The organism is Streptomyces sp. R33 (assembly GCF_041200175.1).
Classification (GTDB): Bacteria; Actinomycetota; Actinomycetes; order Streptomycetales; family Streptomycetaceae; genus Streptomyces; species Streptomyces katrae_B.
The window spans coordinates 56106-112228 of the sequence record NZ_CP165728.1 but is presented as its reverse complement, the minus strand read 5'-3'; the positions used below and the strand labels follow the sequence as shown (position 1 = coordinate 112228).

Annotated in this window: 52 protein-coding genes (1 of these 52 only partly in view); 13 read left to right on the top strand and 39 right to left on the bottom strand. The window is 72.4% G+C overall.

The annotated features are described in order from the left end of the window. The first annotated feature begins 317 nt into the window (after positions 1–317). Positions 318–1067: a thioesterase II family protein gene (locus AB5J51_RS40885; RefSeq protein ID WP_133900127.1), complete on the top strand. Its 750-nt coding sequence runs from the start codon at positions 318–320 to the stop codon at positions 1065–1067. A gap of 78 nt (positions 1068–1145) precedes the next feature. Further along, positions 1146–2147, top strand: coding sequence for a BTAD domain-containing putative transcriptional regulator (locus AB5J51_RS40880; protein WP_369780506.1), 1002 nt, complete (start codon positions 1146–1148; stop codon positions 2145–2147). 28 nt (positions 2148–2175) lie between these two features. Here the strand turns inward: AB5J51_RS40880 and AB5J51_RS40875 are convergent, their stop codons facing one another. The 4 genes from AB5J51_RS40875 to AB5J51_RS40860 all read right to left on the bottom strand — a co-directional run bounded on the left by AB5J51_RS40875 (position 2176) and on the right by AB5J51_RS40860 (position 7052). Further along, positions 2176–3405, bottom strand: a complete 1230-nt coding sequence (locus AB5J51_RS40875) for an acetylornithine transaminase (RefSeq protein WP_369780505.1) — start codon at positions 3403–3405, stop codon at positions 2176–2178. Positions 3406–3475: 70 nt separating this feature from the next. Then, the gene (gene argJ / locus AB5J51_RS40870; protein ID WP_053788239.1) at positions 3476–4627 is read right to left on the bottom strand and encodes a bifunctional glutamate N-acetyltransferase/amino-acid acetyltransferase ArgJ; all 1152 of its coding nucleotides are present in this window, start codon (positions 4625–4627) and stop codon (positions 3476–3478) included. Continuing rightward, entirely contained in the window at positions 4624–5652 is a 1029-nt protein-coding gene (gene argC, locus AB5J51_RS40865; RefSeq protein ID WP_133900131.1) for an N-acetyl-gamma-glutamyl-phosphate reductase, read from the bottom strand. The genes argJ and argC overlap by 4 nt, the downstream gene beginning before the upstream one ends. 227 nt (positions 5653–5879) lie before the next feature. Next, entirely contained in the window at positions 5880–7052 is a 1173-nt protein-coding gene (locus AB5J51_RS40860) for a serine hydrolase (RefSeq protein WP_168724360.1), read from the bottom strand. Between the two features lie 348 nt (positions 7053–7400). Between AB5J51_RS40860 and AB5J51_RS40855 the strand changes: the two genes are divergently transcribed. Then, entirely contained in the window at positions 7401–8099 is a 699-nt protein-coding gene (locus tag AB5J51_RS40855) for an LmbU family transcriptional regulator (RefSeq protein ID WP_369780504.1), read from the top strand. 27 nt (positions 8100–8126) lie between these two features. Here the strand turns inward: AB5J51_RS40855 and AB5J51_RS40850 are convergent, their stop codons facing one another. Continuing rightward, positions 8127–8771 carry an FMN-binding negative transcriptional regulator gene (locus AB5J51_RS40850; protein ID WP_053788242.1) on the bottom strand — a complete coding sequence of 215 codons (645 nt, stop codon included), beginning with the start codon at positions 8769–8771 and terminating at the stop codon, positions 8127–8129. Positions 8772–9087: 316 nt separating this feature from the next. Between AB5J51_RS40850 and AB5J51_RS40845 the strand changes: the two genes are divergently transcribed. After that, complete coding sequence (locus tag AB5J51_RS40845; RefSeq protein WP_053788243.1) at positions 9088–10443, top strand: lysine N(6)-hydroxylase/L-ornithine N(5)-oxygenase family protein; 1356 nt, start codon at positions 9088–9090, stop codon at positions 10441–10443. Between the two features lie 42 nt (positions 10444–10485). Here the strand turns inward: AB5J51_RS40845 and AB5J51_RS40840 are convergent, their stop codons facing one another. Then, positions 10486–10707 (bottom strand): MbtH family protein, encoded by a 222-nt coding sequence (locus AB5J51_RS40840; protein ID WP_053788244.1) that lies wholly within the window; start codon positions 10705–10707, stop codon positions 10486–10488. Positions 10708–11138: 431 nt separating this feature from the next. On the opposite strand from AB5J51_RS40840, the gene argB reads away from it, so the two are divergent. Both argB and AB5J51_RS40830 read left to right on the top strand, forming a co-directional pair. Further along, a complete protein-coding gene (gene argB, locus AB5J51_RS40835; RefSeq protein WP_369780503.1) occupies positions 11139–12047 on the top strand; it encodes an acetylglutamate kinase in 909 nt (302 codons plus the stop codon). Between the two features lie 29 nt (positions 12048–12076). Beyond that, a complete protein-coding gene (locus AB5J51_RS40830) occupies positions 12077–12409 on the top strand; it encodes a hypothetical protein (protein WP_199828089.1) in 333 nt (110 codons plus the stop codon). Between the two features lie 118 nt (positions 12410–12527). Here the strand turns inward: AB5J51_RS40830 and AB5J51_RS40825 are convergent, their stop codons facing one another. From AB5J51_RS40825 to AB5J51_RS40815, 3 genes are all read right to left on the bottom strand, one after another. Beyond that, positions 12528–12989 (bottom strand): nuclear transport factor 2 family protein, encoded by a 462-nt coding sequence (locus AB5J51_RS40825; RefSeq protein ID WP_369780502.1) that lies wholly within the window; start codon positions 12987–12989, stop codon positions 12528–12530. A 132-nt stretch (positions 12990–13121) separates the two neighbouring features. Continuing rightward, positions 13122–13904 carry a VOC family protein gene (locus AB5J51_RS40820; RefSeq protein WP_369780501.1) on the bottom strand — a complete coding sequence of 261 codons (783 nt, stop codon included), beginning with the start codon at positions 13902–13904 and terminating at the stop codon, positions 13122–13124. Between the two features lie 65 nt (positions 13905–13969). Beyond that, positions 13970–14572 (bottom strand): dihydrofolate reductase family protein, encoded by a 603-nt coding sequence (locus tag AB5J51_RS40815; protein ID WP_133900135.1) that lies wholly within the window; start codon positions 14570–14572, stop codon positions 13970–13972. A 113-nt stretch (positions 14573–14685) separates the two neighbouring features. Between AB5J51_RS40815 and AB5J51_RS40810 the strand changes: the two genes are divergently transcribed. The 3 genes from AB5J51_RS40810 (at position 14686) to AB5J51_RS40800 (ending at position 16431) form a co-directional block, all read left to right on the top strand. Further along, on the top strand, positions 14686–15312 hold the full coding sequence (locus tag AB5J51_RS40810) for a TetR/AcrR family transcriptional regulator (protein ID WP_053788248.1): 627 nt from the start codon (positions 14686–14688) through the stop codon (positions 15310–15312). A 134-nt stretch (positions 15313–15446) separates the two neighbouring features. Continuing rightward, positions 15447–15677, top strand: a complete 231-nt coding sequence (locus AB5J51_RS40805; RefSeq protein WP_053786583.1) for a response regulator transcription factor — start codon at positions 15447–15449, stop codon at positions 15675–15677. Positions 15678–15723: 46 nt separating this feature from the next. Continuing rightward, entirely contained in the window at positions 15724–16431 is a 708-nt protein-coding gene (locus AB5J51_RS40800) for an SDR family NAD(P)-dependent oxidoreductase (protein ID WP_369780500.1), read from the top strand. Between the two features lie 13 nt (positions 16432–16444). Here AB5J51_RS40800 and AB5J51_RS40795 read toward each other — a convergent pair whose 3' ends face one another. Next, positions 16445–17521, bottom strand: a complete 1077-nt coding sequence (locus AB5J51_RS40795; protein WP_369780499.1) for an alpha/beta fold hydrolase — start codon at positions 17519–17521, stop codon at positions 16445–16447. 117 nt (positions 17522–17638) lie between these two features. Here AB5J51_RS40795 and AB5J51_RS40790 point away from each other — a divergent pair, with 117 nt between their 5' ends. Continuing rightward, positions 17639–18367: a TetR/AcrR family transcriptional regulator gene (locus tag AB5J51_RS40790; protein ID WP_369780498.1), complete on the top strand. Its 729-nt coding sequence runs from the start codon at positions 17639–17641 to the stop codon at positions 18365–18367. A 4-nt stretch (positions 18368–18371) separates the two neighbouring features. Here AB5J51_RS40790 and AB5J51_RS40785 read toward each other — a convergent pair whose 3' ends face one another. The 11 genes from AB5J51_RS40785 to AB5J51_RS40735 form a co-directional block, all read right to left on the bottom strand. Then, the gene (locus tag AB5J51_RS40785) at positions 18372–18596 is read right to left on the bottom strand and encodes an acyl-CoA carboxylase epsilon subunit (protein ID WP_369780497.1); all 225 of its coding nucleotides are present in this window, start codon (positions 18594–18596) and stop codon (positions 18372–18374) included. Further along, positions 18593–20245 carry an acyl-CoA carboxylase subunit beta gene (locus AB5J51_RS40780; RefSeq protein WP_369780496.1) on the bottom strand — a complete coding sequence of 551 codons (1653 nt, stop codon included), beginning with the start codon at positions 20243–20245 and terminating at the stop codon, positions 18593–18595. The genes AB5J51_RS40785 and AB5J51_RS40780 overlap by 4 nt, the downstream gene beginning before the upstream one ends. A gap of 304 nt (positions 20246–20549) precedes the next feature. Continuing rightward, on the bottom strand, positions 20550–21383 hold the full coding sequence (locus AB5J51_RS40775) for a 4'-phosphopantetheinyl transferase superfamily protein (protein ID WP_053789471.1): 834 nt from the start codon (positions 21381–21383) through the stop codon (positions 20550–20552). An 86-nt stretch (positions 21384–21469) separates the two neighbouring features. Continuing rightward, entirely contained in the window at positions 21470–23221 is a 1752-nt protein-coding gene (locus AB5J51_RS40770) for an acyl-CoA dehydrogenase (RefSeq protein WP_369780495.1), read from the bottom strand. Positions 23222–23576: 355 nt separating this feature from the next. Then, positions 23577–24476: an acyltransferase domain-containing protein gene (locus AB5J51_RS40765; RefSeq protein ID WP_369780493.1), complete on the bottom strand. Its 900-nt coding sequence runs from the start codon at positions 24474–24476 to the stop codon at positions 23577–23579. 328 nt (positions 24477–24804) lie between these two features. Beyond that, positions 24805–26937 (bottom strand): condensation domain-containing protein, encoded by a 2133-nt coding sequence (locus AB5J51_RS40760; RefSeq protein ID WP_369780492.1) that lies wholly within the window; start codon positions 26935–26937, stop codon positions 24805–24807. A gap of 138 nt (positions 26938–27075) precedes the next feature. Then, on the bottom strand, positions 27076–28032 hold the full coding sequence (locus tag AB5J51_RS40755) for an aromatase/cyclase (protein WP_369780491.1): 957 nt from the start codon (positions 28030–28032) through the stop codon (positions 27076–27078). A gap of 77 nt (positions 28033–28109) precedes the next feature. Beyond that, positions 28110–29069, bottom strand: coding sequence for an aromatase/cyclase (locus AB5J51_RS40750; RefSeq protein ID WP_369780490.1), 960 nt, complete (start codon positions 29067–29069; stop codon positions 28110–28112). Continuing rightward, entirely contained in the window at positions 29069–29887 is an 819-nt protein-coding gene (gene fabG, locus AB5J51_RS40745; protein WP_053789477.1) for a 3-oxoacyl-ACP reductase FabG, read from the bottom strand. The genes AB5J51_RS40750 and fabG overlap by 1 nt, the downstream gene beginning before the upstream one ends. After that, on the bottom strand, positions 29884–31701 hold the full coding sequence (locus AB5J51_RS40740) for an FAD-dependent oxidoreductase (protein ID WP_369780489.1): 1818 nt from the start codon (positions 31699–31701) through the stop codon (positions 29884–29886). The genes fabG and AB5J51_RS40740 overlap by 4 nt, the downstream gene beginning before the upstream one ends. 59 nt (positions 31702–31760) lie before the next feature. Further along, a complete protein-coding gene (locus AB5J51_RS40735) occupies positions 31761–33353 on the bottom strand; it encodes a class I adenylate-forming enzyme family protein (RefSeq protein ID WP_369780487.1) in 1593 nt (530 codons plus the stop codon). 156 nt (positions 33354–33509) lie between these two features. On the opposite strand from AB5J51_RS40735, the gene AB5J51_RS40730 reads away from it, so the two are divergent. Next, positions 33510–33971 carry a nuclear transport factor 2 family protein gene (locus AB5J51_RS40730; protein ID WP_369780486.1) on the top strand — a complete coding sequence of 154 codons (462 nt, stop codon included), beginning with the start codon at positions 33510–33512 and terminating at the stop codon, positions 33969–33971. Here the strand turns inward: AB5J51_RS40730 and AB5J51_RS40725 are convergent. From AB5J51_RS40725 to AB5J51_RS40700, 6 genes are all read right to left on the bottom strand, one after another. Further along, entirely contained in the window at positions 33952–35235 is a 1284-nt protein-coding gene (locus tag AB5J51_RS40725) for an FAD-dependent monooxygenase (RefSeq protein ID WP_369780485.1), read from the bottom strand. The two genes, AB5J51_RS40730 and AB5J51_RS40725, sit on opposite strands and share 20 nt — an antisense overlap. Before the next feature lie 4 nt (positions 35236–35239). Next, on the bottom strand, positions 35240–35503 hold the full coding sequence (locus AB5J51_RS40720) for an acyl carrier protein (RefSeq protein WP_030302849.1): 264 nt from the start codon (positions 35501–35503) through the stop codon (positions 35240–35242). A 44-nt stretch (positions 35504–35547) separates the two neighbouring features. Then, the gene (locus AB5J51_RS40715; protein ID WP_053789481.1) at positions 35548–36819 is read right to left on the bottom strand and encodes a ketosynthase chain-length factor; all 1272 of its coding nucleotides are present in this window, start codon (positions 36817–36819) and stop codon (positions 35548–35550) included. Beyond that, a complete protein-coding gene (locus tag AB5J51_RS40710) occupies positions 36816–38081 on the bottom strand; it encodes a beta-ketoacyl synthase (protein WP_053789482.1) in 1266 nt (421 codons plus the stop codon). The genes AB5J51_RS40715 and AB5J51_RS40710 overlap by 4 nt, the downstream gene beginning before the upstream one ends. After that, positions 38078–38848: a thioesterase II family protein gene (locus tag AB5J51_RS40705; RefSeq protein ID WP_053789483.1), complete on the bottom strand. Its 771-nt coding sequence runs from the start codon at positions 38846–38848 to the stop codon at positions 38078–38080. Before AB5J51_RS40705 ends, AB5J51_RS40710 begins: the two co-directional genes overlap by 4 nt. A gap of 155 nt (positions 38849–39003) precedes the next feature. Continuing rightward, entirely contained in the window at positions 39004–39825 is an 822-nt protein-coding gene (locus AB5J51_RS40700) for an AfsR/SARP family transcriptional regulator (RefSeq protein WP_053789484.1), read from the bottom strand. A gap of 245 nt (positions 39826–40070) precedes the next feature. Between AB5J51_RS40700 and AB5J51_RS40695 the strand changes: the two genes are divergently transcribed. Beyond that, on the top strand, positions 40071–41123 hold the full coding sequence (locus AB5J51_RS40695) for a BTAD domain-containing putative transcriptional regulator (RefSeq protein WP_369780483.1): 1053 nt from the start codon (positions 40071–40073) through the stop codon (positions 41121–41123). Between the two features lie 66 nt (positions 41124–41189). On the opposite strand, the gene AB5J51_RS40690 is transcribed toward AB5J51_RS40695, so the two are convergent. From AB5J51_RS40690 to AB5J51_RS40650, 9 genes are all read right to left on the bottom strand, one after another. Beyond that, positions 41190–42095 carry an MBL fold metallo-hydrolase gene (locus tag AB5J51_RS40690; protein ID WP_369780482.1) on the bottom strand — a complete coding sequence of 302 codons (906 nt, stop codon included), beginning with the start codon at positions 42093–42095 and terminating at the stop codon, positions 41190–41192. A 198-nt stretch (positions 42096–42293) separates the two neighbouring features. Continuing rightward, complete coding sequence (locus AB5J51_RS40685) at positions 42294–43115, bottom strand: 4'-phosphopantetheinyl transferase superfamily protein (protein ID WP_053789486.1); 822 nt, start codon at positions 43113–43115, stop codon at positions 42294–42296. Then, positions 43112–45013 (bottom strand): beta-ketoacyl synthase N-terminal-like domain-containing protein, encoded by a 1902-nt coding sequence (locus AB5J51_RS40680; RefSeq protein WP_369780481.1) that lies wholly within the window; start codon positions 45011–45013, stop codon positions 43112–43114. The genes AB5J51_RS40685 and AB5J51_RS40680 overlap by 4 nt, the downstream gene beginning before the upstream one ends. 33 nt (positions 45014–45046) lie before the next feature. After that, a complete protein-coding gene (locus tag AB5J51_RS40675; RefSeq protein ID WP_369780479.1) occupies positions 45047–45901 on the bottom strand; it encodes a phosphopantetheine-binding protein in 855 nt (284 codons plus the stop codon). A gap of 33 nt (positions 45902–45934) precedes the next feature. Further along, positions 45935–46639 (bottom strand): ScbR family autoregulator-binding transcription factor, encoded by a 705-nt coding sequence (locus AB5J51_RS40670; RefSeq protein ID WP_369780478.1) that lies wholly within the window; start codon positions 46637–46639, stop codon positions 45935–45937. Between the two features lie 88 nt (positions 46640–46727). Then, positions 46728–47591, bottom strand: a complete 864-nt coding sequence (locus AB5J51_RS40665) for an AfsR/SARP family transcriptional regulator (protein ID WP_053789490.1) — start codon at positions 47589–47591, stop codon at positions 46728–46730. 290 nt (positions 47592–47881) lie between these two features. Further along, positions 47882–48481, bottom strand: a complete 600-nt coding sequence (locus AB5J51_RS40660; RefSeq protein WP_369780477.1) for a ScbR family autoregulator-binding transcription factor — start codon at positions 48479–48481, stop codon at positions 47882–47884. Between the two features lie 751 nt (positions 48482–49232). Further along, entirely contained in the window at positions 49233–50462 is a 1230-nt protein-coding gene (locus tag AB5J51_RS40655; protein WP_369780476.1) for a cytochrome P450, read from the bottom strand. Between the two features lie 101 nt (positions 50463–50563). Continuing rightward, positions 50564–51250, bottom strand: a complete 687-nt coding sequence (locus AB5J51_RS40650; RefSeq protein ID WP_369780475.1) for a ScbR family autoregulator-binding transcription factor — start codon at positions 51248–51250, stop codon at positions 50564–50566. Positions 51251–51516: 266 nt separating this feature from the next. Here AB5J51_RS40650 and AB5J51_RS40645 point away from each other — a divergent pair, with 266 nt between their 5' ends. Next, on the top strand, positions 51517–53418 hold the full coding sequence (locus AB5J51_RS40645) for an acyl-CoA dehydrogenase (RefSeq protein ID WP_369780473.1): 1902 nt from the start codon (positions 51517–51519) through the stop codon (positions 53416–53418). 247 nt (positions 53419–53665) lie between these two features. Here the strand turns inward: AB5J51_RS40645 and AB5J51_RS40640 are convergent, their stop codons facing one another. The 3 genes in view from AB5J51_RS40640 to AB5J51_RS40630 are tightly spaced (at most 17 nt apart) and all read right to left on the bottom strand, a layout consistent with a single transcriptional unit that may run on beyond the window. Further along, positions 53666–54055, bottom strand: a complete 390-nt coding sequence (locus AB5J51_RS40640; RefSeq protein ID WP_053789495.1) for a DUF6009 family protein — start codon at positions 54053–54055, stop codon at positions 53666–53668. Continuing rightward, a complete protein-coding gene (locus AB5J51_RS40635; protein WP_369780710.1) occupies positions 54052–55578 on the bottom strand; it encodes a phage/plasmid primase, P4 family in 1527 nt (508 codons plus the stop codon). The genes AB5J51_RS40640 and AB5J51_RS40635 overlap by 4 nt, the downstream gene beginning before the upstream one ends. 17 nt (positions 55579–55595) lie before the next feature. Next, positions 55596–56123, bottom strand: partial view of a bifunctional DNA primase/polymerase gene (locus AB5J51_RS40630; protein WP_369780471.1) — the end only. 585 nt of this gene lie beyond the right edge of the window; 528 of the gene's 1113 nt are visible here — the last part of the coding sequence; the start codon falls outside the window, past its right edge; its stop codon occupies positions 55596–55598.

Here is a 56123-nt window from a genome sequence, read left to right as displayed (position 1 = left end):
TGAGACCCGGTCAAGGTCCGCTCGAGCGGCCGGGCGGCGGAGGTCTGTGCGTACGTCCGGGCCGGTCTTCGCCGCTCACGGTGGCGAACCGCTCGAGATCCGCACGGACCTCGCCGCAGTCCCGCGCGGGGTTTCAGGCCAATCGCCGACGGGCGCCCGCTCCCTCCCCGATGCCTGCCGCCCCGGGTCCGCGCCGCGCCGTCGGAGGATCGCTCAAGAGACGCCGCACCGGCGGCGGAGCCCCGCTGGTGCCCGCGCCCTGCCGGTCTTGCAGCGCTCTATGGTCCGAGGACGCGCGGCCGATCGGAGGGAGAGAGATGGACGGCACACGACCTGCCTTGCGCCTGTTCGTCCTGCACCACGCGGGGGGCTCGCACCTGCTGTACCGCCACTGGCCCGCCGAGCTGCCGGACACGTGGGAGGTGACGCTGCTCGACGCCCCGGGCCACGGCCTCCTCCTCGACCAGCCGCAGATCGCGGACGCCGGCCTCCTCGCCGACCACCTGCTGCGCCTCATCGAGCCCGGGCTGACGGGGAGCCCGTACGCCCTCTTCGGGCACAGCATGGGCGCCCTCCTCACGTACGAGATCACCCGGCGGGCCGTCGACCGGGGCCTGCCGCTGCCGGTGTGGATCGGTGTCTCCGCACGCACCGCACCCCAGATCGCGGGCCCGAAGAACCGGTACCACCAGCTGCCCGACGCCGAGCTGCGCACGCGTCTGAAGCTGCTCGGCGGCACGCCCGACGCGGTGTTCGACGACCCCGACCTCTGGGCCCTGTTCGAACCGGTCATCCGGGCCGACCTGCGCCTGGTGGAGACCTGGAGCCCCGCTCCCGGCGCCGGTCCGCTGCCCGTGGCGCTGTCCGCGTACGCGGGCGGCGAGGACCACTCCGCTTCACCGGCGCGAATGACCGGCTGGGAAGAGCACACCGAGCACTTCCTGGGCCTGCGCGTCTTCGACGGCGGTCATTTCTACTTCCAGGACGATCCCGGGCCGCTGCTGCGGCAGATCGAACGGGACGCGACCGCTGCGCTCACCGCGGCGGGCGCGATGCGCACCTCCTGAACCCTTCGGTGAACCGCCATCGCGTGGCCGCCCGACTCCTGCAACTGACTGAGATGCCAGCGTGTGTGAGGGGATGAGATGGAGTTCCGCCTGCTCGGTCTCGTGGAAGTCCAGGACGAACGGACCGGTCTGCGGATCGTTCCCACAGGTGCCAAGCAGCGTGCGCTGCTGGGGGCACTGGTGGTGAAGGCCGGGCACAACGTCTCCGTACAGCGGCTCATCGACGAGCTGTGGGGCGAGCACCCGCCCGCCAACGCGGAGAACGCACTGCAGCTCCATGTGGCCCGGCTGCGCCGGCTGCTGTCCGGGGTGGAGAGCCGCAGCGTCGAACAGCACGTACAGCACCCGTGGATCGTGACCACCTCGCGCGGCTACACCCTGCAGCTCGCGCCCGTCGAGACGGACGCCGCGCGCTTCCAGCACCTGACCGACGAGGCCCGGCGGATCCTGCCCGGCGACCCGGAGCAGGCCGGTGAGCTGCTGCGCCGGGCGCTGTCGCTGTGGCGCGGCCCGGCTCTGGAGGGCAGCGTGCTCGGCGACATCTGCGCGGGCAAGGCGGCCCAGCTCGAGGAACACCGGCTGACCGCGCTGGAGATGATGTACGACGCGTACCTGCGCACCGGGCGCCACGGCGAGATCACCGGCGAGCTGGTGGAGCTCACCACCGACCATCCCGTGCGGGAGCGGTTCTACGACCTGCTGATGGTCGCCCTGTACCGGTGCGGCCGGCAGGCGGAGGCGCTGCGCGTGTACGAACGGGCGCGCAACCGCCTGGTGCGCGAACTCGGGGTCGAGCCCGGCCCCGCTCTGCGCGGTCTGATGGAGGCGATCCTCCACCACGACCCGGCCCTCGCCGCGGCGGCGGGCCCCCGCCCGGCCGGCCCGGTTCCGGCGGAGCCGGTGGCCGTGGAGCCGGACCTGACGGCCGACGACGCGGTGCTCCCCCTCTGCGAGGAGATAGCCCGTCTGCACCGCCGCATCGAGCGGCTGCAGCAGGAGCAGAACCAGCTGCTGTCCCGCTTCAACGAGCTGACGGCGAGCACCGCGCAGCGGGTGACCGCCGGCGCGGGGCTCGCGTAGGGGCGTCTTGTCGATCAGGGCCCGGGGGTCAGGCCGCCGTCAGCACCTCGCCGAGGGCTTCGGACAGGGCCTCCCGGAAGCTGTCGAGGAACGTGTCCACCTCACGGTCCGACACGTTCAGCGGCGGGGCGAGCCGGATGACGTCCGGCATCACCGCGTTCACCAGGACGCCCTTGTCCTGGGCCGCCTGCTGCACCTGAGCCGCGAACGCTCCGTCGAGCACGACGCCCAGCAGCAGGCCGGCGCCGCGGACCTCGCGCACCAGCGGGTGACCCAGGGTCTCCAGGCCGCGCCGCAGCCGCTCCCCCGTCCAGGTCACGTGGTCGAGGAGGCCCGTCCGCTCGATGGTGTCCAGTACGGCGAGGGCGCCCGCGCACACCACGGGGTTCCCGCTGAAGGTGGAGCCGTGCGCGCCGGGCGTGAGCAGCTCCGCGGCCGCGCCGAAGGCGAGCGTCGCGCCGATGGGCAGACCGCCGCCCAGGCCCTTGGCGAGGGTGACGACGTCCGCCTCGACGCCTTCGGCCTCGGCCGCGAACCAGCGGCCCGTGCGCCCGATGCCGGTCTGGATCTCGTCCAGGACGAGGAGGGTGCCGGTCGCCGCGGTGATCTCGCGGGCGGCCCGCAGGTAGCCGGGCGGAGGCACGACCACGCCGTTCTCCCCCTGCAGGGGTTCCAGCATCACCATGGCCGTGTGCGGGGTGACGGCGGCGCGCAAGGCCTCCACGTCCCCGTACGGCACGTGGCTGACGTCGCCCGGCAGCGGATGGAAGGGCCGCTGCTTGGCGGGCTGGCCGGTGAGGGCCAGGGCCCCCATGGTGCGGCCGTGGAAGCCGCCGACGGCCGACACCATGTGCGTGCGACCGGTGAGCCTGCCGATCTTGAAGGCCGCCTCGTTGGCCTCGGCGCCGGAGTTGGAGAAGTAGACCCGGCCCGGGCGTCCGGCGATCTGCAGCAGGCGCTCGGCGAGGCGCACGGTCGGTTCGGCCATGAACAGGTTCGAGACGTGTCCGAGTGAGGCGACCTGCTCGGACACGGCCCGTACGACCGCGGGGTGCGCGTGGCCGAGCGAGTTGACCGCGATACCGCCGACGAAGTCGAGGTACTCGTTGCCCTCCGCGTCCCAGACCCGCGTGCCCTCGCCCCGGACCAGGGGCAGCAGGGGGGTGCCGAAGTTGTCCATCATGACGCCCTGCCAGCGGCGGGTCAGCGCCGCGTTGCCCGCCCCGGTCAGGTCCGCCGTGTCCGCGCCTTTGCTCATGCCGTCGCTCCCTCGAAGCTCACGTCGTTGTTCACTGCGTACAGGCAGCCCTCATGAGGCGCGGAAGCGCTCATGAGGCGTACTCGCTGTTCTCGTGGACGTACTCGGCGGTGAGGTCGTTGGCCCAGATGACGGCGGAGTCCGTGCCCGCGGCGAGGTCCACCGTGATGCCGACCTCGCGGCCGGTCATGTCCACCAGCGTGCGGTCCTCGCCCACCGATCCGTTCTTGCAGACCCACACGCCGTTGATGGCGACGCCCAGCTGATCGGGCTCGAAGGCGGCGGAGGTGGTGCCGATGGCGGACAGGACGCGGCCCCAGTTGGGGTCCTCGCCGTGGATGGCGCACTTGAGGAGGTTGTTGCGGGCGACGGAGCGGCCCACCTCGACGGCGTCGTCCTCGCTCGCGGCGCCCACGACCTCGATGCGGATCTCCTTGCTGGCGCCCTCGGCGTCCCCGATGAGCTGCCGGGCCAGGTCGGCGCAGACCGTGTGGACGGCCTCGGCGAACTCGGCGTGGTCCGGGGTGACTTCGGAGGACCCGGAGGACAGCAGCAGGACGGTGTCGTTGGTGGACATGCAGCCGTCGGAGTCGACCCGGTCGAAGGTGGAACGGGTGGCGTCCCGCAGCGCCCGGTCCAGGGCTGCGCTGTCCAGATCGGCGTCCGTGGTGAGGACGACGAGCATCGTTGCGAGCCCCGGGGCGAGCATCCCCGCGCCCTTGGCCATGCCGCCGACGGTCCACGCGCCCCGGGTGACGGCGGCCGTCTTGTGCACCGTGTCGGTGGTCATGACGGCGACTGCCGCGTCCTCGCCGCCGGACTCGGAGAGCCGGGTGACGGCGCTCTCGACGCCGGCCAGGATCCGGTCCATGGGCAGCGGCACGCCGATGAGCCCGGTGGAACAGACCGCCACGTCCGCCGCGTCCAGGCCCAGCCGCTCGGCGGCCTTCTCGGCGGTGGCGTACGTGTCCTGGAAGCCCTGCGGCCCGGTGCAGGCGTTGGCGCCGCCGGAGTTGAGCACGACCGCGCGGATCCTGCCGTCCGCGAGGATCTGCCGGGACCACTGGACGGGGGCGGCCTGCACGCGGTTGGACGTGAAGACGCCGGCCGCGGCGCAGCGCGGCCCGGTGTTGACGACGAGAGCCAGGTCCCGGTTGCCGTTCTGCTTGATTCCTGCGGCGATGCCCGCCGCCGTGAAGCCTCGTGCTGCGGTGACGCTCACGGTGCGACTCCGATCGTGGAAAGCCCCAGGCCCTCGGGCAGGCCGAAGGCTGCGTTCATGCTCTGGACGGCACCGCCCGCGGTGCCCTTGGTGAGGTTGTCGATGGCGCTGATCGCGATGATCCGGCCGACGGCCGGGTCGAGGGCCACCTGGATCTGCGCGGCGTTCGACCCGTACACGGCCGCGGTGCTGGGCCACTGCCCCTCGGGCAACAGCCGTACGAACGGTTCGTCGGCCAGCGCCTTCTCGTACGCGGCCCGTACGTCCTGCGCGCCGACCCCGGGCCGCGCCGCGGCGGAGCAGGTGGCGAGGATGCCGCGCGGCATGGGGGCCAGGGTCGGGGTGAAGGAGACGGCGACCCGGTGACCCGCCGCGGCGCTGAGGTACTGCACCATCTCGGGGGTGTGCCGGTGGCCGCCGCCCACGCCGTACGGCCGCATGGAGCCCATGACCTCGCTGCCGAGCAGGTCCGCCCTGGGCGCCTTGCCGGCGCCGGACGTGCCGGACGCCGCGACGACCACGGCCTCGGGTTCGGCCAGTCCCGCCGCGTACGCGGGGAAGAGGGCCAGCAGGACCGAGGTCGGGTAGCAGCCCGGCACCGCGATGCGCCGGGTGCCGGCCAGCGCGGCGCGGGCGCCGGGCAGTTCGGGCAGACCGTAGGGCCAGGTGCCCGCGTGCGGCGTGCCGTAGAACCTCTCCCAGTCGTCCGCGTCCGCGAGGCGGAAGTCCGCGCCGCAGTCGATGACGAGCGTGTCGTCGCCCAGCTGCTCCGCGACGGCGGCGGACTGGCCGTGCGGGAGGGCGAGGAACACCACGTCGTGTCCCTTGAGGACGTCGGCCGTGGTGGGCCGGACCTCCCGATCGGCCAGCGGAGCCAGGTGCGGCTGCAGCGCGCCGAGGCGCTGTCCCGCGCTGGAATGCCCGGTCAGGGCACCGATCTCCACTTCAGGATGGGCCAGGAGCAGGCGTAGGAGCTCGCCCCCCGCATATCCACTTGCCCCCGCCACGGCTGCACGCACTGTCATGAACCCTCCCGATGTGACACACATGTCCTTCGCACGCGATCCGGGCTCCGTCACCCATCGCATTCGCCGTACATACGACAGCCTCGGAATCGAATGCGGCTCGAAGGCACGGCGCACGGCTGCCGGGCCCGCACCACGCCAACGTCTCGCGGTGCGGGCCGGCGTGCTGGTGTCGCCGGGTGTCGCGGTCGGGGAGGGCGCTCTCGTGACCTGCCTCGGCGTGAGCCCTAAGGCGCGGTGCAGTACTCGGCGTTGAGGATGGCGAGGAGGTCGTCCGGTCGCCAGTCACTGTTGTAGTTGAACGTGAGCTGGTGGCCGGCGTCCTCGGTGGTGGCGACCAGCGAGAGCCAGCCCACCGTGCCTCCGTCGCGGTACCAGATGGTGGTGCCGCAGCCCAGCGTCAGCCGCTCGAGGCCGAGGCCGTAGGACGAGAGCGGGAAGTCGGGGTTGACGACGGTCGTCTTCATCTCCGCCAGCTGCTTCGCCGGCAGCAGCTTGCCGCGCATCAGGGCGCTGTAGAACCGGTTCAGATCGGCCGCACTGGAGATGATGTCGAGGTTGCCCCAGGTCTGCGACCCGTTGACCTCGGTGACGTCGTCGATCTTGTCCGGCTGCGTCTGGAAGAAGAGCTTGGAGTAGGCGCGGCCGCTCGGCTGGGGCAGGTTGACGCCGTTGCCGGGGTTGGACGTCGCCGTGAGCCCCAGGGGCTCGATGATGCGCTTGCGCACCTCGTCCTCGTACCGCTTGCCGCCGACCTTCTCGACGATCATCGCGGACAGGACGTCGTTGGTGTTGGAGAACCCGTGCCGGGCTCCGGGCTGGAACGCCGGCGCGTGCGCGAGGGCCACCTCCACGCGCTTCTTGTGCGGCATGGTCTCGTAGCGGTGCTGGAGGTAGCCGTCGCCCAGGACGTACGTCGAGACGTAGTCGGCGTCGGCGAAGTAGTCGGGCAGGCCGCTGGTGTGGTTGAGGAGCTGCCGTACGGTGATCGCGCGGCCGTCGTTGCCGTTGCCCGTCACCACGCCCGGCAGGTGGCGGTCCACGGTGTCGTCGAGGCTGAGCTTCTTCTCGGCCTCCATCTGGAGGAGGACCGTCGCCACGAAGGTGGCGGTGACGTGCCCGACACGGAACCGGTCGTTCTTGCCACGCGGTGCACCCGTGTTCAGGTTGCCCACGCCCGACGCCGACTTCCAGACCCCGTTGGCGTCCCGCGCTTCGACCGTGATGCCGGGGATGCCGGCCGCGACGGCCGCGTCGATCGCACGCTGCGTCGCCTCGTGGCCGGCCACCTTGGGGGCCGTGTCCTCCGCCGCCTGGGCGGGACCCGTGAAGGCGGTGGCCATGAGCGCGAGTGCCGCGATACCGACCACGCCGGCCCCTGGCCTCTTCCGTATCGTCATCGTGATTCCCCGTCCTGAAGGTCGTCTGAATTTCGCTGATGCCGTACTGGTGCGGTCCGTCGGCGAAGTCGAACCACGGCATGAAAATACCTGCCCACTGGTTCTTTTTCGACATTCAGACGGCCGATTTAAGCGCATGCCTGCAACAGGCTCATGAATGGGTCGAAGTCGCAGAATCGGGCGGGAAATCGAGCCGCCGTCGGCAATGAATTCCGGCCGGAATCGGACGTGCGGTCGGGCCGTCCTGTCGACGGGACAGCCGGGCGGCCGTTCGAACGCCGCTCCGGTACCGCTCCAGCCCGCGCCGGGAAGCTTCTCGCCGGTTATGTACACCCTTCTGATGGAGGCATGATGGCACGTCAGGCCGGTCTGACCGCAGGGTCGCATGGCGGCCCGGCAGCCCCTCCCCCGCAACCCCCGGCAAGACAGCCGCGCACTGCGGGGACCGCGCCGCGCCGGGGCCAGGTGCTGACGACCAAGGTGGGCCTGCAGATGCCGACCGGGATGGCCTACGACGAGTGGGAGCGGGCCGGGCGCCAGCTCGCCGGCGTCCTCGACTCGTCCTCCTGGTGGCTGGGCGACTGGCTGAGGTACGGCAAGGACCACTACACCGACCGGTACCAGCGCGGGATCCAGGCCGTCGGCCTCTCGTACCAGACCCTGCGCAACTATGCATGGGTAGCACGGCGCTTCGACTTCACCCGGCGCCGGCCCACCCTGAGCTTCCAGCACCACGCCGAGCTGGCCTCCATGCCCGTCGAGGACCAGGACCGCTGGCTCGACCGCGCCGAGCAGGGGCAGTGGACCACCAAGCAGCTGCGCGGCGCCATCCGAGCCGAGCGCCAGGGCGGGCAGCTGCCCCGCACCCCCACCGAGCCGAGCCGCCGCCTGGAGGTTCCCGGCAGCCGTGTCCAGTGGTGGCACAAGGCCGCGGAGCAGCTCGGCGTCGACTTCGAGCAGTGGGTGATGACCACGCTGGACAGCGCGGCCGCGAGCGCCCTGGACGACCTCGCCGAGCAGACCCGGCCCGTGGCCGTCAGCGCCTGAGTCCCCGGCGCCGAGGCCTTCGGCGCGTCAGGACAGCTGGCTCATCAGGCCGGCGGTCTCGCGCTTGTACGTGCACGCGCTCTGCGCGAACGACTCCTGCACGCGGTCGCGCACCTCGTCCGGCTGCTCCTGGCTGAGCTTGAACATGCCCTCGGCCCCGGTCACCGTGAAGCGGAAGGCACCCACGGCGGGCGCGATCTTGCGGAAGTAGCCGAGCGACTCGGTCATGTCCCAGCCGTTGCCGAACCGCCCCTCGAAGGCGCGCACGGTGGACTCCACCACACCCAGCGTCTCGTCCATCGAGTCGATCTTCTCCACCACGCCCCGGACGTGCACCGCGGTGAAGTTCCAGGTCGGGGCGGCCGGCGTCTTCTGGTACACCGTGGGCGACACGTAGGAGTGCGGACCGGTGAACGTCAGCAGCAGCACGCCGCCCGTCTCCAGCGCCGACCAGTGCGGGTTCGCCCGGTTCATGTGTCCGAGCAGCGTGGCCCCCGGCAGCTCGCCGGACCAGTCGCCGGACGTCTCGGGGTCGAAGATGACCGGGAGGTGCGTGGCGAACGGACCGTTCTCGGGGCTGCCATTGGCCACCGCGAGCGCCAATGGATTACCACGGATCAGGTCCACCATCCACGAACTGTCCGGTTCGCGGTAAGAGCTGGGCACGAACATTCGGATACACCCTTTCAACAATTGGCTCAGGGCATGACCCTGGCTCAGGGCATGACTGATCGCATTACTCCGGACACAGGACACATGGGCCATCGGCCACCGGCCGCGCCGCGCGGAGATCTTGATAATCCGCGCCGACCATATCGCCGTCCCGTCGACAGGACAAAGCCTTCGGATTATCGAGCACCTCGAGAAGCCCTCAAAACAGTCTTCAGGCCGTCTTCAAGTTGCCTTGAGATACCCTCGGGAGCAACACTGCAGAACGGTCTCTCGGGCCACCGGCCGAGTTTTCCAGACGCAAGCGGGAGAAATTTCTATGGGCATAACTGGCAGGCGCAACCAAGAGATCTACGACGTGGTCGGTATCGGGTTCGGCCCGTCCAACATGTCGCTCGCGATCGCCTTGGAGGAGCACGGGGCGAGCGCTCCGCAGCATCCGGTCAAGTCCCATTTCTTCGAGCGACAGCCCTCGTTCGGCTGGCACCGGAACATGCTGCTGCCGTCGACGACCATGCAGATTTCATTCCTCAAGGACCTCGCGACCTTCAGGAATCCGATGTCCCGGTTCAGCTTCATCTCGTATCTGCACGCCTCCAACCGGCTCGTGCAGTTCGTGAACAACCAGGACTTCTTCCCGACCCGGCACGAATTCCACCAGTACCTGGAGTGGGCGGCCGCGGGCCTGCGCGACAAGGTCACCTACGGTGCCGAGGTCACCTCGATCCGGCCCGTCACCGAAGCCGGGTCGTCGACGCCCAACCTCCTCGAGATCGAGGTGCGCAGCGGCGACGGAACCACCAGCGTGGTCACCGCACGCAACGTGACCATCTCGACGGGTCTGGTGCCGCGCCTGCCGGAAGGTGTGACGTCCGACGAGCGGGTGTGGCACAGCTCGGAGTTCCTGAGCAAGTTCAACACCCGGGCCCCGGGCGACCTCAAGAGCGTGATGGTGGTCGGCGCCGGCCAGAGCGCGGCCGAGATCACCCGGTTCCTCTACGACTCGCTGCCGCACGCCCAGGTCTCCGCGGTCATCCCGTCGTACGGCTACTCCGTCGCCGACGACACCCCGTTCGCCAACCAGGTGTTCGACCCCGACGCGGTCGACGAGTACTACTTCGGCACCGAGCGGGCACGGGACGCGTTCTGGCGCTACCACCGCAACACCAACTATTCGGTGGTCGACGCCGACGTCATCCGGGCCCTGTACCAGCGCTCGTACGAGGAGCAGGTGCGCGGCGGCGACCAGCGGCTGCACTTCCGCAACCTCACCCGGGTCGCCGAGGTCGAACGCGTCGGAAGCGGGGCGCGGGTGGTCCTGCACTCGCTGCTCGACGACCGGACGGAGGAGCTGGCGGTCGACGCGATCGTGTTCGCCACCGGCTACGACGGCCTGGACCCGGCCCGCCTGCTCGGTGACTTCGACCAGCACTTCCAGCGCGACGCGGCGGGCAGGCACCGGGTGGAGCGCGACTACCGCCTGGTCACCGCATCGGGACTGACCTGCGGCGTGTATCTCCAGGGCGGCACCGAGCACACCCACGGCATGTCGTCGTCCCTGTTGTCGAACATCGCGGTACGCAGCGGCGAGATCGCCGATTCGATCGTGCTGCGGCGCACCGAGCGGGAGCTGGACCTCAACCACCCCGTGGCGGAGGCGTCCTCGGCCGCCTGAGACGGCACACCCCACGGCGGTTCCGGGCCGTGCCCGGTCAGCTCACGCGGCGTCGGCGACCATCGCGTCCCGCAGGCTCTGCGGCCGCAGGTCGGTCCACTTGTCCTCCACGTACGTGAGGCACTTGTCGCGGCTCTCCTCGCCGAACACGATGCGCCAGCCGGCGGGAACCTCGGTGAACGAGGGCCACAGCGAGTGCTGCTGCTCGTCGTTCACGAGAACGTAGAACCGGCCGTCGGCGTCGTCGAACGGGTTGCTGCTCATCAATCCACTCCAATTCAAGCCGTCCACGATTCACTTTCAAGCAGAAAATGAATCATCATCCATCGGTGGGATGGAGTTGGCGAGACCGCCAAGCCAGATCATGCACCGTTCGGGAACCCCGTGGAGACCTGCGGGACCCATTACCTCGATATCTGCCGTCCACTGTCCTGTTGACAGGACGTGTCCCGAAAGCGGACACATCTATGTGGCAGAATCGGTCGCCTTTTCGCTCGAGTCGACGGGAATCCGCTTCCGTTGGCCCGCGTCCGCGCGCGATGATTGCAGAACGAACAGAGCTCGGGCCGAAATATATTCACCTTCCCAAAAGCCCGCAGCGCAGCCAAGTGTTTTCGTGCCGTTCTCGAGCGCACGTCCACCGGCCCATCGGGGCCCGGCCCCGTGGCCGGGGTCTTCCACAGAAGGAGTCGTGTATGACCGCCAGCATGCACCCGGCCATGGCCAAGGCCCAGTCCGTCGGCGACGCCCTGCCCTGGCTGGCCCGCCACCAGGGCCGTACGGTCGTCATCAAGCTGGGCGGACACGCCATGGTCAACGAGGACCTCACGGCGGCCTTCGCCCGTGACATCGTCTTCCTGCGCTATGCCGGGCTGCGGCCCGTGGTGGTGCACGGAGGAGGCCCCCAGATCGATGCCGAGCTCGCACGGCGGGGCCTGCAACGCGAGTTCAGAGCCGGACTGCGCGTCACCTCGCCGGCCGCGATGGACGTCGTACGGATGGTCCTCGCCGGCCAGGTGCAGCGCGAGCTGGTCGGGCTGATCAACCGCTTCGGCCCGCTCGCCGTCGGCATGACCGGCGAGGACGCGGACACCATCACCGCGGTGCGGCACGTGCCGTGGATCGACGGGGAACCGGTGGACGTCGGCAGGGTGGGCGACGTCACCCGCGTGAACACCGGTGCTCTGGAGAGCCTGCTGGCGGACGGCCGGATCCCGGTGGTTTCGCCGCTCGCGCGCAGCGCCGAGGACGGCCTGGTCTACAACGTCAACGCCGACACCGCGGCGGCGGCGCTCGCGACCGCGCTGCGCGCCGAGGCGCTCGTCATGCTGACGGACGTCGCGGGTCTGTACGCGGGCTGGCCGCACAGCGACGAGGTCATCGAGCGGCTCACGGCCTGCGAGCTGGAGAAGCTCCTGCCGGAGCTGAGCGACGGCATGGTGCCCAAGATGACCGGTTGCCTGAACGCCGTGCGGGGCGGGGTGGGCGCGGCCCGGGTGATCGACGGGCGGGTCCCGCACTCGGTCCTCCTCCAGATGTTCACCGACGAGGGGGTCGGCACGGTGATCGTGCCGGACCCGGACGAGGCGGAGATCCTGCGGTGAGCGATCGAGCGAAGGCGAGGGCGGTGCCCGTGACACGCACACCCGGGGAGCTCACCGTGGTCCCGCCCCCCTCAGGTCCGCCCCGGAGCGGACCGCCCGACGGTCTCGTCCGCCTGCGGTTCGCCGATGCGATCACCCTCGAACGGGCCGGCGCCGCCTTCGGCGCCGGATCGGGCCCGGGCCTCGGCGATGCGTGGAGCGACCCGGAGACGCTCACCCTCCAGATCCCCGCCGACGCCGGTATCGAGACCCTGCGGGCCGTGCTCGCGGTCCTCGACGCGGCGGCGATCACCTCCGAGTCGCTCACCGTGCACACGCACGAACTCGACGACGTCTTCGCCGCGTTCACCAGCCTGTCCTGAGCTCCGGCCGGAACCGTTAACGGCGTTAACGCCGTTAACGCCGCGACCCCTGGAAGGGGCCACCGCCGGTTCGGCGGTGGCCCCTCGACGCCTTATGACGCCGTGTCACGACAGTGGCTCAGGCCAGGTCGTCACGGATCACCCGGCGGTGCGCGATGAGCCACCCGCCGCGGCTGCGGATCAGGACGTCCTCCATGACGCACACGTACAGGACCTTGGAGCCGCCTCCGTCCGGCGTGGCGTACACCAGGGCCGAGCAGCGGGTGTGCAGCGAGCCGTCCGCCCGGGGCTGTACGTCGAGCATGCCGACCCAGTGGCTGAGGGGGCTGCCGGCCCGCCGCTGCGCGGCCGCGCCGGCGCGCTCGTGGCGGGTGAGCCCGGCGCGGGCAGGCACCGGCTCGGGCAGGGAGGGCAGTTCGAGGACGGCGTCCTCGGTGAACGTCTGCGCCCACAGCCCGGTGTCGTGTGCGTCGAGGATCTGCATCTGGAGCGCGTAGAACTGCTGCGCCTCCGCGTACAGGGCGGCGAACTCCTGGCCCTGGAGCGTACGTCCGGCGGTGGCCACCATCTCGACGGTCATGATCCAAGCCTCCAGGGAGTCCGTACTCGGTACGGACAGTCTTTGAGGCTCGGATCGAGCATCCTTCAAAAACTCCTCAAGCACTCCCGCCGGCGGCGGGAGTGCCCGAGGGACCGGTCCGGCGCGGCGCTGTCACCGGGCCCAGGGCAGCACACGGGTGTCCTCGGTGCCGGGCACGCGGACCACGCCGTCTGCGCGCATCACGACGTGGGCCTCGGCCGCCTGCGGGGCGTGGACCTGCCGGAGCACTTCCGGCGGCAGGACGAGGGTCTGGCCGGCGGCGACCTTCTCGGTGCGGCCGCCGCAGGTGACCTCGAGGACGCCGGCGGTCACCGTCCAGACCTGCTCGCGGCTGACGGAGTGCTCGGGGCCGCTCCGGCCGGCCTCCATCGCGACGGTCCAGGTACTGAGTTCCGTACTGCCGCGGCTGGGAGCGGCCAGGCCGGTCATGCGGGCGTTCGGGGACTCGGTGACGTTCTCGGCGGTGGGGGTGATCACGAGCATGGCGGGGTCCTCCTCGGTCTTCTGTGCAGGCTCGTCGGGGGTGGCCCATTCGACGAGCTGGACGACGATTCCGTTCGGGTCGGTCAGCTGGAACAGCCGCTCGCCCCAGGGTTCTTCGCGCAGCGGCATGGTGACCGGGGCTCCGGCCTCGCGCAGGCGCCGCTCCTCGGCTTCGATGCCGGTGACGGTGAGCGCGAAGATCAGGCCGGTGGCGTGCCGGTCGCGCTGTTCGGCCGGGAGCACTTCGCTGCCGCGTCGCAGCAGCACGATGTCGGCGGCGGCATCCTCGCCGCGGGTCAGGGACGCGAAGCCGTCGGCGGCCATGGCGACCGCATAGCCGAGGTGCGTGCAGAAGAAGTCGCGGGAGGCGGCCACGTCGGCGACGGTGAGGGACAGGGTGGAGGCGGTCACGTTCAAGGGGTCTCCTGCCGGGTCGGCCGCGTCGGGTCCGGGCGCTGCATCACGTGCACGGGTGCTCAGCCGGCGCTGCTCTCGTCGGCGGCCCTCGTGTAGGTGAGGATGAGGTTTCCGCTCTCGAACACGTGGCTGTCCGTGAGGCGGAAGGTGCGCGGCGAGAAACCGGCGCGGAAGAGCGGGATGCCGGCACCGGCCACGACCGGGTACTGCTTGACGATCAGCTCGTCGATCTCGGGGAACAGCTGGCCGGCCAGGTCGGCGCCGCCGCAGAGCCAGATCCCGAGCCCGTCCTCCTGCTTGAGCTTGCGGACCAGGGCGACCGGGTCCTCGGCGGTCACCTCGACGGCCGGGTCCGGGCTGGTGGTGAGCGAACGGGAGAGCACGATCTGCCGCAGGTGGGCGTACGGGCTGGAGAGGCCGGCGGACAGGCCCGGGGCGTAGGTGCCGCGGCCCATGAGCACGGTGTCGAAGCGGGTGTTGGGCACGTCCTCGGCGACACCGAGGGCGGCGCGGCCCGCGGTCGGGAGGGTGTCCGGGTACTCGGCGGCCAGGTGCGGCACGTAGTCCTCGGTGACGTGCGCCATGAGGAAGTCGAAGCTGCCGTCAGGGGCGGCGATGAAGCCGTCGATGGAGGTGCCGACGAAGTAGGTGAGCTTGCGCATCCAGTTCCGTTCACTCGGGATAATTTTGCGATGGACGTAACTTTATGCCGAGCCACTTCCATCGGTCAAGCGTAATTTTGCGATGGATGTAAGATTGCTCCATGGTGACCGAGATGGGGCTCCGCGAGTCCAAGAAGCAGGAGACCAGGCAGCTGATCTCCGACTGCGCGACCAGGCTCTTCATCGAGCAGGGCTTCGAGCAGACCACCATCGCCGAGATCGCCGCCGCGGCGCGCGTGGCCAAGAAGACGGTGACCAACTACTTCGCCCGCAAGGAGGACCTGGCCCTCGACCGGCACGAGGCGTTCACCGAGGGCCTGGCCCGGACCGTCGCCGAACGCGGGCCCGGCGAAGAGCCGCTCACCGCCCTGGGCCGGACGTTCCGCGCCGCCCTGCTGGAACACAGCCCCGTCGTCGGCTTCACCGGCCCCGCCTTCGCCCGCATGGTCGCCGACAGTCCCACGCTCACCGCCCGGCTGCGCGAACTGCACGACCAGCGAGAGGAAGCGCTCGCCGCCGCCCTGGCCGCCGCAGCCCCGGACCACGCCCCGGCCATCGCACCCCGGGCCGCCGCCGCGCTGATCGCCGCAGCGGACCGCCTGCTGTTCCGGCGCATCCAGGAGCTCACCCTGGCCGGCCGCACCGACGACCAGATCGAGGCCACGCTGCTCCCGGAGACCGACCACCTCCGCGCCATGCTCGGCGCTGCACTGGAGGCGGGCCCTGTCACACGCCTGTGACAGTCGACGGACACCGTCGTGAAGGTACCGGCGCAGGATTTTAAGCAGGACAAACCGGACATTCAGCTACATGTCCACCTGCTTCCGAGGGCGCGAGCAGAGATGACCGATCCGATCCGTCGGAAGGAAATCCCATGAGCCTCACCCTCACCGCCCCGCAGACCGAGACCGCCGCCCTGGCCCTCGCCCCGCGCGAGCAGGAGGCACTGGGCCACATCGCCGCCGGCCGCACCTACCTCCAGACGGCCCGCCACATGGGACTGTCCAAGCACACCGTCGACGCCTACCTCCGCCGCATCCGCGCCAAGCTGGGCATCAACAGCACCGCCGAGCTCACCCGACTGGCCATCTCCATGGGGCTGTGACCTCCTGGACGAAGAGCACGAGCGGCTGAACGGAAACGGGAGCGACATGACGGGTGGCGAACGCACCGTCTCCTTGGTCACCGGCGGCAACAGGGGCATCGGACGGGAGGTGTGCCGGCAGCTCGGCGCGCTCGGACACACCGTCCTGCTGACCGCCCGCTCCCTGCCGGCCGCCGAGGAGGCCGCGGCGGAGCTCCGCGCCGAGGGAGGGGACGTCCACCCGGTGGCCCTCGACGTACGGGACCGGGCGAGCGCCGAGCGGGCCGCGCGCGCGACGGGCGAGCGCTTCGGGCGGCTCGACGTCCTGGTCAACAATGCGGCCATCGCGTACGACACCTGGCAGCGCGCCGCGACGGCCGACCTCGACGTGGTCGCGGAGGCCGCCGACACCAACCTGTACGGCCCCTGGCGCACCACGCAGGCGTTCCTCCCGCTGCTGCGGGCCGGCCGCCACGGGCGGATCGTCAATGTCAGCAGCGAAGCCGCGTCCTTGACGAGCATGGGCGGCGGGACCCCCGCCTACACCGCCTCCAAGGCCGCCCTGAACGCCCTCACCCGCATGCTCTCGGCCGAGCTGCGCGGCGACAGGATCCTGGTCAACTCCGTCTGCCCCGGCTGGGTCGCGACCGACATGGGCGGCCCGGGCGGCCGTCCCGTACGGGAGGGGGCGGCGGGGATCGTCTGGGCCGCCACCCTCCCGGACTCCGGACCCACCGGCGGCTTCTTCCGCGACGGCCGTCCGCTGCCCTGGTAGCGGAGGACACGCCCTAAGCCCGCGCGGCCTCGGCCAGCACCGGCCGGACCCGGGTCAGCATCAGCTGCAGGAACCGGTCCGGGCGGCGGAACGACGCGAAGTGGCTCGCGCCCTCGATCAGCGCGAACTCCTTGGCCGGGGCCTCGACCTCGTCGAAGAAGGCCCGGGCGCGCCCGGCCGGGGTGATGACGTCCCGGTCGCCCTGGAAGATGAAGAACGGCAGCTCGAAGCGGGTGCCGTCGGCCCGGTCGTCGAACTCTGCCAGGGCGGGGGTGAGCTGCGCGGAGAACTTCATGCCCGCGAAGTACTGCCCCAGCTCGCGCAGCGAGTGCAGCGGCGAGAACCACAGCGACCCCAGCACGACCCTCTTGAGGGTGTCGAGCGTCAGGGGATCGGAGGCCACGGTCAGCTTGTCGTACGCGGCCCGCTGCTCGGCGGTCACCCGGTGCGGGTCGCTGCCCATCTCCGCGACTGCGGCGGCGTCCTTGTGCCTGCCGGCGGCGCGCAGCCGGGCCAGCAGCGCCTCGTGGACGGAGGGGTCGCGCCCGGCGTCCAGGATGTTCTGGTCGGTGCCGACGTAGGCGGAGTACAGCTCGGGGTGGCTGCGGGCCAGGCGCAGGCCGAAGACGCTGCCGAGCGAGCTCCCGACCAGGACGACCCGCTCGGCGCCGAGCCGCTCGCGAGCGTACCGGGTGACCTCGAGGGCGTCCTCGTACAGCCGGGCGAAGCTCATCTCGCCCTGGCCTGCGGGACCGGAGCGGCCGAAGGTCTTGCCCGCGCCGCGCATGTCCCAGCGCACCACCGTGAAGTGCTCCTCCCAGGACCGGGTGCGGGTGGCGAAGACCGAGTGGGAGGCACCGGGGCCGCCGTGGATCTCGAGCACCACCGGGTTGGCCGTGTCCTCGCCGCGGATCGAGATCCACTGCTCGATGCCGCCGATCCGGACGAAGCGCTGTTCGTCGATGCCGCACGGGCTGTCGATGCGCAGGAGCCGGGCGTTGCCGGCGCGGCGCAGGGCGCGGTGGCCGAGCAGGCCGACGACGGGCGTGGCGAGGAGGGCGGCGGAGGTGGCGAGGACGGTGGCGAGCATGGTGACCCCTCACGGCGAGAACTGTGTATGTAATAAGCGATTTCGTTTATGTTATATACAGTTCCAGGGCGTGCCGTCAACGGGTCCGGTACGCAGCGATCCGAGGAGCGGGGCCGCATGGGCAGGAGCAGGGACGAGAAGCGCGATCCGGCGGTCAGCCTGGCGCTCCTGTGGGGCGAGCAGGAGCAGCCCAAGCGCGGCCCGAAGCCCTCGCTGAGCGTCGGGCGCATCGTGGACACCGCGCTCGCCATCGCCGATACGGAGGGGCTGGACGCGCTGTCCATGCAGGGCGTCGCCGCGCGCCTGGGCGTGACCACCATGGCCCTGTACCGCTACGTCCCCGGCAAGGCCGAACTGCTCGACCTGATGGTCGACGCCGCCTTCGGACCGGCTCCCGCCGTCACCGACGTGCCGGGGGGCTGGCGTCCGCAGCTGGACGCGTGGGCGCGTGCGTGCTGGGAGCAGTACCGGCGCCGGCCGTGGATGGTGGCCGCCACCGGGATGCGCCGGCAGCTCATGGGGCCCCGTCAGCTGGCCTGGCTCGACTCCGCCTTGGCCGCGCTGTCGGGGACGGGACTCCCGTACGCACAGCAGCACGCGGCCTTCCTGCTGGTCATCGGGCACGTCCGCAGCCTGGCGCAGCAGCTCGTCGACGACGACGAGGAAGGCCGCCAGGAGTGGAACCGGCTCACGGCGGACGTGTGGAAACGGCACGGCGACCGGTTCCCGGCACTGACCGCGGCCATCGCCGGCGGAGCCTTCGCCCCCCGCGCGGACGATCCGCTCGAGTTCGGGCTCGAGCGGATCCTGGACGGTGTCGCCGCGCTGATCGGGAACGGTGGGTGAGTACCTACGAGGCCCAGGCGCCCGGCGCCGTGAAGGACGGCCGGGGGTGCAGGGGCAGCTTCTCCACCCGCCCCTCCGCCTGCGGGGCCTGCGGCGGCGGGGCCTGCGCCTCGTGCCGGAGCCGGGAGGCGAGGAGCACGGCCAGCGCCGCGACGTCCTGCGCCGTCGGGTTGCCCTTGGTGATCCGCATCGCCGCCAGTGCCAGGGCGGTCCTGTCGTCGGCGGTCACAGCGGGACGTTCCCGTGCTTGCGGCTCGGCAGCTGGGCGTGCTTGGTGCGCAGCATGTCGAGGGTGGAGATGAGGCGCGTGCGGGTCTCGGCCGGGTCGATGACGTCGTCGACGAGGCCGCGTTCGGCCGCGTAGTACGGGTGCATCAGCTCGGCCTGGTACTCCTTGATCTTCTGCGCGCGCGTGGCCTCGGGATCGTCCGAGGCGTTGATCTCGCGGCGGAAGATGACGCTGGCCGCGCCTTCCGCGCCCATGACGGCGATCTCGTTCGAGGGCCAGGCCAGCGCGACGTCCGCGCCGATGGAGCGGGAGTCCATGACGATGTAGGCCCCGCCGTAGGCCTTGCGCAGGATGAGGCTGATGCGCGGCACGGTGGCGTTGCAGTACGCGTACAGGAGCTTCGCGCCGTGCCGGATGATGCCGTTGTGCTCCTGGTCGACGCCGGGCAGGAAGCCGGGTACGTCGATCAGGGTGACGAGCGGAATGCTGAACGAGTCGCAGAACTGGACGAAGCGGGCCGCCTTCTCGGAGGCGTGGATGTCGAGGACGCCCGCGAGGTGGGCCGGCTGGTTGGCGACGATGCCGACGACCTGGCCGCCGAGGCGGGTCAGGGCGCAGACGACGTTGCGGGCCCACTGGGCGTGGACCTCGAAGTAGTCCCCGTGGTCGGCGATCTCCTCGATGACGTCGCGGATGTCGTACGACTGCGTGGGCTTGCCCGGGACGATGTCGAACAGGCGCTCGCAGCGGCGGTCCACCGGGTCCCCGAGGTCGCCGGCGGGGGCGGATTCGCGGTTGTTGGAGGGCAGCAGGGACAGCAGGTGGCGTACGTCCTCGAGGCAGCTCCGCTCGTCGTCGTAGGCGAACGCGGCCACGCCCGAGGCCCCGACGTGGCGGTCGGCGCCGCCGAGGTCCTCCATCGTGACGGCTTCACCGGTGACGGCCTGGACGACGTCGGAGCCGGTGATGAACATCTGCGAGGTGCCGCGGACCATGAAGACGAAGTCCGTCAGGGCGGGCGAGTACGCGGCGCCGCCCGCGCAGGGCCCGAGGATGACCGAGATCTGCGGGATGACCCCGGAGTTGCGAACGTTGCGCTGGAAGATGCCGCCGTAGCCGGCGAGCGCGGTGACGCCCTCCTGGATGCGGGCGCCGGCGCCGTCGCACAGGCCCACGACGGGGGCCCCGACCCCCTCGGCCAGGTCCATCAGCTTGTGGATCTTCTCGGCGTGGGCCTCGCCCAGCGCGCCGCCGAAGATGCGGAAGTCGTGGGCGTACGCGAAGACCGTACGGCCGTGGACCTTGCCCCAGCCGGTGACGACCCCGTCCGTGTAGGGCTTCTTGTCCTCCAGGCCGAAGCCGGTGGCGCGGTGCCGGCGCAGCTGCTCGACCTCGCTGAACGTACCTTCGTCGAACAGGAGCTCGATGCGCTCGCGGGCGGTCAGCTTGCCCTTGGCGTGCTGGGCGGCGGTGGCCCGTTCGCCGGGGCCGGCCTCGGCCAGCGCGCGGACGGCGTGCAGTTGCGCCGTGCGCTCGCGCAGGGACGCGAAGCGGACGCCGTCCTCGTGGTGACGGGCGGAAGGCGCAGGAGTGGGCCCGTCGTCCGGTGCGAGCACGCTCTCCAGTGGTCTTTCCTCGACGATGCTCATACGGGCCCTTTCGACACAGAGGCACCGGGTCCGGCCGGTGTCGCGTCGTCCAGCATCGACCGCGGTGCTACAGCCCGGCTCGAATTCCGTACGGGGCCGCCCGCGCCGCAGGCCGGGCGGGGGTCCGGACATGCCTGTGCCCCGCCGCCCGGGCGTGGGTGTTCGGGCAGCGGGGCAAGAGGAGCGGCATGCTCCCGGCCGGGGGGTTGACCGGTGGCCGACCGCAGGAACGACTCTCCTCCGCAGAACTCGGACCCGCCTACAGCGCCGGTGTGGCAGCGGTGGTGCCGCTCGCGGTCCGGTGTCAGGCCCGCTCGAGGAGGCCTGCCACCGTCGTCAGGAAGCCCTCGTCGAGCATGGTGGAGACGGCGGTGTCACGCGAGGTGTTCAGGCCGGTGTCGTGGCAGGCGATGCTGACCAGGTAGCGGTCGAGCACCGGATACGTGCCGAACGCCCACTCGCCGCGGGCCGCGGGGGTGCCGTCCGGGGCGAGCAGGCCCGCGTCGCCCCCGCTGCCGGTCGCGAAGCCGAACTCCGAGAAGCCCAGCCGCAGTCCCTGGCCGAGCGCCTTGGTGTAGGCCTCCTTCAGGGTCCACAGCCGCAGCATCGCCGCGGGCTGCTCCGCCTCGGGCAGCGCCGCGAGTTCGGACTGCTCGGCGGCGGTCAGCACCTGGTCCTGCAGGAGCTGCAAGGAGAGCCTGCGGTCGACGGGTTCGGTGTCGATGCCGATCCTGCCGGTGCGGCTGATGCCGACGGCGATCAGGTCGTCGGTGTGGGTCAGGCTGACGTCGATCTGGTCGAAGCCGCGCAGGTACGGACGGCCGCCGATCTTGTACGCGAGGTCCAGGTCGGCGGGGTCGACGCCGAGCGCGGCCGCCGCCGTGTACTTGACCGCCAGCCGGGAGGCGACGAAGCGGTACCGGATCGTCGGGTCGACGGTCTGCCGGTAGCGCAGCCAGTCCCGGCCGAGCAGCGGGCGCAGCGCGGGTTCCGCGAGCGCCGCGGTGAGCCACTCGCCCCAGGTGGTGAACACCGAGGCGTTCCCGCGCAGGGCCATGCCGTCCTCCACCTCCTGCCAGGGACCGGCCGGCCCGGTGACGTGGACCGGGGTCGTGATGCGCTGCGCGTCTTCCGTCATCGGGCTGTCCTTCCCTGGTGCTGGATGTGCTGGACGTACTGGACGGTGAGCAGGGGATGCCGTGGTGCCGTGCCGGGGCGGCTGGGTCACTGCGCGAGTTCCGTCGCGTCGAGGTCGCAGCTGCGGCCCGAGCGGTAGCGGCGCATCAGCTCCTCCAGCACCTGCTCGCGGCAGCCGTCGGGCAGATCGGGCACGGGGATGCCGAGCCGGCCGCCGAGCCGGGAGAGCGCGAGCACCGCCCAGGCGGGGGCGGCCAGGAAGGGATCGCTGCCGTCCTGGCCCTCCCAGGTGCCGAGGACCGAGGCGGCCGCGAGGACCAGGGCGTAGCGGTCGCTGAGCACGCACAGGGCGGGATCGGACAGGGCCGCGGGGGTGCCGTGGGCGGGGATGGCCCGGCAGCGCTCGCGCAGGGCGCGCAGTTCGGTGACGAAGCCCTCGGCGAGGTCGGCCAGGACGGCCAGCTGGCCCCCCACCCCGCGCACCCCGGCCAGCCGCGCGGCGGACTCGACGAGCGATGCGGCGAGGAAGTCGCCGCCGTCGGCGATGCCGAGCAGCCGGTAGTCGAGGGCGGGCAGCGCGGCCCCGGTGCGGAACAGCTCCGGCGGCGGCTCCTCCTCGCGGAACCAGGCGCGTTCGGCGAGCGTGCGCAGCTGGGGGACGATCACGGCCTGGCAGGCGGCGGTGCCCGCGTGCCCGAGGCCGGCCACGGGCAGATCGCGTCCGAGCTTGTCGAGGGCGCCGTACGCGGGGGTGCCGCGCTGGTAGCCGCGGGAGCCGAGGACGGTGGCGAGTTCCTCGAGGTCCTCCCGCAGCAGGTCGGGGACCACGTACTTGACGGCGGCGGCGAGCACATGGGTGCGGTCGGGCAGCAGGCTCAGGGCGCGCAGGGCGACGGTGGCCATGCTGTCGCAGGCGAGCATGTCGGCGAAGACCCCGGCGAGCGGCTTGTGCCAGCGGCGGGCCAGCGGCCGGCTGCGGCCGGTGGTCGCGGCCCGTACGGCGGAGTGCAGCACGGTGTCGACCGCGGCGACGGCCGTCGAGGCGATGACGCACCGGTTGACCTGGTACGTGCGCAGGGCGAGGGCCACCCCTTCGCCGGGGCGGCCGACGAGCGCATCTCCGGGGACGGCGCAGTCGGTGAACTCCAGCCCGGAGAACAGGTTGCCGCGCATGCCGGTGGTGGGGACCCGGGGCAGGTGCTTGATGCCGTGGAGTTCGGCCGGGTCCACGAGCAGCACGGAGTGGCTGTACGGGCTGCGGGCCTGGTCGGTGCGCGCGTAGACGACGTACGCCTGGGCGCGGGCGGCGTTGATGATGACGTCCTTGCGGCCGTTGAGCTCGTAGCCGCCGCCCGGTGCGGCGCCGGCGGTGAACTCGTCGCGCAGGATGTCGTTCGCGTGCGCCATCTCGTGGTGGACGATCGAGGCGCGGCCGCCGCCGAGCAGCAGGTCGGCGGTGAACCGGCGCTGGGCCTCGGTGCCCGCCGCCCAGACCGCGGAGGTGGCGAAGAGCGAGGTGATGCCGAAGCCGAAGCCGAGGGCGAGGTCCCGGCGGAAGACCGGGCGCAGCACCTTGGCCAGGTGGTCGGCGCGGGTGAGCCGGCCACCGTACTCGGCGGGCACGAACTCGGCTCCGAGCCCGGCCTCCGTGAGCAGCTGCTCGGTCGCCTCGGGCGGTTCGCGCCGCTCGTCGGCGGCGAACAGGGCGCCCAGACCGTGCGGGTTGGCGGGGTCGTACGGGTCGCCGAGCTGCGCCTCGAGCCGCGCGGCGCGGCGCAGCGGGGCGATGGGCTCGGCATGTCGGGTGGCGGGGTCCGCGTGGATCTCGGTGGTGGCCATGGTCGCGGGATCAGCTCCTTCGTCGCGGGACTCGCCGTTGCTGGGGGTCCGGGGCTGGTCCGTCCGGGTGCACGGGTGTCGGGGCAGCCCCGAAGGGCTGTCCCGTAATCCCCGGCGGATCAGCGCACGGCGTCAGATGCGGTGCATCGCAAGGCGGAGGGGCGTCCGCATACTGGGCGTATGCGGATGTTCCGACAACGCAGCGAGGCGCCGTAGCTGTCGTCGTGCGCCCGCCGGGGATTACGGGACAGCCCTTAGCCTCACGGGGATCGCTCGACGGTCGCTCGAGCCTTCGTACAGTCGGGCACGGGAGTTGCCGGAAACCGCCGGGAGCGGCGGCTTCCGGCGGCCGGTCTCAGGCCGGCGGCGTGGCCTCGGCGAAGACCCTGGGCCAGGAGATCGGGTGGCCGTGGTCGTGGAGGCGGCCGAGGGAGGCCAGCACGGAGTCCACTTCGCTGCCGAGGGCGGTGCTGCGCGCGTCGGGTCCGCAGGGGTGGGTGCGGGGGAATCCGGCGGCTTCGAGGGTGCTCTGCGCGGCCGCGGGCGAGGGTGTCGCACGGGCCTGGTGCAGGAAGTGTTCGGCGGTGAGGGTCCGCTCACCGGGGCGGGGACCGAGCAGGTCGCCGGTCGTCGCGCAGATCAGGGTGAGGCCGGGCGCGTTGACGCGGCAGCCCTTGGCCACCCGGAGGAACCGCTTCTCGGAGGCGGCGCGGGTCTTGTGGGGTGCGTCGCCGCGGGCGAGCCGTCCGCGGGCGACGACGAGGCGCGCCGCGTCGTCCAGGTCGAGCGCGCCGGCCAGGTAGGCCGCGGAGATCTCGCCCGCCGCGTGTCCCGCCACGGCCCGCGCCTGCATGCCCCAGGACTCCCACACCCGGAACAGGGCGACCTGGTAGGCGAACAGGGCGGGTTCGGCGAACGCGGTGTCCCGGATCAGGGCGGCGTCGACCCCCTCGCGGGGGGCGAACACGACGGCGGCCAGCGGCAGGGGAAGCCAGAGGTCCAGAGCCTCGGCGACCTCGTTCCACGTGGCGGCGAAGGTGCGGAAGGTGCCGTAGAGGTCCCGGCCGAGGCCGGGCAGCAGCGGGCCGTGCGCGGTGAACAGGACGGCCTGGTCCGCGGCCCCGCCCGCAGGTGCACCGGGCGCAGGGCCGGCCCGGTCGGCCGGGCGCGGAGCGGAGGAGGAGCGTCCCACGGCCCTCGGTGGCGCGGCACCCGGTCCTGCGAGCAGGCTGCCCGGGGAGCGCTCATCGGACACCGGGCACCGCCTCCGTGGTCGCGCGGCGGTCCTTCGGGGCAGGGCACTCGTCGGTGTCACCGTGCACGGTCCGCTGGTTGAGGAAGGTCACCATGGTCGCTCTCCTCGGCTCTGCTCGGGGTGTGGGCGGCGGGGTGCCGCTGCCCGGGGGGTGACGACTGCTGTGCACACGGTCCGCGGTGGGGCTCAAGGAATCTTCGAACGCCGCTCGAGAAATCCCGCAGGAACGGCACGGGGCCGACGGACCGGAGCGTGCCACGGCCGCGCGGCCCGACCGGGGCGCCGCTCCGCTCGGTGCGCCGAGTGGCCCTTGGACACGCCCCGGCGTTCAGCCGGGCTGGCCGGCCGCGGCCTCCAGGGTGCGCGCGAGGTCGCGCGCCGAGGCGGAACTCCCGTCCGCCGTGCCCGCGATGGCCACGAGCGGAGGCAGCCAGCCATGGGCGGCGATGCGCTGCGCCACCTCGTACGCGATGCTCCCGCCTCCGGAGAAGCAGCCGAGGAGCAGCGGTTCGCCGGCCGCGAGCGCGGGTCGCACCGCGGCCAGGCAGGCCGCCGTATCGGTCGGCGCAGTGACCGTGGTGAGCGCCTCCGGGCCCGGATAGGCCTGTACGAGGGCGTCGTAGCAGGCGTCGGGCGCGGCGGGCGGCGGTACGAGCAGGATCGTGCCGGCGTCGGGCCGCGCGGCGGCGCGCAGCGTGCGCAGTCCGCCGCCGGGCGGGAGCGGGGCGGCCGCCACGGGCCCGGGCAGCGGCAGGCCGGCCAGGATCTGCAGGACCTCCCCGACGCTGGTCGTGCCGTCGACGAGGACCGGGAACTCGCGCAGCAGCCGCGCGGTGCGGGCGAGCACCGCGGCCGCTTCGGGATCCGCGATCCGGGTCCGGTCGTTGACCGCCGTCAGCACCAGGGCGCCCTCGGCGTCGTGGTACGCGCTGATGGCGATGGGCTGGGGCGTGTGCGGGCCCACGGCCTGCGGGAGGTCCACCCGGACGCCCTCGGCGTCGAGTTCGGCCCACAGCGGGTCCCGGCCGTCCGGGGCGGGCGGCGGGCCCTGCGGGGCCTCGAAGGCGACGATCGAGTCCGTGAGTTCGTCGGGGACGGCCCGTCCGCTCCACTGGTGGACCTGGCCCGCCGAGACCCATTCGTACGCGGCCGCGCCCAGGGCCCGGTCGCGCAGGTCGGCCAGCAGCCGCTCCATCGGGGCCGCGGGGTCCACGTCGACGTGGACGGGCAGCGCATTGCGCAGGGGGGCCGGGATGCTCGCGGCGCCCTCCAGGGCGATACCGCGGCCGGAGACGGCCATGCCGAACGCGACGGGCGCGGGCGCCGGGCCCGATCCGCCGTCCCGGTACAGCAGCAGCGCCCAGGCCGCGTGCAGCGCAGTGCTCTCGGTGGCGCCGAGCCCGGCGGCCCAGTCACGCAGCCGGGCGGCCTCGTACGGCGTGAGCCGCTGGCGCGCGAGCCCGTGGCCCCAGCGGGCCCCTTCGCCGGCGGGAAGCCCGGCCGCGGTCGGGCCGGGCAGGGTGCGGGAGCCCGCCGGGGGCGCGGCGGCGGACCAGAAGTCCCGGGGCGGGGTGAGGTCCTGGTCTCCCAGCCAACGCAGGTGGTCGCGCACATCGGGGCGGCGCTCGCCGCCGGTGGTACGCCCCTCGGCCAGGTAGGCGCGGTAGAAGGCGCGCAGCAGCAGGCGCACGCTCCAGCCGTCGAGCATGGCGTGGTGGTAGGTGAGGACGATGCGGGTCGGCCCGGCGGGGCCGGCCTGTTCGTCCAGGAGCGCGATGCGCAGCAGCCCGGGCCGGTGCAGGTCGAAGGCGCGCAGCCGCTCGCTCACCAGCAGGGAGTGCCAGTCGGCGGATCCGTGGTGGTGGCGGACGAGCTGCGGCGAGGCCTGCCGGTGCACGGCGACGCGCGGGGCGGTCCCGCGGCCGTCCGTGCGGGCGCGGTCGGTGAACGCGGCCCGCAGTACGGGCTCCTGCAGGAACACGGCCTGCCAGGCGGCGTGGAAGCGCCCGGTGTCCAGCGGCCCGTACCAGCGCCAGTGCAGCTGCTCGACGTGCAGGCCGGCGCCGGGCCGGCCGGTCAGGACGTCGAGGAGCACGTCGCGCTGGCGCGCGCTCGCGGGGAGTCCGCCCGCGGGATGCACGGCCGGGCCGTCGAAGGGGCCGGGTGTGGCCTGCCCGTCGGCCTGCTCGGGGGCCGGGCCCTCCCACGCGGTCCGCAGCGCCTTCGCCTGTGCGGGCGGCCGGGCTCCGGGGGCGGTCAGCAGATCGGCCACCGTACCGGCCGGGGAGTGCTGCGGGGGCAGGTGCAGGGTGTGGTGCGTCGCCGTGTGGCGGCGCAGGGTGGGGGTGCCCGCAGGCAGCGCGGTGAGGGCCGCCGCGAGGACGTCCTGATCGAGGGGACCGCGCAGGTCCAGCGCCGGGGCGTAGCCGGGCGCGATGACCACGGTCATGGAGACGCTCATCCACTCCCCCTCGTCTCGGCGGCGCTCGCCGGGCGGCGTCACAGTTCAAAGGGGTCGAGTATGCGTGGCACGCCCACGTTTCGCTGACGCGCCGCTGACACGCCGCCGGAGTCCCGCCGGAGCACCGCGGGCAGGCGGCTACAGCGTGCGGATGGCGGTCTCCGCGTACTGCTTGGCGAGGTGGAGGGTGGCGGTGCTGTTGCGGCCGAGCGCCTCGCGTACGTACGTCCTGGCCTGCGCGAGGTCGGCGCCGGGACCCAGGACCCGCTCGACGGCCTCCTCCCGCAGCAGCACGCTGTGCTGGGAGACGGCGGTGACCCCGGTCTCGTCGGGGATCAGCGACCACTCGCCGGCGTGCGCGGTCATCAGGGCCGGGGTCGCGGTCTGCTTGTAGACGATGCGGCCCGCGTGCGGGAAGCACACCCGTACGGACTCCGTGGTGTGCACCGCTCCGTCGGAGGTCACGGTGTCCATGCTCAGCAGCTGGACGCCGGGCTCGTCCTCGGTGACGGCGACGCGGGAGACGTGGGGGACGCGCTCCGGCCAGTCGGCGACCCCGTAGAGGAACTGGTAGACCAGGTCGGCCGGTCCGTCGATGCGTACGGAGTCCTCGAAGGACAGCAGCAGGCCGTCGAGCCTGGTCCAGCGCTCCGCGGCCTCCTTCAGCTGCGCCAGCTCGGCGCGGCTGTTGGTGTCGGTGGCCTGCTTGGTCCAGTCGACGTCCGCGGGCCGGTCGCCGGCGACCGCGAAGTCGTGGAGCAGCGTCAGCCGCGAACGGTCGGTGCCCCGCGGCTCCACGATCCAGCTGCCGCCCATCGCGACGACGGGGGCGGCGGGGACCTCCTGGCGGAAGTCGATCCGCAGCCGGGGCGCGTCCAGGGTGCGGCGCGAGAGCCAGGACCTGACGCTCCCGTTCGCGGTGACCCACATGTGGAACCGGTCCTGGAAGCCGTCGAAGTCGAGCCGTTCGACGTGGATGCTGGGCGGAATGAACAGCGGCCACTGCGTCGTGTCCGCGATCAGACCGTAGACCACGCCCGCGGGCGCGTTCACGTCCACGGCATAGGACGTCCGGTGCACCTGCTGGACAGACATCGCCACACCCTTCCCTCACGCTTGGGTACAGAGTCTGTCCGCGACCGCCGGAGTCCGACTCGAGAGAGCCTGGAGGCTCAGCTCGCGAGCGCCGACTCCGCGTGCTGCTTGGCGTACGTCATGGTCGCGGTGCTGTTGCGGCCCAGTGCCTGGCGGACGTACCTGCGGGCCGCCGCGAGATCGGCGCCGGCGCCCAGCACCTGGGTGACGGCCTCCTCGCGCAGCACGACGCTGTGCTGCGAGGTGACCGTCGAGCCGTAGGCGCCGCCGGTGACCGTCCACACGCCGGTGTGGGCCGACATCAGCGCCGGGGTGCGGGTCTGCTTGTAGACGATGCGGCCGGCCGCCGGGAAGCACACCCGCACCGATTCGGTGGTGTGCGCGGAGCCGTCGGCGGTGAGCGTGTCCATGGCCATGACCTGGACGCCGGGCAGCTCCGCGGGCTCGGTGAGCTCCAGCCGCGAGACGTGCGGCAGCAGCTCCGGCCACTGCTCGGCCCGCTCCAGGAACGCGTAGACCAGCTCCGGCGGGGCGTCCACGTCGACGCGGTCCTCGAAGGACATGACGAGCTCGTCGAGCTTGCCCCAGCGCTCGCCCAGCTGCGCCAGGTTCGCCAGCTCCGCACGGCTGTTGGTGTCGGTGGCGCGCTCGACCCACTCCACGTCCTGCGCCCGGTCGCCCGCGACCGAGAAGTCGTGCAGCAGTGTCAGCTTCGAGCGCTCGGCGCCCAGCGGCTCGACGATCCAGGTGCCGGTCATCGCCGACAGGGGGGCCGCGGGGATCTCCTGTCGGAACTCGATGCGCCGCGCCGCCGCGTCGAGCACACGGCGCGAGGTCCAGGACTTGACCTGGCCGTTCGCCGTCGCCCACATCCGCAGCCGCTCCTGCACGCCGTCGAACGCGAGGCGTTCCACGTGCACGTTGGGCGGGAAGTACAGCGGCCACTGCACGGCGTCCGCGATCATTCCGTAGACCACGCCCGCGGGGGCGGCCACCTCGGTCTCGTGCACGGTACGGTGCACCCGCTCGGCCGCCATCAGAAGTTCCCCAGTCCGCCGCAGACGTTCAGCGCCTGCGCGGTGACGGACGCGGCGAGGTCCGTGGTCAGGTAGCCGACCATGGCCGCCACCTCCTCCGGGGTCGCGTAGCGCCCCAGCGGGATCTTCGCCTCGAACTGCTCCTGCACGTCCTCGGTCGTGGTGTCCCAGGCCGCCGCGTAGCCGGCCCGGACGCGCTGCGCCATCGGCGTCTCCACGTAGCCGGGGCACACCGCGTTGACCGTGATGCCGGCCGGGGCCAGCTCCTTGCCGAGGGCCTTGGTGAAGCCGACGACGGCGTGCTTCGACGCCGAGTACGGGGCGCCGAGCAGGACGCCCTGCTTGCCCGCCGTGGAGGCGATGTTGATGATCCGGCCGTAGGGGGCCCCGGCCAGGCCGCCGTTCTTGAGCACCTCCCGGGTCAGCAGGAAGACGCTGTTCAGGTTGGTGTCGATGACGTCGTACCAGAGCTCGTCGCTGATGTCGGCGGTCGGACCGCCGCCGCTGCGTCCGGCGTTGTTGACCAGGACGGAGATCGGGCCGAACTCGGCGACGGCGGCGGCCACCAGCTCCGCGATCGCCTCGCGGGAGCGGACGTCGGCGGCCAGACCCGAGACCTCGAGGCCCTCGGCGCGCAGCTCCTCGACGGTCTGCTTGACGGTTTCCGCGGTCCGCGCGCACAGGAACACCCGGTGCCCGCGCCGGCCCAGGTCGCGTACGACCGCCAGGCCGATGCCGCTCGTGCCGCCGGTGACCAGGGCGACCGGCTTCTGCGGCGCCGCCTGCGGCTGCGCTGACGGTGTGGTCGGTGTGTTCAACGTGTCCCCTCCAGTACCCGTGGTGAGGTCTCGACCGTGTCGCGGAGCTCTGGAGACGCGGTGGAAGCGGGGTCGAGGAGCGGTACGGAGGCGCGGGTTGCGTAGGACGCGCCGACGGTCCCCGCCGCCGCCTGCGGTGCGGACACCCGGGGTGCGCGCACCGCTTCGCGGATCACGTCGGGCAGCGCGGCGGGCGCACCCAGCGGTGCGAGGGCCCGCGCGAGCCCGCGCCGGGTCAGCTCCGTGCCGCTCGCGGCGATGTAGCCGTCGGGCCGGATCAGCACCCAGGCGCCCGGCCCGAGGTCCAGCGAGCGCCGCAGCAGCCCGTTCGGGTCGGGCAGCGGGGCGGGACCGCCGCCGAGGCCGTCGCCCGCGGTCCGTACCGAAAGCCACGTGCCGTGTGCTTCCGCCGCGGCCGCCGCGACCCGTCCCGCCTCGCCGGGCTCGTCCTGCGCCGCCCACACCAGGGACCAGCGGGTGTCGCGCAGTTCGGCGCGCAGCGCCTCGGAGCCGGGGTCGTCCGGGTGGCGGCCGGCCGCAGCGGCGGCGCGCGAGCCGGCAGGCACTGCCATGAGCGGGTCGGCCGTGGTCAGTGGGGACTCGGGGTAGGACAGCAGCAGCCCGGACATGCCGCCGAGCACCTTGCGCTGGATGGCCCGGCGCAGCGGCCCGATGTTGCGTACGAAGGTGAAGGCGATCGGCAGCCCCACACCGGCCATGGTGTTCTTGAACTGCACCAGGAAGGTGGCCTTGCGGACGGAGCCCAGCAGCTTCTTGCCGATGGGCACGCGCTCCTGCCCGTAGGTGGCGAGCAGTTCGCGGCCCGCCTGCCCCAGGGCGGCCATGGCGAGCTTCCAGGCGAGGTTGTAGGCCTCCTGGATGCCGGTGTTCATGCCCTGTCCGGAGGCGGGGCTGTGCACGTGGGCGGCGTCGCCCGCCACGAAGCAGCGGCCGTCGTGCATGCGGGGCACCATGCGCTGCTGGAAGGTGAAGACGGAGGTCCAGTCGGGTTCGGCGACCTGCACCGGACGGCCGAGCCCCGTGCTGAGCTTCTCCGAGAACCGCTCCGCGGCCTCGCGCGGGGTCTCCGACCGGCCGGCGGGGGCGGTGTCGAGCAGCCGCCAGTACCCCTCGCGCTGGTACGGGACCATCATCATGGCCTGGCTGCCGGTGTGGGCCCAGTAGATGGTGTCCGGCGGCAGGTCGAGGGAGACGGCCGCGTCGGCCAGCGCCCAGGTCTCGCTGGACTCGCCGAGCAGCGGGAGCCCGAGCTGCTTGCGCACCGTGCTGTGGCCGCCGTCGCAGCCGACCAGCCAGGGCACCTCGTACTCCTCGGTGGAGCCGTCGGCATGCTCGAGGCGGGCGCGTACGGTGTCCCGGTCCTGCTCGAGGGAGGTCAGGCGCACGCCCCATTCGACGCGGACGCCGAGCCGTGCGACGGCCTCGCGGAGCACTTCCTCCGTCTCGGTCTGGCCGATGACGAGGGTGAACGGGAACCGGGTGGGCATCGAGCGGTAGTCCGCCTCGAGCCGGACCAGGCGCCGGCCGCGCGCGAACATCGTGAAGGCCCTGTTCCTGCGGCCGCGGGCGAGCAGCCCGTCCACGAGGCCCATCTGGTCGAACGTCTCGAGCGTCCGCGGGTGGACGGCCACCGCGCGGCTGGTGGGGGCCGGGCCGGGGGCGCCGTCCACGACGCGCACGCGCAGTCCTCGGCGGGCCAGTTCATGGGCGGCGGTCAGGCCCACGGGGCCCGCGCCCACCACGAGCACGCGGGGGGAGCAGGCCGTGGGGGATGTACCGGCGTTGGTCGCCACAGTGGTCGCTCCTCTGGTCGTACGGGATGTGGTGCGCGGGCCGTGCGGGCGGGGCGGTCTCACGCCGCCGTCTCCGCCTCGGCCCGGCTGCGCAGGGTGTGGCGCAGGGTGCGCCGCTCGGGCTTGCCGACGTGGTTGCGCGGCACGGCGTCGATCACTTCGACGCGGCGGATCTGCTCGAACCAGTTCAGGCTCCCGTTGGCGCGCTCCACGACGGAGTCGAGGACGTCCAGGAGGCCGGGGGCGGTCGGGTCGCGCAGCACGATGCCGGTCCAGACGACCGCGCCGTGCAGCGGGTCGGGCCAGCCCGCCGCGATGCACTCGGCGACGCGCGGGTCGGCGCCGACGACCCGTTCGACGGCGGTGGGCGAGACGAGTTCGTTGTCGTACTTGAAGACGTCGCCGAGGCGGTCCACCAGGAACAGTTCGCCGTCCTCGTTGAGGTAGCCGACGTCCCCGGTGGAGAACCAGCCGTTCTCGTCGACCGGCGAGGCCGCGCTGTCGTCGAGGTAGCCGGCCATCAGCTGGGGGCCGCGGACCTGGACCTCGCCGGTGGCGTAGACGTCGAGCGGGGTCCGCGCGGCGACGTGGACGATGCGGCATTCGGTGCCCGGTACGGCGGGGCCCACGGAGCCGCTCTTGGGGTGGTGCGGGTCCTGGCAGTGGGAGAGCGGGGAGAGTTCGGCCAGCCCGTAGCCCTGGATGACGGGCACGCCGAGGCTCTCGCGCAGGGCGCGGGCGGCGCTGGGGGACAGGGCGGTGCCGCCGGAGAGGACGGCGGTGAGGCGGCGCCCGGCCGGGAAGTCGTCGGTGAGCCGCTCGTCCTGGGCCAGCACGTGCAGGCGCGCGGGCAGCCCGTAGTAGTGGGTGGCCTCGGCCTGCGCCGCGACGGCGAGGGAGGCGACCGGGTCGGGGTCGGTGCACAGCACCTGGCAGGCGCCCGCGTAGATCCCGGAGTTGAGGTGCATGGTGTGGTAGAGCGGCAGGTGGTTGAGGGTGACCGAATCGCTGCCGAGGTCGTGCGCGGCGGCGGTCTGGGCCGCGTTCGCCACCAGGTTGCGGTGGGTGAGCCGGACGCCCTTGGGGCGGCCCGTGGTGCCGGTGGTGAACTGGATGCACGCGTCGCCGTCGAGGTCGACGGCCCCGGGCAGGACCGTCCGTTCCGGTGCCGAGTCCAGGGCCGCGGCCAGCGGCAGGGCGTCGCCGGGAACGATCCCGTCGGGCGCGTCCGTCACCACGACGGAGCGCAGGTCCGGCAGCTGGTCGCCCAGTTTGATCAGCAGCTCGGCCGTGGCGACGGGCACGAAGGCCACTTCCACGGCAGCCGTCCGCAGGACGTGGACCAGGCCCGTCTCCTTGATCAGCGGGTTGACCAGCACGACCGTGTTCCCGCTGCGCACCGTCCCGTAGTAGGCGGCGGCGAAGACGGGGTCCAGGACGTTGGCGACGCCGATCCGCGCACCGCGGCGGCCGCACGTGTGCTCCAGGTAGGAGGCGAAGCGGTCGGCCTGGCTGTCCAGTTCGGCGAAGGTCACCGTGGTCTTCGTGCCGGTCCGGGTCGCGGTCAGGATCGCCCGGCCTGCAGGGTCGCGGACCGCCGCCCGGCGCAGCAGGCCGTCCAGCGGGAGTTCCGGGTACACGAATCTCGGCATGATGCTGTCCTCCTGGCTCCCGAAGGGGCGGCCGCGGCTGCGGCGGCACCCCTAGACCCTGTTGGCCCAGCCTGGGCAGGAACGCTTGAGGAGTCTTCGAAGAATGCTCGATCTGCGCCGCAGAAGCTGTCGGGAACCGAAGAACGGAGTCCCGCGATGACCGCGACGATCGCCACCGAGGCGTTCCCCCGCCCGCCCCAGGGGCGGGAGTTCGGCCTGCTGTACGCGGAGGTCCAGCAGTTCTACTCCCGCCAGATGCAGCTCTTCGACTCCTTCGAGGCCGAGCCGTGGGCGCGTACGTTCACCGAGGACGCCGTGTTCGACGTGCCGACGCTGCCGGCGCCGGTGGTCGGCCGCGCGGCCCTCGCCTCGAACGTCCGGCGCAACGCGGAACTCCATGCGACCAGCGGTGAGCGGTTCCGGCACTGGCTCGGCATGCTCGACGTGCAGCCGCAGCCGGACGGCTCGCTGCACACCCGCAGCTATGCCCTGGTGTACCTGACCCCGCGCGGCGGTGAGTCGAAGGTGCACCGGGTGTGCGTGATGGAGGACGTGCTGGTCCACGCGGCCGGCACCTGGCAGGTCTCCCACCGCCTGGTCACCCGCGACGACCTCTAGGGGGTGTCGTCAACGTCCCGTGCTGCCGATCGGGCAGGACGGTGAACAGGTCGGTGCGGACCCCGGCCGGGTCGTGGCCGTGGGCGAACCGCCGCGTGATCCTCGCGCCGAACGGGGTGCGGGTGACGATCCCCGCCGCGCGGGCCCGCAGCAGCGCTGCGGCCGGCGGCCCCCCGCCGAACACCGCCCGGCTCTGCACGACCTGCATCCGGTGCACGGCCGAGGCCGCCGGGGCCTGCCGCTCCTGATAGGCCGCGAGCCGCTGCGCGGTGGGCTCCCCCGCGTGCAGCGCGGCCACGAGTACGGGGTGCAGCGCGGCGGCGTCCTGCAGGGCCAGGTCGATGCCCTGGGCGGCGAGCGGCCCGTGCGTGTGCGCGCTGTCGCCGAGGAGGACGAGCCCGTCGCGCACCCACTCCCGGGCGTGCGAGGCGGACACCTCGAGCACGGTCAGGTCGGCCATGGAGCCGAGCCGGGCGTGCAGCAGGCCGGCGAACTGCGGCAGGATCCCGGCCAGCTCCCGCCGGATGTCCCCGATGCCGCGCCCGGCGGCGCGGGCCCCGCCCTGCGGCAGGGCCCAGACCACGCTGATCCGGTCGGGGTGGGTGTCGTGGACCAGGACGGCGCTGTCCGGCCCGCGGTGCACCCGTACGCGCCCGGTGGCCCGGCGGGGTGCGTGCAGCGAGAACCGCACCACGTCGTGGGCGAACGACGTGCGCCCCGCGTCGATGCCCGCGAGGGCACGGGTCTTGGAGAACCGGCCGTCGGCGCCGACGACCACGGCCGCCCGCACGGTGACCCGCGTCCGGTCGGGGCCGTGCACCACGGCTCCCTCGCAGGGGCTGCCGGGCCGCTTCTCCAGGAGCGCGGCGATCCGGTGCCCCTCGAGAGGGGTGAAGCCGGGCAGCCTGCGGCAGGCGGCCAGGAGTTCCTGCAGCACGTGCGGCTGTGGGAGGGCGAGCAGGTGGTCGTACGGGGCGGGCAGGCGCCCGTAGTCGATGTCGAGCAGCACCTGATCGCGCTCGAGGACCTGGACACCGCGCAGGCTCGCCGCCCCGCGGGCCGCAGCCCCGGCGAGGATGCCGAGCTCGTCCAGGACGCGCTGGCCGCCCGGCTGCAGGAGCTCGCCGTGGAAGTCGCGGCGGAACCCGGTGGAGCGCTCGACGAGTGTCACGCGGATGCCGGAACGCAGCAGCATGAGCGTCAGCGCGAGCCCGGCGGGGCCGGCGCCTATGACGCAGACGTCGGTGTCGAGCTCTTCACCCACCGGCTCAGACCGCGGCCCGGGCTGCCAGCATCTCGTTGACCATGGCGAGGTAGCGGCGCGGGGTGTCCGCGTCGTCGAGGCCCTCCTCGTCGAGCAGGACGTCGTACTCGCGCTCGATGTATCCGGTGGTCTGCAGGACGGCGAGCGAGTCGTAGCCCAGCTCGAACCAGCTCAGGTCCAGGACGTCACCGTCGAGGTCGACGCCCTCGTCCTCGCCCGCGCACTCGCGCAGGATGCGCTTCAGGTCGTCGAGTTGCAGCTGTTCCATGGTCTCCCTCTGTTCTGACGAATGATGTGAGCGGGGGGTGCGGGTCAGGCGCCCGCGGCGCGGACGACGACGGCGGAGTTGAAGCCGCCGTGGCCGCGGGCCAGTACGAGCGCGGTCCGCAGCGGCATCCCCAGAGCGGGGCTGGCCGCTCCGGTGACCAGGTTCAGCGGGCAGTCGTCGGCCGGGATCTCGGTCCCGGTCGTCGGCGGGATCACCTGGTCGCGCAGGGCGAGCAGGGCGGCGGCCACGTCGAGGGCCGCGCCGCCGGCGGCGAGCCGCCCGGTCATCGACTTGGGCGCGGTGACGGGCACCCCGCGCGGGCCGAACAGTGCCGTGATCGCCTCCGCTTCGGCGCGGTCGGCGCTGCGCTCGCCCGCCGCGTCGGCGAAGACGACGTCGACCTCGTCGGGGTGCACGCCCGCATCGGCGAGGGCGAGCTCCGCGGCCGCGCCGAGCCGGGAGGTCCCGTCGGCGTCGAAGGTGGCGGCGTGCCCGGCGATGCTCCCGTAGACGCGGGCGCCGCGCCGGCGGGCCTCCTCGGCGCCCTCGAGGACGAGGAGGGCGCCGCCCTCGCCCGCGACGTGGCCGCTCGCGTCCTGGGAGAACGGCAGGTAGGCGCGGGCCGGGTCCTCCCGGTCGGTGAGCCCCCCGCCGGCCAGGTAGGCGGCCCAGCCCCAGGAGCACAGCGCGGAGTCGAGGCCGCCGGTGACGACGAGCTCGGCGCCCTTGCGGATCTGGCGGCGCGCGTGGGCCATGGCGTCGAGGCCGCCGGCCTGCTCGGACACGATCACTCCGGAGGCTCCGCGCAGGCCGTGCCGGATGGAGATCTGGCCGCTGTTGACGGCGTAGAACCAGGCGAAGGACTGGTACGCCGAGACGTGCTGGCCGCCCTTGCTCCACAGCGCCTGGAGCTCCTGCTGGCCGAAGTCGAAGCCGCCGAAGGAGTTGGCGGTGACCACGCCCGCGGCGTAGTCGGGCAGCTGCGCGGGGTCGGCCCCGGCGTCGTCGAGCGCCTCCTTGGCCGCGGCGAGCGAGAGCCGGGTGACGCGGTCGGTCTGCGGCAGCAGCCGGCTGGAGACGTGGTCGGCGTCGACGAATCCGGGGACCTCCCCGGCCAGCTTCGCCGGATAGCCGCTCGCGTCGAAGCGGCTGACGGGGCGGATGCCCGATTCGCCGCGCAGGACGGCGGACCACCAGGCCTCGGTGCCCAGCCCGTTGGGGGCGGCGACACCGATGCCGGTGACGACGGGCGCCGCGGTGCGGGAGCCCGGGGCGGCGGAAGCGGCCGGGGCGGGGGCGGCGACAGCGGTGTTCATCGGTCCGCCTTCAGGTTCGGGCTGGTCAGGATCATCGCGCTCTGGAACCCCCCGAAGCCGCTGCCGACGGTCAGCACCGCGTCGGTGCGCTGGCTGCGGGCGGTCAGCGGGGTGTAGTCGAGGTCGCAGGCCGGGTCGGGCTCGTGCAGGTTCGCCGTCGGCGGGACCGTGTCGTGCTCGATGGCGAGGGCGCAGGCGGCCACTTCCAGGGCCCCGATCGCGCCGAGCGAGTGCCCGATCATCGACTTGATGGAGCTGACGGGGACCTCGTACGCGCGCTGCCCCAGGCTGAGCTTGAAGGCCTCGGTCTCGTGCTTGTCGTTCTGCTTGGTGCCGGAGCCGTGCGCGTTGATGTAGTCGATGTGTTCGGGCAGCAGCTGCGCCTCGTCGAGCGCGGCCGTGATGGCGGCGGCCATCTCGGCTCCGTCGGGCCGCAGTCCGGTCATGTGGTACGCGTTGCTGCGCGAGGCGAAGCCGGAGATCTCGGCGTAGACGTGCGCGCCGCGGCTGCGGGCGTGCTCGTACTCCTCGATGACGAGGACGGCCGAGCCCTCCCCCAGGACGAACCCGTTGCGGGTGCGGTCGAAGGGCCGGGAGGCGGTCTCCGGCTCGTCGTTGCGCGTGGAGGTGGCGCGGATGGCGTCGAAGCAGGCGGCGGTGATCGGCGTGATGGGTGCCTCGGCCGCGCCGGTGACCATCACGTCGGCGCTGCCCTCGCGGACGAGGTCGACGGCGTGCCCGATCGCGTCGAGACCGGAGGTGCAGCCGGTGGACACCAGCGCCACCGGCCCCTGGGCGCCGACGGTACGGGCCACCTCGGCGGCCATCGAGCTGGGGACGAAGTGGTCGTACAGGTGGGGCACGGCCTTGGTGTGGTCGACGAGCGTACGGCTGCCCTGCTCGCTGACGACCCCGTACTCGGCGTCGAGGCTGGTGGTGCAGCCCAGGGCGCTGCCGAGGGTGACCCCGGTGCGCGTGGCGTCGTACGAGCCGGCCAGGCCGCTGTCGGCGAGGGCCTCGCGGGCGCTGACGACGGCGAACTGGGCGGCGCGGTCCAGGCGCCCGGCCTGCTCGGCGGTGAGCCCGGACTCCTGCGGGTCGAAGTCGGCCTCGGCGGCGATCCGGGAGCGGAAGCCGGAGGCGTCGAAGAGGGTGATGGCGCGGGTGGCCGTACGGCCGTCGGTCAGCAGCGACCAGAATTCCTTGGTGCCCGGGCGGCCCGGGGCCACGACCCCGATGCCCGTGATGACGACTCGTCTCATCGCCCTTCCCCCTGTCCTGTCTGGTCGCGGTGGCCGCGCTGCACGATGCGGGCGGCCCGGCCGAGCATCCGGGGCAGTTCGCCGCCCCGGACGAAGAAGTGGTCGCCGGGCACGGTCCGCTGGATGAACCGTCCGGTGGTCCAGCGGCGCCAGCCCTCGGCGGCCTCGGCGCCGACGAGGGGGTCCTCGTGGCCGGTGACCGCGAGCAGCGGTACGGGCACGGGTCCGGGCGTGGCCGGCCCGATGGCGGCGGCCCGCAGGTTGCGGGCGAGCCGGAGATCGGCGCGGAGCACGGGGAAGACCGACCGGAACCAGATGTCCCCGGGCTGCACGCCGGGCGGCAGTGCGTCGAACCGGTCCAGGACGCGCAGCAGTTCCGCCTCCGGCAGTTCCGCGGAGTCCGCGAAGACGGCCGGGGTGTCCGGCGGCGGGCTGGCCCCGACGGCCAGCAGTGCGGGCATCGGCAGCCCTTGTTCCAGCGCGACGTGGGCGACCGTGAGGGCGACCGTCGCGCCGAGGCTGTGCCCGTAGAGGATGTAGGGGGTGCCGGGCTCGTCCGCGATCTGCTCGAACAGCGGCTTGAGGTCGGCCAGGAGCTCTTCACGGCCGGTCAGCCGGATCTCGCGGCGCCGCTCGTCGCGTCCGGGCAGCAGCCAGGACGTGGTCTTCACCCCGCTCCCGGCGAGCTTGTCCCACCGGTAGAACGAGGACACTCCGGCCCCCGCATGTGCGAAGCAGTGCAGCCGTACGGCCTGCCTGTCGCCCATTGCCACCTCCCAGGAACCGAACCCACGTAGACCTCGACCCTCACCGACCTCGCTGGAGACCGGCTCGAATCGGTGTGCAGGGAGAGAGGGGCGGTGTGGTCCGGCGGGGAGCCGGCGGGCGGCCGCCCGCCCCGGCTCCCCCGGGAGGCGGTCGGCTAGGCGGCGTACAGGTCGAACGTCGATCCGCGGCGCGGGCCCGCCACCACGTCCAGCGCCGGATCCACCGTCAGCATCGCCTGGTGCAGGCGCTGCAGCTGCGGGGACGGCTCCACGCCCAGTTCGTCTATCAGGCGGTTGCGCAGCCTGCGGTAGACGTCCAGGGCCGTGGCCTGGCGGCCGGAGCGGTACAGCGCGACCATGGCCTGCGAGTGCAGGCCCTCGTGCTGCGGATGCCGGGCGATCAGCTCGGTCAGCTCGGCGATGACCTCGACGTGGCGGCCCAGGCGCAGGTCCGCGTCGATGCGCCGCTCGACGGTCACGAGCCGGCTCTCCTCGAGGCGCATGACCTCGATCTCGAGGATCGGCCCCACCCGTACGTCGACCAGCGCCGGACCGTTCCACAGTCCGAGCGCCCTGCGCAGCATGTCGGCCGCGCGCTCGTCGTCCCCCTCCTCGTACGCGTTCTGCCCGCCGGCCACGAGCGTCTCGTAGGCGTGGACGTCGACCGCGTCCGGCGGAATCTGCAGCAAGTAGCCGCCGTGCCGCGTCGCGAGCACGTCCTTGGCGCTGCCCGGGACCCCCGGGCCCATGGCGGTGCCCAGCCTCCTGCGCAGCTGCAGGATGTACGTCTGCAGTGTGGTGAGCGCGCTCTGCGGGAGCTCGGTGCCCCAGATCTCCTCCATGAGGGTCTGTACGGGCATCACCCGCCCCGGATAGAGCGCCAGCAGCGCCAGGATCTGGCGCGGCTTGCCGGCCGTCGGAACAATCGAGCCCCCGTTGACCTCGGCACTCAACGGACCCAGAACCTGAATCTGCACGGTCTCCTCCGTATTTTGTCGAGTTCTCATCGATTTTCAGCCCTCGACTCCGGCACGGTAGTGGGATCCAGTGCCGCGCCCCCGAATTCTCGAGCAGCTGTCGAGCCGCCCTCAGTCCGAGGCGGTTGCAGGTTGAAAACACGGTGGTAGATTCCGCTCAGGGGATTAAAGCCGGCGCCATTTTCCACCGCCGCCGGTCTTCGTGTCTTTCCGCAGATCCCGCGAGATCGCCGGGAGGAGGCACCATGGATTTCGGCGCGGACGGCGCCCGGGACGTACCCGGCGACGCAGGGGTGGACTTCCGCATCCTGGGCCCGGTCGAGGTCTTCGACCGGCGTACGGGGGCGTGCATCGTGCCCTCCGGCTCCAAGCAGCGGGCGCTGCTCGGCGCCCTGGTGGTCCGGGCGGGCCACGTCCTGTCCGCCGACCGGCTCATCCACGAACTGTGGGGCGACCGCCCGCCCGTGAGCGCGGCCAACGCGCTGCAGGCCCATGTGGCCCGGCTGCGCCGGCTGCTGCAGGGCGGGGCTCCGGACGCGGGCGGCCACGAGTGGATCGCAACCCGTTCGATGGGCTACCTGCTGCACCCGGGCCGGGCCACCGCCGACGCCCAGCGCTTCCACCGGCTGTCCGCCGAGGGCCGTGCGGCGCTCGGCTCCGACCCCGTGCACGCGGCCGAACTGCTGCGCGGGGCCCTCGCCCTGTGGCGCGGCCCGGCTCTGGAGGGCAGTACGCAGGGGCCCATCTGCTCGGTGGAGGCGGACCGGCTGGAGGAGCTCCGGCTGACCACGCTGGAGACGCTGTACGACGCGAAGCTGCGCAGCGGGCGCCACGCCGAGATCACCCGGGATCTGGAGCGGCTGACGGCCGGCCACCCCATGCGCGAGCGGCTCTACGACCTCCACATGCTGGCCCTGTACCGGTGCGGCCGGCAGACGGAGGCGCTGGGCGTCTACGAGCGGGCCCGCCGACGGCTGGTGGACGAGCTCGGCGTCGAGCCCGGCCCGGCCCTGCGCGAGCGCATGGAGGCGATCCTGCACCATGCGCCGTCGCTCGCGGTCCCGCAGCCCGCGCCGCTGGTCCCGCTCACCCCGGCCGTTCCGCTCACCCCGCTCACGCCGCTCGCCCCGGCCGCGCCGGCCGCCTCGCCGGACCATGATGCGGCCCTGCTCGAACTCGGCCGCGAGATCGCCCGTCTCGGCGACCGGATCGAGTCGCTCAGCCGGGAGCAGGAGGCACTGATCCGGCGTTTCAACCTGCTGGCCGCCGTTCCGGTGCCGGGCGGGCAGCTCGTCTGACCCGCGCGCGTCCGTACGCGGAACCCCCTGCCGGCGCTCTGCGGCAGGGGGGTTGGTGCGCAGGCCTCAGGCGAGGCACTCCGAGGGGCGACCGTGGTACGCGGTCATCTCCTGGAACAGGGCTCCGACGTCCAGCGGCGACCCCTCGGGCAGGCCCTGTTCCTCGGCGTATCCGCGGTGGAGGTTGGGCAGCAGGCGCTCGCTGTCCAGCAGCTCGGCCCAGGGGCCGAGGTCGGTGGCACGGGCCAGCTCGAGCGGGGTCACGCCGGCCGCGGCGCCCTCCTGGGCGAGGCGCTGGATCCAGCGCAGGTAGGCCTCGTTGGCGTCGAGGAGCTCCGGGCCGCCGACCGGGCCGTGGCCGGGGACGACCGTGGTGGCGCCCAGGGCGCGCAGCCGGTCCAGCGCGCGCAGGGAGCCGGTCACCGACCCCATGACGCAGAACGGCGTGACCCCGTTCATCACGAGGTCACCGGTGAACAGCACGCCCTGGTCGGGCAGCCAGACGATCGTGTCGTCGGTGGTGTGGGCCGCCGGGCCGATGTGCACGAGCTCGGCCCGGATGTCGCCCACGTGGAGCGTCGTACGGTCCCGGAAGGTCAGTTCGGGCGGGGTGACCTCGATGTCGCCCCAGCAGACGTCCGGCCACAGCCCGGCCATGTGCAGCCCTGCCGCCCGGACCATGGCCCGGGTGCGCTCGTGGCCGATGGTCAGGGCTTCGGGGAAGACGAAGTTGCCGTAGGTGTGGTCGCCGTGGAAGTGCGTGTTGACCACGGCGCGCGGCGGCCGCGGTGCCAGGCGCAGCGCGGCCCGGCGCAGCTGCCGGGCCCGGCTCTCGGTGGCGGCGGTGTCGACGAGCGCGCTGTGGCCGCCGTCGGTGAGGATGCCGGCGTTGTTCAGGCACCAGCCGCCCTCGGGCTGGACGTACGCGTGGACGCCCTCGGCCACCTCGATGACGGCGCTCTTGGCGTCCACGGGCCACCTCTTTCTACGAAGATCCGGAATAGGGATTCTCGGTCTCCGCGCCACCGCGCTGCTCGATTTTCCCTCGATTTTCCGTCGGATTCCGGACTCCGGTTCGTTTTTCCGGATCCCTCTCGAACGAACGTCGAGCGGATTTCCGAGGAAATCATTTGCGGCCACCGGATTTTCCACGGCGGGCCGTGCGGACCGTCAGACTCCGGCGGGCTCCGGGAGGACCAGGCGGCGCGGCGCGGCACGCCCCCACGGGAATCCGTGGTGCAGGTGGACGGCCGGCGGCCGCGTGTCGTCGACCTCGACCGCGACCGCCGCCAGCACCTCGGGCACCGGCTCGACCTCGAGGAACCGCCAGCGCGCCGCCGAGTCGTCCTCGGGCGGCCGGAAGGAGAGGACGCCCCGGTCCTCGGCCAGGGTGAACGCGAAGGAGTCGAAGGGCAGGCCGAGTCCCAGCCCGCGGGCCTTGGAGTACGCCTCCTTCAGCGTCCACAGGCGCAGGACGCGCCGGTCGCGCGGCCGCCCGGGCGCCGCCCGGGCGATCCACTCCTGCTCCTCGCGGGAGAACGTGGCGATGATGCTCTCCAGGCCGCGCTCACCGCGGTCGAGCCGCTCGACGTCGACCCCGATGCGCAGGCCCCGGGAGACGCCCAGCAGGTTGTACGCGTTGGCGTGCGAGAGGTTGAAGTCCAGCGTGTCGGCGCCGCGCGGCAGGCCTCCGGCGGGCGTCTGGAGGAACGGCCGCCCGCGCGAGGAGCGCCAGATGATCGCCTCGGCTTCGGGGATGCCGGTCTCCAGAGCCAGCACCCGGCGCACCAGGGCGTGGGCGACGAGGTACTGGCGGCGGTCGCGCTCGAACAGGAAGCGGCTGGCCACCTGCTGCTCGTTCTCGTCGAGCCAGTACGAGGCCAGGGTGGCGGCGATCCCGGGCGCGAGGTCCTCGTTGGGGCAGAACCACAGGTTGACCGGGGCCGGCTCGTTCTCCCCCTGCCCCGCCGCGACGAAAGACAGCGTGGTCATGCCGAACCCTCCTCGCCGCCCAGCCACAGCGGTATGCGCAGGAATGCGGATGCGGGCAGCGGTACGGCCACGGTGGCTGCCCCGTGGGCCGGTTCGAGCGCGGTCCAGTCGACGTCGAGCCCGGACAGCCACAGGCCGCGGAGCTGGTGCAGGTGCCCGGCCTGCCAGAGCGCGGCGAGGTACCCGTCCGTCTCCGGTACGCCGCCCAGCCCCAGCGGGTCGGCGCCGCCGTCCCGCAGATCGGCGCAGGGGGCGCCCTCCCGGACGAACCGCTCCAGGACCCGCACCAGTTCGCGGGTGTCGGCGACGACGGCCGCGAACCGGCAGTCCATGGCGGCCCGGCCGGTGCGCAGGGCGCGGGCGAGCGCCTCGAGCGGGGGCACCGGGCCCGGTCCGCCGAGCAGCTCGGCGAACCGCCGTGCGGTGGCGGCCAGGTGGGCGGGGGTGGGGGCGGACAGCACGAACAGCTCCTCGGCCGCGGGAGCCCGGTCCGGGGCGGATCCGGCGGCGGGGGCCGGCACGTACTCCTCCAGGACCACCTGTGCGTCCGCGCCGCCGGCTCCGCGCACACCGACGCATATCCGGCGGGGCGCGCCGTCCCCGCTCTCCCCGCTGCCCCAGGGCTCCGCCTCGGCGCGGCCGGGGCCGGGTGCCAGGATCCGGTGGCGCAGCTGGAGCACGGCCCGGGTCAGGGCGGCGGCCCCCGTCGCGGGGCCGGCGTCGCCGACGAGGGCGCGTACGGATCCTGCGGTCTCGCGGACGGCGACGGCCGGCGCGTCCACCCCGGCCGCGCGCAGCGCCTCGCGCAGCACCCGCTGCGCGGGGGCGTCCGCCGGGGCCTCGGGCCGCGTACCGCGGTCGGCGCAGGACTCGCGCAGGGCCGCGGCGGCGCGCGCGGCGGCCCCCGTACGGGCGTCGGCTGCCCGGGACCTGCGGCCGGGTCCGGCCGCCGACGGGTCGGGGGCGGTGTGGCCGACCGCGCTGCCGCGGACCACGCAGTGGATGCTGTCCCCGTCGGCCAGGGCCCGGGTCAGGGGCTTGAGCAGCAGCGCGCCGACGCCTTCGCCCGCGCCGGGGCGCCGGCTGGACGGGTGCAGCAGCAGCCGGACCCCGCCGACGAGCGCCGCGGCGCATTCGCCGCGGTGCAGGGCGGCGACGGCGAGATGGAGGGCGACGAGCACGGAGGATTCGGCGGTGTCGACCGACTGGCTGGGGCCGGTGAGGCCGAGCAGGGCGGAAAGCCGGTTGGGCAGGCTCCACTGGCCGCGCGGGGGCAGCGGCCGGGGCCGCTCGGGCGTCCACGTCCGGGCCGCGAGCAGTACGTAGTCACCGCTGCCGACGCCGGTGAACACCCCGACGCTGCGCGGCGTCCCGTCGCGTGCGGTCAGGGCGTCCAGGCGGCCGCCGGTGCAGCCGGCGTCCTCGAGGGCCTCCCAGGCGGTCTCCAGGAACAGCCGCTCCTGGGGGTCGATCAGGGCGGCCTCGTGCGCGTCGATCCCGAAGAACTCCGGGTCGAAGTCCTGCACGCGCTCCAGGTAGTGCCCCCGCTCGTCGCCGGGCCGGCCGGACGGCGGCTCGGAGGCGCTGTCGTGCCCGCCGCGCGCGTGCCGCCAGAAGGAGGCGAGGTCGGGGGCGCCCGGGTAGCGGCCGGCCATCCCGACCACCGCGATCGGCCCGGCTGGCGCGGAATCCGCGCTGCGGCCGGCACCCGGGTGTGCCACGGCCGGGGACGGCTCCTCGGCGTCCTCCTCCGGCCAGGCGTCCGGCAGTGCGAAGACCACGGGCCCCGAACCGTCGGTGGCGCCGGCGCCACCCACGGCGCCGGTCAGCAGAGCGGCCACCTGGGCCCGGTCCAGATGGCCGTTCTTGAACCGGGTCAGGACTTCCTTCTCGTCCATCTGGACGCGCTCCTTCTCAAATGTGAAACAGCTTCAGCCGCGTCGGGCGAGCAGGACGAGTGCCTCGTCCACGGTGAGCCGGTCGTCGCGGATCGCGTCCAGCAGGACGTCGAGATCGCCGCTCGGCAGCGGCCGTACGGCAGGGGCTGCGGCGGTCGTGGGGGCGGGGGCGGCGGACAGCGGCCCGGCGGCCGGGCGGAACGCCGGCTCCGGCGCCTGGGGAACGGGGCTCCCGGGGGCCGCCGGAGCAGGGGCGAAGTCCTGCGCGGCCGCCCCGGTGCGCGCCGCGATGTATGCGGCCATGGCAGCGAGGTTGGGGTGCTCGTAGAGCAGTACCGACCGCTCCTGGAGACCGAAGGTCCGGTTGACGACCGCGATGAACTCCGCGCCCACGATGGAGTCCACACCGAGCACGTTGAACGCTGCGGTGGTGTCGATGTCCCAGGGATCGCAGCACAGGATCCCCGCGAGCTGCTCCCGCAGCACCTCCGCGATCCTGGTCGCCGCAGCCGCTGCCGGCACCTGCCGCTCGAGGCCCGTGGCCGGCGCCGGGACGGCAGCGGCGGGGACGGCAGCCGCGACCGGCGCCGCTGCAGCCATGGCGTGGGCAACGGGAGCGGAGACGGGGGCCGCGGCCGCGCTGCTCGCCGCCCGCGCGACCTCGCGCGCGAAGGACGCCGGCGTCGGGAAGTCGTAGAGGTCGGTCGCCAGCACCCGCAGCCCGTACCGGGCGTTGACCACGGCCACGAACTCCACGACCAGCAGGGAGTCGAGCCCCATGGACTGGAACGTCTGCTCGGGGTCGATCTTCTCCGACTTGACCCGCAGCACGTCGCCGAGCACCCCGATGAGGTCCGTCAGTACGTCCGCAGCATGTTCATTCGTCATCGCAGGCTCCTCCAAGTCGTCGGTGGCACACGGTCACGCGGTGCTGCCCGAGAACACCGGCCGGGTCCGGCGGGCCGGGGGTTCGCCCGGGGCTTCGCCCACGAGGCGGGGCGCGGGATCGGTGCCCGGCATCCCGACGCGGAAGTTCTTCTCCGCGCCCTCGGGCACCAGGCAGGGCAGCAGCAGCGACCACACCCCGGTCACCCGGCGCTGGAGCTCGGCGTACGGCATCCCGGTGCCGGCCAGTGACTCGATCCCGCAGCTCGCCGCGGCGACCAGCGACTCGATGCTCTCCCAGCGGCCCTCGGCGCGCAGTTCACCCGCGTCGCGGGCCTGGCGCAGCAGTCCGCAGACCTCCGCGAGCCAGATCCGGTGGAAGTCGGTGGCGAGCCCGGGCAGTCCCGCGCACTCCTTGGTGATGCGGAAGCTGGCCGGGATCGCCGGCTCCTCGCGCAGGTTGAGCGCGAGCCAGTGCGTCGTGTTGATCAGCGTCTGGAGCGGAGAGAGGCCGGATGCGCGCAGTTCGCGCACCGACTCGTGCAGCAGCTCGCAGCCGCGCCGCTGGACCGCCTCCGCCAGTTCGTCTTTGGAGGCGAAGTGGAAGTACAGCGCCCCCTTGGTCACTCCGGCGAACGCGGCGATCTCTCCGAGCGTCGCGTTCGCATAGCCGTTGCGGTGGAACATCTCGGCCCCCGCATGCACGAGCTTCCTGCGGGTCCGCTCCGACCTGTCCTGCATCGCGCTGCCTCCTCGGCCCATGGTCCGGGCGCGCGTCCGGCCCGGCGAGCCGATCGCGGCCGCGTGCCTCGTATCGCGTAGGGCCATCTCAGCCCACGCGTACGAGTCGCTCGCTGTTCGTGTCCGTGGCCACCGGACTCTCAGGGCTGGCCATCAGGATCGAGCGCTGCAGCCGGCGCAGCGCGGCCGACGGCTCGAGCCCGAGTTCGCGCACCAGGGTGGCGCGCAGCCGCTGGTAGACGTCGAGGGCCTCGCCTCGGCGGCCGGAGCGGTGCAGGGCCAGCATGAACTGGCCGTGCAGGTTCTCGTGGGTGCGGTACCGGCTGGCCAGCACGGTCAGTTCGGCCAGCAGTTCGCGGTGCCGGCCGAGCCGCAGATCGGCCTCGATGCGCTGGTCGAGCGCGCAGAGCCGGGTCTCCTCGAGCCGCCGGGCCTCCATGTCCAGCTGGATCCCGCCGTGCACGTCGGCGAAGGCCGGTCCCGACCACAGGGCGAGCGCCTCGCGCAGCTGCCGGGCCGCTCCCGGGAAGTCGCCCGCGTCCATCGCCCGGTAGCCGATGCCGGCGAGCCGGTCGAACTCGCGGACGTCGCTGGTGCCGCCGCCGCTGTTGAGCAGGTAACCGCCGGGCAGCGTGACGAGCACGTCCTTGGCGGTGCGCCGCTCCGCGCCGCCCGCGGTGCCCTCGGCACCTTCGCCTTCGCCTGCGGCCGCGCCGTGCTCCAGTGCGGTCGCGATGAGGGCCCGCAGCTGCAGTACGTAGGTCTGCAGCGTGGTGCGGGCACTGCGCGGCGGTGTTCCCGCCCACAGTTCCTCGATCAGAGCCGACACCGGAACGACCTGGTCGGCATGAAGTGCCAACAGCGCCAGCACCTGTCGCGGCTTGGGGGCCGTAGGCGTAACGGAGACTCCATGCTCCCGAACCGCCAGTGTGCCCAGTACTTCGATGTCCACGCCGTACTCCCCTGTCCGTGGATGAGCCGACCTCAGTAAAAAACAGGACTGGCGGTTTGTCAATATGAAACCGACCGTGCTGTTTTTATTTCTTAGCCCAGCTAACGAACCCTCAAGCATCGCCTTGACCTGCATAAATACAGGCCAGGCCGCAGGGGGGCCGCCCCATGAGACGCTCCATCTCCCCTCTAGGGCTGACCGAGAGGCGAGTCAAACAAACTCGACGGTCTGGAACATGGGGAAAGCCCCGGTCTTCGTGCGCATGCACGAAGACCGGGGCTCAGGGGCAACTAGAGCGGGCTGGTCCCCTCGGAGTCGAGGTCCGCGAGAAGGGCCGCCGACACGACCGTCGGCAGCAGCAGGCGCCAGAACCGGGTGACGGTGGAGGCCGAAAGCCACTCCGCCTCCCGCACCCCCAGCACCTCGAACCCCACGGTGGCGGCCACGACAGCGCTCACCACGTCCGAAGCAGTGACATCCGGGCGCAACTCACCCTCGGAGTCGGCCTGTCTGAGCGTCTCCGCGACCCAGCGCCGCCACCACTCGCGCAGGTCGACATGCGGCGGGCGGGACATCTCACCGCTCAGCTCGAACCCGGCCCGCAGCACCACGTCCCCGCGCAGCGCAGTCGCCAGCCGATGGGTCACGTCGACCAGGAGCTGCATGCGGCTTGCCCCGAGCGGGAGCCCGGCTTCGGTGACGGCCAGCAGCCGGGCCAGCGCCGCCTCCTCGACCGCGTCGGTCAGCACGGCCTTGCTGGTGAAGTGGTGGTGCAGCGCGCCGTTGCTCACCCCGGCCAGCGTACTGATCGCAGTGAGTGACGCCACCGCGAACCCCTCCCGGTCGAAGATCTCGGCCGCGGACCGGATCAGGGTGTCGCGCGTTCGCACCGCGCGTTCCTGTTTGACCATCAACTACTCCGTCACTGCAAGGGGTTGCCACGCCTACGGAAGGGCAGGCGGCCAGGGAAGCTGCGACGAAGCCGGCCGGGGAGCTGGACTCGCCGGCGCCCCGGGCACCACCGCTCACAGTCACACCAGGCCGCTCCCCACGATGCAGCGAGTCCCACTACCCCAGAGTCTAACAAACCGCTTGCGCGGTTTTAATAGTATTGCGGAGCTGAACGCATCACTACCGGCAGCGGTGCGTTCAAGGCAGGCGTACGCGAACGGGCTGCGCCGACGACATGCCCGACCCGGGGGGCGCATGACACATGGGCGAGGGCTAGGTCTTCATCAAGATCAACAGACGGGTTCCACCACGTGCGGCGGGTCGTGAACCAGGAGGGCAACGGGCTCGACAGCCTGGCTGAGAACAAGCGGGACACCAAGGCCGCGATCAGGCCTCTCCGCCGCCGCCTCAGGGATCTGCGGTAGGTGCCGCGCGTGATGGTTTCCGACCACGCTCCGCCCCTGCGGGGCCGGCCCACCGGCAGGTGACTCCACCCACTCAGCATACGATCCGACTTTAACAAACCGCTGTTGCGGTTTCTGTGCACGGTCCAAGGACGCCCGTCGAATCCACGGGGAGAAGGAGCGGCGAAGGCTCCCTGCCTATCGTCCGGACACAACAGAAAGGCTCCGCGGCCGAGTTCGCCGCGGAGCCTGTGGCTCTGTCCGGTACGCCGTGCCCGGCACCCGCTCAAGCCTGGCGCAGCACCACCGGCAGAGCCGCATAGCTGTTCAGTATGAAGGTGGGCAGCGGCTCCAGGTCTTGTTCCGGGCAGCCGAGGGCCATGTCCGGGTAGCGGTCGAAGAACGCGGCGAGGGCGGTGGTGGCCTCCAGTACGGCAAGCGGGGTGCCCAGGCAGCGGTGCACGCCGTGGCCGAATCCGAAGGTGTCGCGGTCGGTGCGCAGCAGATCGAACTCCGCGGCGTCCGCCCCGTACCGCTCCGGGTCGCGGCCGCCGCCCGCGAAGGAGACGAGGATGGCGTCGCCCTGCCGGATCTTGACCCCGTCCAGGTCGATGTCCTCCACCGCGAAGCGCATGGGCGAGTAGCTCACGGGGGTGTGGACCCGCAGCGTCTCGGCGATCACGTCCTCCCAGCCGGCCCGGCCCTCCCGTACGTGCGCCAGCTGCCCGGGATGGGACAGCAGCGCGCCCAGGGCGTTGGTGATCAGCGCGGACGTGGTGTCCTGGCCCGCCGCGATCAGCAGGAAAAGGGAGCCGAGCAATTCGGCCTCGGTGAGCGCGTCGCCGTTGTCCCGGGCCTCGATCAGCGAGGACGTCAGGTCGTCGCCTGGATCGGCCCGCTTGGCCGCCACGTGCTCGGCCAGCAGCCTGAAGGCCGTCATGCGCGAGGCTTCCATCTCGTCCGCCGAGACCGTCGTGCTGAACACGGTGTGCAGGGCGGCCGCCAGAGCCTCCCGCCCGGCGCCCCGCTCGACTCCGAACAGCTCGCATATCACCTGCAGGGGCAGCAGTTCCGCGAACGCGGAGCGCAGGTCGACGGGCTGGCCAGCCGGCACGGAGTCCAGTCCGTCGAGCAGCTCGGCGGTCAGCTCCTCGACCCGGGGCCGCAGGGCCGCGGACCGCCGCGCCGTGAACGCCCCTGCGACAAGGCGGCGCAGCCGACTGTGCTCCTGGCCGTAGGCGAACAGCATGTTCTCGTTGGCCACCCAGGGATAGAGCGGCCACTCGGGCGTTATTCGCCCGTCGATGAACTCCGGCCAGTGCCGGCGGGCGTCCTTGGAGACCCGCGGGTCGAGCAGCAGGCGCTCGACGTACCGCTGGCCCACCACGGCCCAGGCGCGGACCCCGCCCGGGAGCTCCACCTCGACCGCCGGTGCCTGCTTCCGGAGCATCGCGACCTCACCCGCGATGTCCCGCCCCGCCACGTCCAGCGCGTACGGGCAAGCAGCCATGTCCATCTGTGCACTCCATTCGGTTGGTCGTTGCGTTTGCGTGCGCCATCAGACCCACGCGCGCCGAGGAGAACATCGCGCCCCCTCCCCCGTTCCGTTCGACGGCGCTAGGCCGCCTCGGACGCCGCCTCGGCCTTCGCGTCGCGCAGCCTGACGGCCGCCTCGTACACGCGCTCCGCGCGGTCCGCGGCGAAGTCGAGACGCACCAGCACCCCGGGCATGGCGATCGCGGTCAGCAGCGTCCGCATCAGGTCGGTCACCCGTTCCACCATGTCCGCGTGCCCGGTCATGATCTTCGAGAGAACCTGGACGCCGGTGAAGCTGCCGGTGAACAGCTTGGCGGTGGCCTCGATGTCGACGTGCGGAAGGAGTTCCCCGCACTCCTTCGCACGGGTGAGCAGCGCCGTGTTGTGGTCGTTCCAGCCCTGCATGGGGATGCGGCGGTCCAGGCCGTCGACCGGGGTGCCCTGGTCCACAGTGAGCCGCACGCTCCCCCGTACCAATGGGTCGCCCTTGTGTAGCAGGTGGGCGAGGACCAGTGCCTCGTCCAAGCTCTGCTGCAGGAACAGTTCCGACTCCGGAACCGGCGGCAGGGCTCCCACCTGCCCGGCCAGCACTGCCTGGGCGAGCTCTTCCTTCGAGGTGAAGTGGAAGTAGAGCGCTCCCTTGGTCACCCCGGATTTCTTGAGCACTTCGGAGATCGTCGCGGACTCGTAGCCGACCTCGTCGAACAGCTCTGCCGCCGCGACCAGGATCTTCTGCCGTGTACGAATGGCTCGCTCTTGCCGCGCCATACACCCTCCGCTACCACTCGGGATAGGAACAAACCGCGAGGTTTGCACCCTCCCCGTGCTCACGCGATGTGATCATCACGCTACCGTCCGATATTGCCCCTGGTCAGCATGAGTGCCAACCAAGCCATCCTCGACTATATCTACCTTCGGAGAAAGAAACCAGGGCACCGGTTTTACATGTCAGGTCTTGAAAACAAAACCGGTTAGTTCGTATCTTTGGGCCCTGCGTAACTTGTACTTCGGTTCCTAACGGGGGGGATGGTCCGATGTTGGCACTGACGCGTGAGTATGCGGAGACCTATCGACGCAGCGGGAATGGTGTGGCTGACCGCCTCCCCGCCCCGATCAGCGTTTTGCCTGCTCAGCGGGGCTCGACCAAGCCTCGCCCTAGATCTGCCACCCAAGAGCTGACCCACCTGCTCTTCGACCGCGACGACCGCGAGCGGGTCCACGGGGGCTGGCGGCGACTCCTCGCCGGCAAGGCCTTCTCCTACCTTCCGGAGCTGACTCCGGACGAGCGGACGGCGGTCTCCTACGAGCGTCTGCGTCTGGTCAACAGCGCGGTCGACGATCCGGCCGCGCTGGCGCACGACGCCCGGCTGCTGGCCGGGCTCCACGAGTGGACCGGGTTCGTGGACGGGGGCCTGTGCACCCTGGCGAGCATCCACTACAACCTGTTCATGGGGAGCCTGCTCGACCACGATTTCTACGGACGGGAGCTGTCCGCCTTCACCTCGCTGCAGCGCATCGGGACCTTCCTGTGCACCGAGCTGGCACACGGCAATGATGTCGCCTCACTGCAGACCGTCGCCGTCTTCGACCGGGCGACGGACGGCTTCATCCTGAACACGCCCAATCCGGGTGCACGCAAGTTCATGCCCAACACCAGCCTCATCGGCGGTCCGAAGAGCGCCGTGGTCGCGGCTCGGCTCCTGGTCGACGGCGAGGACCAGGGCATCTTCCTGTTCCTGACCCCGCTGAGCGACCACGCCGGGCACCTGCCCGGGATCACCGTCCGCCAGCTGCCGCACCGCACGGGAACGCCGGTCGACCACTGCCTCACGTCCTTCGACCACGTACGGCTGCCGCGTGAGGCCATGCTGGAGGCCGACCACGGCCGGCTGGACGAGGACGGCACGCTGACCAGCGCGCTGGGAAACCGGCGCAAGCGCTTCCTGCGCTCCGTCAACCGCGTCACCGCGGGCAAGCTCTGCATGAGCGCCGGCACGTTGGGCATGGCACGGGCCGCGCTGGCCATAGCGGTGCGCTATGCGCACCACCGGCACGTCGGCGGCCCGAAGACCGGCCAACGCATCCCGGTGGTCCGCCACCGCAGCCACCACGGCCGGCTGCTGCACTCTCTCGCGAACGCCTACGCCATGACCTTTCTGCACCGGACGGTGATGGACCGCTTCGTCGCACACGAGGAAGCGGAGCGCGAAGAGGTGGAGCGCCTGGTCGCCGTCGCCAAGGGCTGGATCACCTGGCAGGCGCGGGAGATCACGACCGAATCCCGCGAACGGTGTGGCGCGCAGGGCCTGTTCCCGGCGAACAGGATCTCGGACCTGCCCGGGAACATCGAGGGCGGGATCACTGCAGAGGGCGACAACCTGGTGATATGGGTGAAGGCCGCCGCCGAGATGGTCTTCGGGCACCAGGTGGACCCCATCAGCTCGGACACCCGGCCGGCCGCCGAACGCGACCTGACGGACCTGCGCTTCCTGCGCGACCTACTCGCCTCCGTCGAACGGACCTGGCAGGCACGCGCCCGCATCGCACTGCGCCAGGGCCCCTCCGGGGACCCGGTCGGCCGCTGGAACGAGTCCTCCGGCGCCGCGCTGGAGATGGTCTCGGCCCATGCAAGCAGGCTGGCGGCCGATGCTTTCCTGGAGGCGGCGGGGCAGGCGACCGACCCCGCGACCCGCAATCTGCTCATGAACCTGTGCAGGCTGTTCCTGCTCCAGCAGCTGCGCCAGCACACCGGTGACCTGCTCGCAGAGCAGCGGCTGACGGTGCAGCACGTACTCGGTCTGCACCAGACGATCGACGCAGTCCTCGCGGAGCTCGCCCCGCACATGATGACGCTCGTGGACGCCTTCGACCTGCCGGACGAGTACCTCGCCGAGGTCCCCATCGCCAACGCGGGCTACCTCGACCACTACCAGTAGAGCGCCACCTTCTGACCCGGCCGCCGCGAGTCGCGCCGCCGACTCGCCGCTCGCGGCGCACGGTGTCAGTGAAGGGAACGGGACGGCGCTGCCTCACGGGGCGACTGCGCCCGCGTCGGCCCGTAGGACGATCACGAAACGAACCACCCGGTACCGCGCACCTTCCCCGACCGCGTTGTGCAGTTCCCTGCCGTCCAGTGCGAAGACGAGCCCCCGGCCCCGCCGCGGGCGGCACCGTCTGGCCGGTCTACGGCATCAGCCCCCGCATCGCCGACGACATCGGTCCGCCCTCCGAGCGCTCGGTCTTGCGCCCCTTGATGCCCGGCGCCAGCGTCCTGGCGTCCACGGCCTCGGCCGGCGCCCCCCGCGCGTACAGCCCGTCGGGGGCGGTGTCCCGGTCGTGCGGCAGCAGCCAGAACACCCGCCGCCGGAAGGTGCCGGAGGAGCGCGAAGGCTTGGCCTTCGGCCCCAGCAGGGCGTACCCGACCATCCGGCCGTCACGGTGGTACGCGGGCCTGCCGCGCCGGGTCGGCAGCCGGTCCAGGCTCTGGCGGACGTAGTCGAGCCGGCTGATGTCCTCGAGCCAGACGAGGTCCACTTCGTGGACGATCTCGTCTTCTGCGATGAGGGCGCTCATGCTGTCTCCTCGTCCGCGAGCAGGCCGATGCCCGGGTAGTACTTGCGCTGGTTGGACAGGATCATTTCCTTCGGCGAGGCCAGTCCCACCACCTCGCGGACGCGTGCCGCGAAGGCCCGGGAAGAGATCGCAGGGGCCCCCTCATTCTGGCACCAGCCCCTGTAGGCCGCGTACAGCTGCGCTTGCTCCGCCCGCAGATCGGCCTCGAGGCGGCAGGTCTCGCCGATGAAGCGCCCGGTGTGGTCCTCGGTCTCCGCGTACGCCGTGGTCGCGATGCGCACCCGCTCGGGGCCCGTGAGGTCCTTGTCGCCGCCGACGTACCGACGGGCGCCCTCGATGAGCCAGTTGAGGATGCCCGGGCCCTCCTGGGTGACGAGGATGTCCGCCAGGTTGTCTATCTTGCGGTCGTCGGAGACGACCCGCTCGAACGGGATCAGCCGCATCCGCCGCCAGAACGCGAACCCGCCGGTTCCCACTTCGGGCCGGTGGTTGCCCAGCAGCCACATCTTGTGCGTCGGCTCGAAGCTGAAGAAGTCCTGCCGCATCCTGCGCGCCTTGATGCGGTCGCCGCCGGTGAGCAGTTTGACGCGGGCCTCGTCGAAGCGGTCGCCCGGCTTGACCTCGCTGCACACGATCACGCGCCGGCCGTGCAGCTCCGCGAGGTCGGTCGGGTGCCCCTCGTACGGCCGCGACATCAGGAACCCGGGGGGCGCCGCGTCCGCGTAGTCCCCGAGCAGCTTCATCAGGACGTCGAGCAGCACGGACTTGCCGTTCTTGCCGGACCCGAACAGGAACGGCATGACCTGGGCGCCGACGTCTCCGGTGACGGAGTAGCCGAGCAGCAGCTGCAGGAAGTCGATCATCTCCGCGCCCTCCGGCCCCTCGCCGAAGGTGTCCGTCAGGAAGCTGTTCCAGCGCGGCGTGGGCATCGGCTGCGGCGCGGCCGAGGTGGAACGGGAGTGGAAGTCCTTCGTGGGCTCGGCCGGGCGTATGTGTCCGGTGCGCAGGTCCACGACGCCCGCGGGGGTGCACAGCGCGTACGGATCGGCGTCCAGCCGGGCCGCGTTGAGCACCATGCCCGGGGCGGACTTCGCCTGGGTGAGCATGGCGTTCATCCCGCTGGTGCTGAGCGTGCGGCGGCGGTGCTGCTGGAGCGCGGCCGGGGTGTAGAGACCGCGGGGGTCGGCGGTCGCGATGGACTCCGCGAGGTCGCCCGCGGACCACATCACGGTGTCGTCCTCGTCGATCTGCCAGCGCGTGCCGTCCCAGCGGAACCAGCCGATCCCGGGGACGTGCCGGTAGTCGTTGCGGTAGAGCTTGACGAACAGCTTGGCGTTGCCGCGGTCGGTGAGGGTGTCCGGCAGCAGTCCGTCCGCCGTCGCCTCGCCGTCTGCCGCCGGGGCGGGGCCGGCCGCCTCCCGGCCGGCAGAACTCCCCCTGGACTCCGCCGGCTCCCGGGGAGCCGGGACGGGCTGCGCAAGGATCTGGGCGGCGACGGCCTGCACGTCGAAGCCGGACAGCATGCTGTCGTTCTCGACGCTCACACGCGGCCCCGGAGGGTCAGCGGACGTGCCAGTCCCGCGCTGAGCCCGCCACGGATGATGGCGCGGCAGCGGTGCTGCTGCCCGGGGCGGGCCAGCTCGGCCGCATCCTGCAGGGCCCGCAGGACCTCGGCCTCGCCGGCGTGCCCGGCTGCGACCAGTCCGCCGGCCGTGAAGGCGGCGCGGTTCAACTTCTCGGAGAAAGCAGCCCCTTCGGGTACGGCGGCGCAGGCAGCGACCTCGGCGAGCACTCCGGCCAGGACCCGCTCCGGCGCACCGCGTCCCCCGCCCGCCGCGATCACGGCCTGCCGGGCGCGCGGCGGCACAGGACGGGGTCCGTGGGCGGCCGCGGAGGGCAGGTGCCCGGTGCGCTCCAGTTCCCGGGCGAGCCAGGCGGGCAGCGGCGCGGGCACGCGCGTACCGCCCACGGGCCGGTAGACGCCCGCCGGGGTCACGGTCCCCGGAGCCACGATGTACCCGCCGTGCGCCCGTACGTCGACCTGCCAGGCCAGGGCCCGGCCACCGCC

Coding starts and splice junctions, on each gene's coding strand:
- AB5J51_RS40790 (WP_369780498.1), top strand. CDS start 17,639: ATGGGCAGGAGCAGGGACGAGAAGCGCGATCCGGCGGTCAGCCTGGCG.
- AB5J51_RS40885 (WP_133900127.1), top strand. CDS start 318: ATGGACGGCACACGACCTGCCTTGCGCCTGTTCGTCCTGCACCACGCG.
- AB5J51_RS40880 (WP_369780506.1), top strand. CDS start 1,146: ATGGAGTTCCGCCTGCTCGGTCTCGTGGAAGTCCAGGACGAACGGACC.
- AB5J51_RS40800 (WP_369780500.1), top strand. CDS start 15,724: ATGACGGGTGGCGAACGCACCGTCTCCTTGGTCACCGGCGGCAACAGG.
- AB5J51_RS40750 (WP_369780490.1), bottom strand. CDS start 29,069: ATGGCGGCCGAGCGGGTGCACCGTACCGTGCACGAGACCGAGGTGGCC.
- AB5J51_RS40705 (WP_053789483.1), bottom strand. CDS start 38,848: ATGGGCGACAGGCAGGCCGTACGGCTGCACTGCTTCGCACATGCGGGG.
- AB5J51_RS40805 (WP_053786583.1), top strand. CDS start 15,447: ATGAGCCTCACCCTCACCGCCCCGCAGACCGAGACCGCCGCCCTGGCC.
- AB5J51_RS40715 (WP_053789481.1), bottom strand. CDS start 36,819: ATGAACACCGCTGTCGCCGCCCCCGCCCCGGCCGCTTCCGCCGCCCCG.
- AB5J51_RS40810 (WP_053788248.1), top strand. CDS start 14,686: ATGGGGCTCCGCGAGTCCAAGAAGCAGGAGACCAGGCAGCTGATCTCC.
- AB5J51_RS40775 (WP_053789471.1), bottom strand. CDS start 21,383: ATGACGGAAGACGCGCAGCGCATCACGACCCCGGTCCACGTCACCGGG.
- AB5J51_RS40815 (WP_133900135.1), bottom strand. CDS start 14,572: ATGCGCAAGCTCACCTACTTCGTCGGCACCTCCATCGACGGCTTCATC.
- AB5J51_RS40640 (WP_053789495.1), bottom strand. CDS start 54,055: ATGAGCGCCCTCATCGCAGAAGACGAGATCGTCCACGAAGTGGACCTC.
- AB5J51_RS40780 (WP_369780496.1), bottom strand. CDS start 20,245: ATGAGCATCGTCGAGGAAAGACCACTGGAGAGCGTGCTCGCACCGGAC.
- AB5J51_RS40825 (WP_369780502.1), bottom strand. CDS start 12,989: ATGACCGTCGAGATGGTGGCCACCGCCGGACGTACGCTCCAGGGCCAG.
- AB5J51_RS40655 (WP_369780476.1), bottom strand. CDS start 50,462: ATGGACATGGCTGCTTGCCCGTACGCGCTGGACGTGGCGGGGCGGGAC.
- AB5J51_RS40735 (WP_369780487.1), bottom strand. CDS start 33,353: ATGCCGAGATTCGTGTACCCGGAACTCCCGCTGGACGGCCTGCTGCGC.
- AB5J51_RS40670 (WP_369780478.1), bottom strand. CDS start 46,639: ATGCAGGACAGGTCGGAGCGGACCCGCAGGAAGCTCGTGCATGCGGGG.
- AB5J51_RS40860 (WP_168724360.1), bottom strand. CDS start 7,052: ATGACGATACGGAAGAGGCCAGGGGCCGGCGTGGTCGGTATCGCGGCA.
- AB5J51_RS40755 (WP_369780491.1), bottom strand. CDS start 28,032: ATGTCTGTCCAGCAGGTGCACCGGACGTCCTATGCCGTGGACGTGAAC.
- AB5J51_RS40850 (WP_053788242.1), bottom strand. CDS start 8,771: ATGTTCGTGCCCAGCTCTTACCGCGAACCGGACAGTTCGTGGATGGTG.
- AB5J51_RS40710 (WP_053789482.1), bottom strand. CDS start 38,081: ATGAGACGAGTCGTCATCACGGGCATCGGGGTCGTGGCCCCGGGCCGC.
- AB5J51_RS40635 (WP_369780710.1), bottom strand. CDS start 55,578: ATGCTGTCCGGCTTCGACGTGCAGGCCGTCGCCGCCCAGATCCTTGCG.
- AB5J51_RS40875 (WP_369780505.1), bottom strand. CDS start 3,405: ATGAGCAAAGGCGCGGACACGGCGGACCTGACCGGGGCGGGCAACGCG.
- AB5J51_RS40650 (WP_369780475.1), bottom strand. CDS start 51,250: ATGGCGCGGCAAGAGCGAGCCATTCGTACACGGCAGAAGATCCTGGTC.
- AB5J51_RS40730 (WP_369780486.1), top strand. CDS start 33,510: ATGACCGCGACGATCGCCACCGAGGCGTTCCCCCGCCCGCCCCAGGGG.
- AB5J51_RS40680 (WP_369780481.1), bottom strand. CDS start 45,013: ATGGACGAGAAGGAAGTCCTGACCCGGTTCAAGAACGGCCATCTGGAC.
- AB5J51_RS40855 (WP_369780504.1), top strand. CDS start 7,401: ATGATGGCACGTCAGGCCGGTCTGACCGCAGGGTCGCATGGCGGCCCG.
- AB5J51_RS40695 (WP_369780483.1), top strand. CDS start 40,071: ATGGATTTCGGCGCGGACGGCGCCCGGGACGTACCCGGCGACGCAGGG.
- argC (WP_133900131.1), bottom strand. CDS start 5,652: ATGACAGTGCGTGCAGCCGTGGCGGGGGCAAGTGGATATGCGGGGGGC.
- AB5J51_RS40675 (WP_369780479.1), bottom strand. CDS start 45,901: ATGACGAATGAACATGCTGCGGACGTACTGACGGACCTCATCGGGGTG.
- AB5J51_RS40685 (WP_053789486.1), bottom strand. CDS start 43,115: ATGACCACGCTGTCTTTCGTCGCGGCGGGGCAGGGGGAGAACGAGCCG.
- AB5J51_RS40840 (WP_053788244.1), bottom strand. CDS start 10,707: ATGAGCAGCAACCCGTTCGACGACGCCGACGGCCGGTTCTACGTTCTC.
- AB5J51_RS40795 (WP_369780499.1), bottom strand. CDS start 17,521: ATGCTCGCCACCGTCCTCGCCACCTCCGCCGCCCTCCTCGCCACGCCC.
- argB (WP_369780503.1), top strand. CDS start 11,139: ATGACCGCCAGCATGCACCCGGCCATGGCCAAGGCCCAGTCCGTCGGC.
- AB5J51_RS40645 (WP_369780473.1), top strand. CDS start 51,517: ATGTTGGCACTGACGCGTGAGTATGCGGAGACCTATCGACGCAGCGGG.
- AB5J51_RS40760 (WP_369780492.1), bottom strand. CDS start 26,937: ATGAGCGTCTCCATGACCGTGGTCATCGCGCCCGGCTACGCCCCGGCG.
- AB5J51_RS40845 (WP_053788243.1), top strand. CDS start 9,088: ATGGGCATAACTGGCAGGCGCAACCAAGAGATCTACGACGTGGTCGGT.
- AB5J51_RS40720 (WP_030302849.1), bottom strand. CDS start 35,503: ATGGAACAGCTGCAACTCGACGACCTGAAGCGCATCCTGCGCGAGTGC.
- AB5J51_RS40770 (WP_369780495.1), bottom strand. CDS start 23,221: ATGGCCACCACCGAGATCCACGCGGACCCCGCCACCCGACATGCCGAG.